45 protein-coding genes and 2 tRNA genes (1 of these 47 running past the window's edge) are annotated in these 57671 nt (G+C 71.3%); 32 read left to right on the forward strand and 15 right to left on the reverse strand.

The genetic code is table 11. The features are described 5' to 3' along the window. Window positions 1-164: 164 nt before the first annotated feature. Window positions 165-1985 (reverse strand): hypothetical protein, encoded by a 1821-nt coding sequence (locus WD341_RS20265; RefSeq protein WP_368427310.1) that lies wholly within the window; start codon window positions 1983-1985, stop codon window positions 165-167. Window positions 1986-2584: 599 nt separating this feature from the next. Here WD341_RS20265 and WD341_RS20270 point away from each other — a divergent pair. From WD341_RS20270 to WD341_RS20280, 3 genes are all read left to right on the forward strand, one after another. Continuing rightward, entirely contained in the window at window positions 2585-3574 is a 990-nt protein-coding gene (locus WD341_RS20270; protein ID WP_368427311.1) for a TRAP transporter substrate-binding protein, read from the forward strand. Between the two features lie 114 nt (window positions 3575-3688). Continuing rightward, window positions 3689-4243 (forward strand): TRAP transporter small permease, encoded by a 555-nt coding sequence (locus WD341_RS20275; RefSeq protein WP_368427312.1) that lies wholly within the window; start codon window positions 3689-3691, stop codon window positions 4241-4243. Continuing rightward, on the forward strand, window positions 4240-5547 hold the full coding sequence (locus WD341_RS20280) for a TRAP transporter large permease (RefSeq protein WP_368427313.1): 1308 nt from the start codon (window positions 4240-4242) through the stop codon (window positions 5545-5547). Before WD341_RS20275 ends, WD341_RS20280 begins: the two co-directional genes overlap by 4 nt. Here WD341_RS20280 and WD341_RS20285 read toward each other — a convergent pair. After that, on the reverse strand, window positions 5525-5959 hold the full coding sequence (locus tag WD341_RS20285; protein ID WP_368427314.1) for a response regulator: 435 nt from the start codon (window positions 5957-5959) through the stop codon (window positions 5525-5527). The genes WD341_RS20280 and WD341_RS20285 overlap by 23 nt on opposite strands. Before the next feature lie 117 nt (window positions 5960-6076). Here WD341_RS20285 and WD341_RS20290 point away from each other — a divergent pair, with 117 nt between their 5' ends. Together WD341_RS20290 and WD341_RS20295 are read left to right on the forward strand one after the other, a co-directional pair. Then, entirely contained in the window at window positions 6077-9571 is a 3495-nt protein-coding gene (locus tag WD341_RS20290) for a CheR family methyltransferase (RefSeq protein WP_368427315.1), read from the forward strand. A gap of 120 nt (window positions 9572-9691) precedes the next feature. Then, complete coding sequence (locus WD341_RS20295) at window positions 9692-13288, forward strand: CheR family methyltransferase (RefSeq protein WP_368427316.1); 3597 nt, start codon at window positions 9692-9694, stop codon at window positions 13286-13288. A gap of 84 nt (window positions 13289-13372) precedes the next feature. Here WD341_RS20295 and WD341_RS20300 read toward each other — a convergent pair whose 3' ends face one another. After that, window positions 13373-13645, reverse strand: a complete 273-nt coding sequence (locus WD341_RS20300) for a hypothetical protein (RefSeq protein WP_368427317.1) — start codon at window positions 13643-13645, stop codon at window positions 13373-13375. A 160-nt stretch (window positions 13646-13805) separates the two neighbouring features. Here WD341_RS20300 and WD341_RS20305 point away from each other — a divergent pair. Both WD341_RS20305 and WD341_RS20310 read left to right on the forward strand, forming a co-directional pair. Continuing rightward, window positions 13806-13892, forward strand: a tRNA-Leu gene (locus WD341_RS20305). 78 nt (window positions 13893-13970) lie between these two features. Then, a tRNA-Leu gene (locus WD341_RS20310) sits at window positions 13971-14057 on the forward strand. A 71-nt stretch (window positions 14058-14128) separates the two neighbouring features. Here WD341_RS20310 and WD341_RS20315 read toward each other — a convergent pair. Together WD341_RS20315 and WD341_RS20320 are read right to left on the reverse strand one after the other, a co-directional pair. Next, window positions 14129-14656 (reverse strand): isoprenylcysteine carboxyl methyltransferase family protein, encoded by a 528-nt coding sequence (locus WD341_RS20315; RefSeq protein WP_368427318.1) that lies wholly within the window; start codon window positions 14654-14656, stop codon window positions 14129-14131. Between the two features lies 1 nt (window position 14657). Next, window positions 14658-15770, reverse strand: a complete 1113-nt coding sequence (locus WD341_RS20320; RefSeq protein ID WP_368427319.1) for a type III polyketide synthase — start codon at window positions 15768-15770, stop codon at window positions 14658-14660. A gap of 134 nt (window positions 15771-15904) precedes the next feature. On the opposite strand from WD341_RS20320, the gene WD341_RS20325 reads away from it, so the two are divergent. Both WD341_RS20325 and WD341_RS20330 read left to right on the forward strand, forming a co-directional pair. Then, window positions 15905-16747 (forward strand): alpha/beta fold hydrolase, encoded by an 843-nt coding sequence (locus WD341_RS20325; RefSeq protein WP_368427320.1) that lies wholly within the window; start codon window positions 15905-15907, stop codon window positions 16745-16747. Between the two features lie 67 nt (window positions 16748-16814). Continuing rightward, window positions 16815-18296, forward strand: coding sequence for a DUF502 domain-containing protein (locus WD341_RS20330; protein ID WP_368427321.1), 1482 nt, complete (start codon window positions 16815-16817; stop codon window positions 18294-18296). Between the two features lie 350 nt (window positions 18297-18646). Here the strand turns inward: WD341_RS20330 and recG are convergent, their stop codons facing one another. Beyond that, window positions 18647-20722, reverse strand: coding sequence for an ATP-dependent DNA helicase RecG (gene recG, locus WD341_RS20335; protein ID WP_368427322.1), 2076 nt, complete (start codon window positions 20720-20722; stop codon window positions 18647-18649). Between the two features lie 131 nt (window positions 20723-20853). On the opposite strand from recG, the gene WD341_RS20340 reads away from it, so the two are divergent. Then, entirely contained in the window at window positions 20854-21168 is a 315-nt protein-coding gene (locus WD341_RS20340) for a succinate dehydrogenase assembly factor 2 (RefSeq protein WP_368427323.1), read from the forward strand. 174 nt (window positions 21169-21342) lie between these two features. Further along, a complete protein-coding gene (gene mfd, locus WD341_RS20345) occupies window positions 21343-24711 on the forward strand; it encodes a transcription-repair coupling factor (RefSeq protein ID WP_368427365.1) in 3369 nt (1122 codons plus the stop codon). A gap of 74 nt (window positions 24712-24785) precedes the next feature. On the opposite strand, the gene WD341_RS20350 is transcribed toward mfd, so the two are convergent. The 5 genes from WD341_RS20350 to WD341_RS20370 are packed head-to-tail and all read right to left on the reverse strand — an operon-like array spanning window position 24786 to window position 29653. Continuing rightward, window positions 24786-26129 (reverse strand): aspartate aminotransferase family protein, encoded by a 1344-nt coding sequence (locus WD341_RS20350; protein ID WP_368427324.1) that lies wholly within the window; start codon window positions 26127-26129, stop codon window positions 24786-24788. Window positions 26130-26144: 15 nt separating this feature from the next. Further along, window positions 26145-27425 (reverse strand): TRAP transporter large permease, encoded by a 1281-nt coding sequence (locus WD341_RS20355; RefSeq protein WP_368427325.1) that lies wholly within the window; start codon window positions 27423-27425, stop codon window positions 26145-26147. A gap of 13 nt (window positions 27426-27438) precedes the next feature. Further along, window positions 27439-27912 (reverse strand): TRAP transporter small permease, encoded by a 474-nt coding sequence (locus WD341_RS20360; RefSeq protein WP_368427326.1) that lies wholly within the window; start codon window positions 27910-27912, stop codon window positions 27439-27441. Window positions 27913-27923: 11 nt separating this feature from the next. Then, complete coding sequence (locus WD341_RS20365) at window positions 27924-28892, reverse strand: TRAP transporter substrate-binding protein (RefSeq protein ID WP_368427327.1); 969 nt, start codon at window positions 28890-28892, stop codon at window positions 27924-27926. Window positions 28893-28894: 2 nt separating this feature from the next. Continuing rightward, complete coding sequence (locus WD341_RS20370) at window positions 28895-29653, reverse strand: GntR family transcriptional regulator (protein ID WP_368427328.1); 759 nt, start codon at window positions 29651-29653, stop codon at window positions 28895-28897. 327 nt (window positions 29654-29980) lie between these two features. On the opposite strand from WD341_RS20370, the gene proS reads away from it, so the two are divergent. The 20 genes from proS (at window position 29981) to lpxB (ending at window position 52668) form a co-directional block, all read left to right on the forward strand. Next, entirely contained in the window at window positions 29981-31309 is a 1329-nt protein-coding gene (gene proS, locus WD341_RS20375; RefSeq protein ID WP_368427329.1) for a proline--tRNA ligase, read from the forward strand. A gap of 9 nt (window positions 31310-31318) precedes the next feature. Next, a complete protein-coding gene (locus WD341_RS20380; protein WP_368427330.1) occupies window positions 31319-32566 on the forward strand; it encodes a lipoprotein-releasing ABC transporter permease subunit in 1248 nt (415 codons plus the stop codon). Continuing rightward, the gene (locus tag WD341_RS20385) at window positions 32559-33272 is read left to right on the forward strand and encodes an ABC transporter ATP-binding protein (RefSeq protein WP_368427331.1); all 714 of its coding nucleotides are present in this window, start codon (window positions 32559-32561) and stop codon (window positions 33270-33272) included. Before WD341_RS20380 ends, WD341_RS20385 begins: the two co-directional genes overlap by 8 nt. Beyond that, the gene (locus WD341_RS20390; RefSeq protein ID WP_368427332.1) at window positions 33269-33808 is read left to right on the forward strand and encodes a cell wall hydrolase; all 540 of its coding nucleotides are present in this window, start codon (window positions 33269-33271) and stop codon (window positions 33806-33808) included. The genes WD341_RS20385 and WD341_RS20390 overlap by 4 nt, the downstream gene beginning before the upstream one ends. Before the next feature lie 113 nt (window positions 33809-33921). Next, window positions 33922-37503 carry a DNA polymerase III subunit alpha gene (gene dnaE / locus WD341_RS20395; protein WP_368427333.1) on the forward strand — a complete coding sequence of 1194 codons (3582 nt, stop codon included), beginning with the start codon at window positions 33922-33924 and terminating at the stop codon, window positions 37501-37503. A gap of 222 nt (window positions 37504-37725) precedes the next feature. After that, complete coding sequence (gene rpsB, locus WD341_RS20400) at window positions 37726-38664, forward strand: 30S ribosomal protein S2 (protein WP_368427334.1); 939 nt, start codon at window positions 37726-37728, stop codon at window positions 38662-38664. Between the two features lie 93 nt (window positions 38665-38757). Further along, the gene (gene tsf / locus WD341_RS20405; RefSeq protein ID WP_368427335.1) at window positions 38758-39681 is read left to right on the forward strand and encodes a translation elongation factor Ts; all 924 of its coding nucleotides are present in this window, start codon (window positions 38758-38760) and stop codon (window positions 39679-39681) included. Window positions 39682-39761: 80 nt separating this feature from the next. Next, window positions 39762-40505, forward strand: a complete 744-nt coding sequence (pyrH, locus tag WD341_RS20410) for a UMP kinase (protein ID WP_368427336.1) — start codon at window positions 39762-39764, stop codon at window positions 40503-40505. After that, window positions 40490-41047, forward strand: coding sequence for a ribosome recycling factor (gene frr, locus WD341_RS20415; RefSeq protein ID WP_368427337.1), 558 nt, complete (start codon window positions 40490-40492; stop codon window positions 41045-41047). The genes pyrH and frr overlap by 16 nt, the downstream gene beginning before the upstream one ends. A 40-nt stretch (window positions 41048-41087) precedes the next feature. Continuing rightward, window positions 41088-41813 carry an isoprenyl transferase gene (locus WD341_RS20420; protein WP_368427338.1) on the forward strand — a complete coding sequence of 242 codons (726 nt, stop codon included), beginning with the start codon at window positions 41088-41090 and terminating at the stop codon, window positions 41811-41813. Between the two features lie 19 nt (window positions 41814-41832). Beyond that, on the forward strand, window positions 41833-42708 hold the full coding sequence (locus WD341_RS20425) for a phosphatidate cytidylyltransferase (RefSeq protein ID WP_368427339.1): 876 nt from the start codon (window positions 41833-41835) through the stop codon (window positions 42706-42708). Then, window positions 42708-43901 (forward strand): 1-deoxy-D-xylulose-5-phosphate reductoisomerase, encoded by a 1194-nt coding sequence (locus tag WD341_RS20430; RefSeq protein ID WP_368427340.1) that lies wholly within the window; start codon window positions 42708-42710, stop codon window positions 43899-43901. Before WD341_RS20425 ends, WD341_RS20430 begins: the two co-directional genes overlap by 1 nt. Window positions 43902-44032: 131 nt before the next feature. Next, window positions 44033-45244 carry an RIP metalloprotease RseP gene (gene rseP, locus WD341_RS20435; protein WP_368427341.1) on the forward strand — a complete coding sequence of 404 codons (1212 nt, stop codon included), beginning with the start codon at window positions 44033-44035 and terminating at the stop codon, window positions 45242-45244. A gap of 190 nt (window positions 45245-45434) precedes the next feature. Further along, window positions 45435-47702, forward strand: a complete 2268-nt coding sequence (gene bamA / locus WD341_RS20440; RefSeq protein WP_368427342.1) for an outer membrane protein assembly factor BamA — start codon at window positions 45435-45437, stop codon at window positions 47700-47702. Window positions 47703-47704: 2 nt separating this feature from the next. Then, a complete protein-coding gene (locus tag WD341_RS20445) occupies window positions 47705-48295 on the forward strand; it encodes an OmpH family outer membrane protein (RefSeq protein WP_368427343.1) in 591 nt (196 codons plus the stop codon). A gap of 1 nt (window position 48296) precedes the next feature. After that, the gene (lpxD, locus tag WD341_RS20450; RefSeq protein ID WP_368427344.1) at window positions 48297-49337 is read left to right on the forward strand and encodes a UDP-3-O-(3-hydroxymyristoyl)glucosamine N-acyltransferase; all 1041 of its coding nucleotides are present in this window, start codon (window positions 48297-48299) and stop codon (window positions 49335-49337) included. Then, window positions 49334-49819 (forward strand): 3-hydroxyacyl-ACP dehydratase FabZ, encoded by a 486-nt coding sequence (gene fabZ / locus WD341_RS20455; protein ID WP_368427345.1) that lies wholly within the window; start codon window positions 49334-49336, stop codon window positions 49817-49819. The genes lpxD and fabZ overlap by 4 nt, the downstream gene beginning before the upstream one ends. Continuing rightward, a complete protein-coding gene (gene lpxA, locus WD341_RS20460) occupies window positions 49819-50622 on the forward strand; it encodes an acyl-ACP--UDP-N-acetylglucosamine O-acyltransferase (RefSeq protein WP_368427346.1) in 804 nt (267 codons plus the stop codon). Before fabZ ends, lpxA begins: the two co-directional genes overlap by 1 nt. Further along, the gene (locus WD341_RS20465) at window positions 50609-51472 is read left to right on the forward strand and encodes an LpxI family protein (protein ID WP_368427347.1); all 864 of its coding nucleotides are present in this window, start codon (window positions 50609-50611) and stop codon (window positions 51470-51472) included. The genes lpxA and WD341_RS20465 overlap by 14 nt, the downstream gene beginning before the upstream one ends. Continuing rightward, the gene (gene lpxB, locus WD341_RS20470) at window positions 51469-52668 is read left to right on the forward strand and encodes a lipid-A-disaccharide synthase (RefSeq protein WP_368427348.1); all 1200 of its coding nucleotides are present in this window, start codon (window positions 51469-51471) and stop codon (window positions 52666-52668) included. Before WD341_RS20465 ends, lpxB begins: the two co-directional genes overlap by 4 nt. 1 nt (window position 52669) lies before the next feature. Here lpxB and WD341_RS20475 read toward each other — a convergent pair whose 3' ends face one another. The 4 genes from WD341_RS20475 to gltX form a co-directional block, all read right to left on the reverse strand. After that, window positions 52670-53554 carry a cytochrome c gene (locus WD341_RS20475; RefSeq protein WP_368427349.1) on the reverse strand — a complete coding sequence of 295 codons (885 nt, stop codon included), beginning with the start codon at window positions 53552-53554 and terminating at the stop codon, window positions 52670-52672. 5 nt (window positions 53555-53559) lie between these two features. Further along, window positions 53560-54015, reverse strand: a complete 456-nt coding sequence (locus tag WD341_RS20480) for a cytochrome c (protein ID WP_368427350.1) — start codon at window positions 54013-54015, stop codon at window positions 53560-53562. Window positions 54016-54125: 110 nt separating this feature from the next. Further along, window positions 54126-55448 (reverse strand): citrate synthase, encoded by a 1323-nt coding sequence (gene gltA / locus WD341_RS20485; protein WP_368427351.1) that lies wholly within the window; start codon window positions 55446-55448, stop codon window positions 54126-54128. A 144-nt stretch (window positions 55449-55592) separates the two neighbouring features. Beyond that, window positions 55593-56999, reverse strand: coding sequence for a glutamate--tRNA ligase (gene gltX, locus WD341_RS20490; RefSeq protein ID WP_368427352.1), 1407 nt, complete (start codon window positions 56997-56999; stop codon window positions 55593-55595). A 165-nt stretch (window positions 57000-57164) separates the two neighbouring features. Here gltX and WD341_RS20495 point away from each other — a divergent pair, with 165 nt between their 5' ends. Further along, window positions 57165-57671, forward strand: partial view of a ComEC/Rec2 family competence protein gene (locus WD341_RS20495; protein WP_368427353.1) — the start only. The gene runs 1668 nt beyond the window's last position; only the first 507 of its 2175 coding nucleotides appear in the window; its start codon is at window positions 57165-57167; its stop codon lies beyond the right edge, outside the window.

The following is a 57671-nucleotide window of genomic DNA, read 5'->3' on the forward strand; positions in this document are numbered from 1 at the left end:
GCCCGAGAGCCGGAGGCGATCGGCGCGCGAGCCTCGCGATCCGGGATCCAGGGGCACCGCCGGGCGCCTCGACGCGACAGCGCGTGGCGGAGGTCGCGCCCTCCTCGAGGCCGGTTGCGGCGGCTGGCGGGGATGTCGACGCTGGGCTGGCACCGTCCCCGCCGCTAGTCAACCTTCCGGTAGTGCCACTCCATCGGCGTCGGGGTGCCGGGAATCTCGAGGTGGCGGAGCGCCAGGGCACCGCCCCCGCAGCTGTAGTGGTAGCCGCCGGAGTAGAGGTGCTCGCTGAGGTAGCCCGGCAGCTCCAGGGTCATGACCTCCTCCTTGAGCTCCAGGGTCGCGACCGCGCCCGAGGCCTCGCTGGCCGCGCAGACCTCCAGCATGCCCTCCCGGGTCGCCCAGTAGCCGGCGCCGCCCGACAGGCCCTCGACGTGGCTGGCGAAGCGGTCGCCCTTCTCGGTGAAGGCCTCCTCGCGGCGGCTGACGGTGCTGGTGCCGTAGTGGTAGCGCCCGTCGGCGCCGAGGAAGAGGCGCCGTCCCTCGTCCTCGGCGTCGGTCTCGGAGTCGTAGCTGGCGAAGCTGCCGCTGCTGCGGTGGACGTCCTTCAGCGCCCGGTCGAGCCATTCGACGAGGCCGCCCGAGGCCAGCTGCCAGGTGCCGACCAGGCAGGCGTCGCGCCGGCTGCCGCGGGCGCGCGCGGTCTCGGCGAAGTCGTCGCAGGGGCAGTCCGCCTCCGACTCCGCCTCGCGGGTCGCGGTCACGGTCAGGCGGAAGCCCTCCTCGCCGGGGCCGACGCCGCCGAGCAGGTAGCGCTCCTCCTTGCCCGGCTCGACCTCCAGCCGCTCCGGCAGCTCCTGCCAGTCGCCCGGCCGGTCGGGCTTGCGGACCTTCCAGACGCCCTCGGCCTCCTCGCTCTCGATTCGCCACTTGCCGCAAGTGAAGACCAGGTTGGACCGGTAGAGCGCCAGGCGCTCGCCCTCCAGTTGCTCCTCGCCGGTCTCGGTCCACAGGAAGGTCTCGCCGGGCCGCGGCGAGACCGGCAGGCGCCGGGCGTCGGGATAGCGCAGCTGGCGGTCCAGGTAGTCCCGGACGAAGGCCAGCCACCGGTCCTCGGCGATCATCTGCGCCGCCGCCTGCAGCTGCGCGCCGGCGCCACCCGCGGTCGGGGTCCGCGGCAGGTACTCCAGCACGGCGGCCGGGCTCCACTCGCGGGCGTACCAGGACCAGAAGGCGAAGGCCTCGTAGGCGGCCTCGCTGAGCGCCCGGTCGGGGGTCAGGCTGTCGAGGTCCGTCAGCCAGCTCGCGCTGGCGTCGGACTCGGGGTAGGCGAGGTTGGCGAACCATTCGGCGCTGCCCTCGACCCACCACTCGTCGGGCCGGCCGTCGTCGCGCGCGGTCATCTGCGGGCGCGCCAGGGCGTACTGAACGCAGTGGAAGAACTCGTGCGCGACGACGAAGCCCAGGTCCCGGGCCTCGACGTTACCCGGGTAGACGACCAGCAGGCACTCCTCGCCGGACCGGCCGTCGGCGACGCCCTCCTGCCGGGTCCGGCGGTCGGCGGCGACGGCCTCGGGGTCCGAGGGGTCGGGCGGCGTCTCGCTCGGCAGCAGCCCGGTGATCAGCACCAGCAGGTTCGGCACCGTGCCGCTGCCGATCTCGCGCAGGGTGTCGGCCGAGCGGACGATGGCCTCGCGGGTCAGGCGCACCGGCTCGTGCCAGTCGGACGGCAGGTTGCGGTCGCCGATCATGCGGACCTGGCGGGGCCCGCGCGGCGTCTGGACGTTGAAGCTGTCGAGCTCGTCGCAGGGCGGCCAGCCCTCGAATCGGTGGTCGGCCGCCGCCGCGTAGCCCGGCACCGAGCAGTCGGCGCGCGCCGGCCCGGCAGGCGCGAGCAGGCAGAAGGCGGCGGCGACAGCGGCGGCCAAGCCGCAAAGGGGCGGGGCAGGGGCCTTCGGTGGCGGCGCGGCGCTTCGCGGGCTGGCCATGGAGCTCTTCCCCTCGCTGTGCCGAGCCATTCTAGCGCCCTCGCGCGCCCCGAACAGCGCCACCAACGAAGAAGGGCTGCCCTGTTGGACAGCCCTTCCTCTCGTCAGACCTCGGACGCTGCCGAGGGCCGGTCGCATCGGGTCAGGTCACGCCATAACCGCGGCGGTGATGACCCAGGTCCCTGCGGCCGTCCGAGGATGAGAATGAGACACTGGATCACCTCCTTTCGTTGTTTGATGGGACCACAAGGATGGGCCCGGAACGGGCGCGTTGCAAGGGGCTGGGGCCGGCCTGGATCCCGGATCGCAAGTCTCGCCAGCCGGAAGCCTGGCGGCTTCCGGGGCTCGCCTAGCGTCCAGGATGACGGGGGTGGCACTGACTCGTCATCCCGGACGCCAAGGCGAGCCCGAGAGCCGGAGGCGATCGGGGCGCGAGCCTGGCGATCCGGGATCCAGGGGCCCCGCCGGAGACGTGAGCGCCGCAGTGCGCCGGGACTCGCTTCATCAGCCTTGCTGACCCTCGCCGCCTTGCGCTGCTATAGTCGCCGCAGCGACCGGCCGTGGAGTCGGCGCGGGACAAGAACAGGGAGTCTTCCAGCATGCAGCAGCTTCGCAGCGCCACGGCCCTCGCCGGCGCCTTCGCCACCGCCCTGGCCCTCGGGCTCGCCGGGCCGGCGCTCGCCGAGACCTGGGACCTGCCGATGGCGTACCCAGCCTCCAACTATCATTCCGAGACGGCCGAGGCCTTCGCCAAGGCGGTCACCGAGCGCACCGGCGGCGAGCTCGAGATCAAGACCCATCCGGGCGGCTCGCTGATCGGCGGCGCCGAGATCTACAGCGCCGTGCGCCGCGGCATCGCGCCGATCGGCGAGCGCCTGATGTCGGCGCTCGGCAACGAGGACCCGTTGTTCGAGATCGACGCCGTGCCCTTCCTGGCGACCTCCTTCGAGGACGCCCGCAAGCTCTACGAGGCCTCGCGCCCCGAGCTCGAGGCGCTGATGGACGAGCAGGGCCTGGTCTTCCTCTACGCCACGCCCTGGCCGCCCCAGGGGCTCTACGCCAACAAGCCGATCGAGACGCTCGACGACATGGCCGGCGTCAAGTTCCGCGCCTACAACGCCGCGACCTCGCGCCTGGCCGAGCTGATGGGCGCGGTGCCAACCAAGATCGAGGCCGCCGAGATTTCCCAGGCCTTCGCCACCGGCGTCGCCGAATCGATGATCTCCTCGGGCTCGACCGGCTACGACAGCAAGCTGTGGGAGTACGTCGCCTACTGGTACGACACCCAGGCCTGGCTGCCCAAGAACATGGTCTTCGCCAACAAGTCGGCCTGGGAGGGCCTCGACGAGGAGACCCGCGCGATCGTCCGCGAGGAGGCCGCCAAGGCCGAGGAGGCCGGCTGGGCCAAGGCCCAGGAGCTGTCCGACTGGTACAAGGACGAGCTCGCCAAGGAGGGCATGACGATCGAGGCGCCGACCGAGGCGCTGGCCGAGGGCTTCGCCAAGCTCGGCGAGACGCTGACCGAGGAGTGGCTCGCCAAGGCCGGCGAGAGCGGCAGCAAGGTCGTCGAGTCCTACCGCGGCATGTGAGCCGCCGGCCGGACGCGGGCGCGCCCTTCGGCGGGCGCCCCGCGGTCGGTGGCCGTTCGCGCTACATGACGTCGCCTGCCAGATGACTTCCACCCCGACCCTGCGGCGCCTCCCGTGACGGCGCGTCCCGCGATCCTGCGCCTGCTCGACCGGCTGGAGCCGCTCTACCGCGCCTGCGGCTACGTCGCGGCCGGCTTCCTGCTGGCCCTGACCGGCCTGGTGCTGACCTCGATCCTGTCGCGTCTCGCCGGCGTGTTCCTGGGCGGCGTCACCGAGCTCGCCGGCTACGCCATGGCCTGCGGCTCCTTTTTCGCCTTGTCCTGGACCTTCAAGAGCGGCGGCCACATCCGCGTCGCGCTGCTGGTCAACCAGCTCCACGGGCGCCGCCGGCTCGCCGCCGAGCGCTTCTGCCGCGCGGTGATGGCGGGGGTCGCCTGCTATCTCGCCTTCTACATGGGACGGCTGGCCTGGTTCTCCTGGCTGTTCGGCGAGCGCAGCGAGGGCTCGGCCGGCTTCCTGCTGTGGGTGCCGCAGAGCCTGGCGACCCTGGGCGCCGCGGCGCTCGCCCTGGCGGCGATCGATTCGCTGCTGCGCGCGCTGCTCGAGAGCGAGCGGGCGCTGGCCAGCCCCGAGGCCGAGGCCAAGGCGATTCCCGGAGGCAAGGCGTGAGCGAGCTGCCGCTGATCGCGCTCTTCGTGCTGTCGCTCTTCTTCCTGCTCGGCTCGGGCGTCTGGGTCGGCGCCAGCCTGCTGGCCTGCGCCTTCATCGGCATGGAGCTCTTCACCGGCCGGCCGACCGGCGATTCCATGGCGATCACGATCTGGGGCACCCAGTCGTCCTGGACCCTGACCGCGCTGCCGATGTTCATCTGGATGGGCGAGATCCTGTTCCGCTCGCGCCTGTCGGAGATCCTGTTCCGCGGCCTGACGCCCTGGCTGCAGTACCTGCCGGGCGGCCTGCTGCACGTCAACATCGCCGGCTGCGCGATCTTCGCGGCGATCTCCGGCTCCTCGGCGGCGACCGTCGCCACGGTCGGCAAGATGTCGATCCCCGAGCTGCGCCGGCGCGGCTATCCCGAGCGCATGACCGTCGGCACCCTGGCCGGGGCCGGCACCCTGGGCCTGCTGATCCCGCCCTCGATCGCGCTGATCATCTACGGCGTCACGGTCAACGAATCGATCTCGCGCCTGTTCATCGCCGGCATCCTGCCGGGCATCGCCCTGGCGCTGCTGTTCATGACCTATGTCGTGGTCTGGGACCTGGTCGCCGGCAAGACCAAGGTCGACCGCCAGCGCTTCTCGGTGCGCGAGCGCCTGGCCGCGCTGTTCGACCTGCTGCCGGTGCTCGGCCTGATCCTGGGGGTGATCCTGTCGATCTACAGCGGCTTCGCCACGGCGACCGAGGCGGCGGTGCTGGGCGTCATCGGTTCGCTAGCGCTCTCGGCGATCCAGCGCAGCCTGACGTGGGAGAGCTTCCGCGAATCCCTGCTCGGCGCGGTGCGGACCAGCGCCATGATCGCCTTCATCCTGATGGGCAGCTCCTTCTTGTCCCTGGCGATGGGCTTCACCGGCATCCCGCGCGCGCTCGCCGAGGGCATCGGCGGGCTCCAGCTCGGGCCGCTCGAGCTGATCGCGCTGCTGACGGTCTTCTACATCCTGCTCGGCTGTTTCCTCGACGGCATCTCCTCGATCGTGCTGACCATGGCGGTGATCGAGCCGCTGATCCGCCAGGCCGGCTTCGACATGCTCTGGTTCGGCATCTACCTGATGCTGGTCGTCGAGATGGCCCAGATCACGCCGCCGATCGGCTTCAACCTCTTCGTGCTGCAGGGCATGACCGGCCACGACATGGGCTTCATCGCGCGCGCCAGCGTGCCGATGTTCCTGATCATGGTGTTCGCGGTCGTGCTGCTGGTCTGGTTCCCCGAGGCCGCGACCTACCTGCCCTCGATCATGAGCCGCGGCTCGGGCTAGCGCCCTCGTCCTCTCCGGCCGGGTCGGGGACGGGCAGGTCAGGCAAGGTGCCGGCGGCGGCGCGCAGCAGGGCCCGCTCGATCGCCCGGGCCAAGAGCGCCTCGCAGACCGGCTTGACCACGGTCACCGGCCGCAGGCCCTCGTCGAGCTCCTCGGGGTTGCCGGTGACGTAGACGACCGGCAGCGGGCCGTCGCGGATCAGCGATGCCACGGCCGCCGGCCCGCTGCCGCCGCGGATGCGCACGTCGGTGGTGATCAGGTCGGGACGATGGCGCCGGGCCAGGGCGATCGCCTGCTGCTCGGTGGCCGCGACGTCGGCGCTGGCATAGCCGAGGTCGGCGAGCATCTCCGTCAGCATCAGGGCGGTCAGCGGCTTGTCCTCGACGATCAGCACGTGCAGACCGGAACTCATGTATGGTCCAGCGATTGGTGTGGCGGCCTTGGTCGGCATCAGGGGAGGCGATCATTTTCGCCCCACCCTCTGCGGGTATGCTAGAGGGCAAATACATCCTAAAGAAGGCGGGTGCCCTTGGCAGACGCACAGCTCAGCGAGTCGGCGGACAGGCAGTCCAGGCGTTGCCCGATCGTTGCGATCGGCGCCTCGGCAGGCGGCATCCCGGCCCTCGAGCGCTTCTTCGCGGCCCTGCCCGAGGATCCCGGCGTCGCCTTCGTCGTGGTCCTGCACCTCTCGGCCTCGCACCAGAGCCACCTGGTGCCGGTGCTGCAGCGGCTCTCCTCCCTCGATGTCGTAGAGGTCGAGGACAGGGCCGCGATCAAGCCGAACTGCATCTACGTGATCGCGCCGAACTCGGTCTTGACCGTCACCGACGACGCGCTGCAGGCGAGCAGCCCGGACTCTGAGCTGGACCGCCGCCATCCGATCGACGCGATCTTCCGCTCGCTCGCCGAGCAGCGCGGCGCCGAGGCGGTCTGCATCGTCCTGTCGGGCAGCGGCTCGAACGGCACCGCCGGCGCCCAGAGGGTGCGAGAGATGGAAGGCCTGGTCCTGGTCCAGGACCCGGCCACGGCCGAGCACGGCGACATGCCGCACAACGTCATCCTGGCCGGCTGGGCCGACCGCGTGCTCGCCCCCGAGGACATGCCGGCAACCCTGCTGGCCTATGTCCGCGGCGCGCTGCCTCGGCTCGAGCGCGCCGAGGACCTGGCGCGGCAGGGCGAGACCGATCTCGAGGCCATCCTGGCCGTGCTGCGCACCAGCGGACGCCACGACTTCTCGCCCTACAAGAGGAGCACGCTGGTCCGGCGCATCCTGCGGCGCATGAGCCTCGGGCAGGTCGAGAGCTTCCGCCACTATGCCGACCGGCTGCGCGGCGACGCGGCCGAGGTCCGGGCGCTGGTCGGCGACCTGATGATCAACGTCACCGGCTTCTTCCGCGATCCGGAGGCCTGGCGCACGCTGGAGCGCAAGGTCGTGGCGCCCTTGGTGCAGTCGCGCGAGGACGGCCAGCAGATCCGGGCCTGGGTGCCGGCCTGCTCCTCGGGGGAGGAGGCCTACAGCATCGCCATGCTGCTGCTGATGCAGGCCGAGGATTCCGGGAAGAAGCTGGACATCAAGGTCTTCGCCACCGACGCCGCGCAGTCGGCCCTCGCACGGGCGCGGACCGGCCTGTTCGCCGGCTCGGTCGCCGAGACCATGCCGGCAGCCTGGCTCCGGCGCTTCTTCGACAAGGAGCGCGACGTCTACCGTGCGAAGAAGGAGCTGCGCGAGGTCCTGGTCTTCGCCCCGCAGAATCTGCTCTCCGACCCGCCCTTCTCGCGCCTCGACCTGGTGTCCTGCCGCAACCTGCTGATCTACCTGCAACCGCCGATCCAGGAGCGGGTCATCGCCCTGCTGCACTTCTCGCTGCGCCCGGACGGTCACCTGTTCCTGGGCACCGCGGAGACGGTCGGCCGCACTGCCGGGCTGTTCGATCCGGTCTCCAGCAAGTGGCGCATCTACCGCCGCGTCGGCGAGACCCGGCACGACCTGGTCGACTTCCCCCTGCTTGGCGCCGAGCATGTCGACACCGGCAAGCCCCGCCCCGAGCCGATGGCGCGGCGGACGCCGAGGGAGGAGGCACGCGAGGCGCTGCTCGCGGGCTTCGCGCCGCCGGCGGTGCTGATCGACGACCGCCATCGCGCGATCTACTTCCATGGCGACCTCGAGCCCTACCTGACGACTCCGGCCGGCGAGCCGACCCGGTATCTGCTGGCGCTCCTGCGCGAGGAGCTGCGCGGCAAGCTGCGGGCGATGATCCGCAAGGCGACCAGCGAGCGCACCCGGGTCAGCGCCGAGGTGCGCCTGGGCGAGGGGCCCGGCCGGTCGGTCAGGCTGGTCGTCGCGCCCGCCGGCCCGGTCGCGCCGACGCCGCATTTCCTGGTGAGCTTCCTGGAGCAACCGGAGGCGCCCCTGCGCGGCGCGCCCGCGGCCGACGAGCCGGCGGACGGCCAGAGCGACCTGGAGGGCGAGCTCAACCGCCTGCGCGAGGAGCTGCGCCTGTCCGTCGAGCAGCTGGAGAACTCGAACGAGGAGCTGAAGGCCTCGAACGAGGAGATCACCTCGATGAACGAGGAGCTGCAGTCGACCAACGAGGAGATGGAGACCTCGAAGGAGGAGCTGCAGTCGCTCAACGAGGAGCTGAACACGGTCAACAGCCAGCTCCAGAGTAAGGTCGAGGAGCTGGAGGACCGCACCAACGACCTCAACAACCTGCTCAACAGCACCGACATCGCGACCCTCTTCCTGGACCGCGAGTTCCGGATCCGCTGGTTCACGCCGCAGATTCGCACGCTCTTCCAGGTCATCCAGAGCGGCATCGGCCGGCCGATCGCCGACTTTGCCCAGTGCTTCGAGGACGCCGGCTTCCTGAAGGACGCCCGGGCCGTGCTGCGCGGCCTGCAGCCCCTCGAGCGCGAGGTTCTCGGCGCCGATGGGCGCTGGCACCTGCGGCGCACCCTGCCGTACCGGACCTCCGGCGGCGAGGCCGCCGACGGCATCGTAATCACCTTCACCGACATCACCGAGCGCAGGAACTGGGAGCAGGCGCTCTCGACCGCCAAGGCCTTCGCCGAGCGGATCGTCAACACGACCCGCCAGCCGCTCGTCGTGCTCAACGACGAGCTCGTCGTGCGCTCGGCCAACCGCGCCTTCTACGAGGGCTTCCAACTGACCCGGGAGCAGGTCGAGGGCCGGCTGCTGTTCGACATCGACGAGGGCGACTGGAACAATGCCGAGCTCCGGCAGGCGCTGAGAGACGCGGTTCCGCAGGATGCGGTGCGCATCGACCTCGAGGTCGAGCACGGCTTCCGCAAGCTGGGCCGCCGCCAGCTTCTGGTCAGCGCCCGCCGGATCGAGGACGAGGCGCTGATACTGCTCGCCATCGAGGACGTGACCGAGCGTGCCAGGGCCTCGGCGAACCGCGAGGTGCTGGTGTCCGAGCTGCACCACCGGGTCAAGAACCTGCTGACCAAGGTCCAGGCGATCGTCCGCCTGTCCAGGCGCGGCGCCACCAGCCTCGATGAGTTCGCCGCCGGCCTGACCGACCGCATCGGCGCGATCGCACGCAGCGAAGAGCTGATCGGCGGCCGCGTCGAGGGCATCGCGCTGCGCGAGCTGATCGAGGCGGAAACCGCGGGCGTCTCGACGCAGCAGCCGCCGCGGATCGAGGGCCCGGAGGTCCGGCTGTCTTCGGACGCGGCGCAGATCCTGGCGCTCGCCCTGCACGAGCTCTCGACCAACGCGGTCAAGTACGGCGCCTTCTCGAAGCCCGAGGGGCGGCTGCTGGTCGAGTGGTCGGTGTCGGAAGGACCGGAACCGGTGCTCAGCTTCCACTGGCGGGAGAGCGGCGTGCCGATTGCGGCAGACATCGCACCGAGCTTCGGCTCCCGGCTGATCAAGGACATGGTGCCTGCCATGCTGGGCGGCCGTTCCGAATGGAATCCGACGCCCGACGGCGTGGAGTGCCTGCTCGAGGTGCCGCTGTCGGAGAAGGTCTCGCTGGTGCCCGAGTCTGCGAGCGGATAACTGCGCGTTTTCCGCGACCTACTGTCAATCGACACGACGGGGTGGTAGTGTCCGGGGCAGGGAGCACCGACGAGCGCGACGGCAAGATGCGGTCGACCGGTAGAGTCTCGGGGTAGGCAGATGACGCGAACCGCAGGCGGTCCCGGTGCGGGCGATGTCAAGCCCGCCCGCCGCAGCAAGCAGAAGCAGGACGGCCCGCGCGGACAGGACTGTCCCCTGGTCGCGATCGGCGCCTCCGCCGGCGGCATCCCGGCGCTCACGCGCTTCTTTGGTGCGATGCCCGAGGACCCGGGCGCCGCCTTCATCGTCGTGCTGCATCTTTCGCCATCCCACGAGAGCCATCTCGCGGAGGTGCTGCAGCGCTCGACCAAACTGAGCGTCGTCGCCGTCGGCAAGTCGACGGCGATCAGGGTCGGCTGCGTCTATGTGATCGCGCCGGACAGCGTGCTGCGAATCGCGGAGGGGCGGCTGAGCGCGCGCAAGCCCAGCACCGACATGGAACGCCGGCATCCGGTCGACGCCATCTTCCAGTCCCTGGCCGAGGAGCGCGGTCGACTGGCGATCTGCGTCGTCCTGTCCGGCAGCGGGTCCAACGGCTCGGCCGGAGCCCTCAAGGTGCACGAGGCCGAGGGCCTGGTCCTGGTCCAGGAGCCCGCGACGGCCGAGCACGACGGCATGCCGCGCAACGTGATCCTGGCCGGCCTCGCCGACCGGGTGCTGCCGCCGGAGGCCATGCCGGAGCTGCTCGTCGGCTATCTGCGCGGCTCGCTGCCGCTGCTGGCGCGCCACGAGGAACTCGCGACCCAGGCCGAGCCGGACCTGGAGGATATCCTCGCGGTGCTGCGCGCGGAAGGCGCGCACGACTTCAGGCCCTACCGGCGCGAGACGCTGGTCCGGCGCGTCCTGCGCCGCATGGGCCTGGGCCGGATCGAGGGCTTCGACGCCTATGCGCAGAACCTGCGCGGCGATCCGGAGGAGGTCCGGCGCCTGGTCGGCGACCTGCTGATCCATGTCACCGGCTTCTTCCGCGACCCGGAGGCCTGGAAGGAACTCGAGGAGAAGGTGGTGGCGCCGCTGCTCCGCTCGCGGCAGGACCGGTGGCCGATCCGTGTCTGGGTGCCGGCCTGCTCGACCGGCGAGGAGGCCTACAGCATCGCCATGCTGCTGCTCGAGCAGGCGCAGGCGGCGGGCCGGGACGTCGAGATCAAGGTCTTCGCCACCGACGCCGCGCCGCAGACGCTGGCCCGCGCCCGCACCGGCCTGTTCTCCGACATGGTCGCCGAGACCCTGCCGCCCGAGCGGCTCGCACGCTTCTTCGACAAGGAGGGCGATTTCTACCGGGCCAGGAAGGTCCTGCGCGACGTGGTGGTCTTCGCGCAGCACAATGTTCTTTCGGATCCGCCCTTTTCGCGCCTCGACCTGGTGAGCTGCCGCAACCTGCTGATATACCTCGTGCCGGAGGCGCAGGATCGGGTCGTGGGCCTGCTCCATTTCGCCCTCAAGGAAGGCGGCCACCTGTTTCTCGGCGCGGCCGAGGCCGTCGACCGGCACGGCGAGTTGTTCGAGGCGGTGTCGCGGAAGGCCAGCATCTACGCCAGGATCGGACCGACCCGGCACGAGCTGCTCGGCCTCCAGGCCGCGCGGGAGGGGCCGGCCGCCGGCAAGGGCGCGCAGGCGGAGAGTACGCTGCCGAGAGGCATCGCGGCGGAGGCGCGCGAGGCGCTGGCCCTGGCCTACGCGCCGCCGTCCGCGCTGATCGACGAGCGCCATCGCATCCTCTATCTCCACGGCGATCTCACGCCCTTTCTGGCGACGCCGAGGGGCGCGCCGACACTGGACCTGGTCGCGATGGTGCGCGAGCCGCTGCGCGTCCGGCTGCGCGCGCTGCTTCGCCTGTCGCTGAAGAGCCGCGAGCCGGTCAGCACCCTCCTCGAACTGCCGAAGGCCGAAGCCGGCGAGGAGGCCTCGCTGAGGCTGACGGTCTCCCCGGTGCCCGGTCCCCGCGGCGGGCACCGGCGCCTCGTCGCCTTCGAGACGCTGGCGGGGGGCGCGCCGAACCGGGGCCCGGAGGGAACCGTCGCGCTCGAGGCCTACCTGGACCACGACCAGGTGGGCGAGCTGTGGAACGCGCGCGAGGAGCTGCGCCTCTCGGTGGAGGACTACGAGGCCTCGACCGAGAACCTCAAGGCGGCGAACGAGGAGATCACCTCGATGAACGAGGAGCTGCAGTCGACCAACGAGGAGCTGGAGTCCTCGAAGGAAGAGCTGCAGTCGCTGAACGAGGAGCTGAACACGGTCAACACCCAGCTCCAGGGCAAGGTCGTGGAGCTGGAGGACCGCACCAACGACCTCAACAACCTGCTCAACAGCACCGAGATCGGCACGCTGTTCCTCGACCAGAAGCTCTGCATCCGCTGGTTCACCGCGCCGCTGCGGGACCTGTTCGAGCTGATCCAGGGCGACGTCGGCCGGCCGATCGCCCACTTCGCCCCGCGCTTCAGCGACGCAACCTTCCTCGAGGACGCGAAGCAGGTCCTGCGGACGCTGCAGGCCAGCGAGAAGGAGGTGACGGGCCCCGACGGCCGCTGGCATCTGCGCCGCATCCTGCCCTACCGCACGGAGGAGGACCGGATCGAGGGTCTCGTCGTCACCTTCGTCGACATCACCGAGCGCAAGAGTTGGGAGGAAGCGCTGACCGCGGCGAAGGCCTTCGCCGAGCGCATCATCGACACCACCCATCAGCCTCTCCTGGTGCTCGACCAGGCCTTCGCGGTCCGCTCGGCGAACCGGGCCTTCTACGAGACCTTCCGGCTGACGCTGGCGGAGGTCCAGGGGCGGGTGCTGTTCGACCTCCCGGACTGGGACATGCCGGTGCTGCGCCAGGCGCTCGCGGAGACGCCGGCGCAGGACGCGGCGCGCCGGGACCTGGAGCTCGACCACGAGTTCCGGACCCTCGGCCTGCGTCATCTGCGGGTCAGCGCCCGCAGGATCGACCCGGAGGCGCTGACGCTGCTCGCGATCGAGGACGCGACCGAGAGCAAGGACGCGGTGCGGCGGGAGATCCTGCTCTCCGAGCTCAGCCACCGGGTCAAGAACCTGCTGGCCAAGGTGCTGGCGATCGTCCGGCTGTCGCGCAGCACCGGCGGGTCGGTGCGCGACTACTCGGACCACCTGACCGAGCGCATCGCCGCCATCGCGCGCACCGAGGAGCTGATCGTGGGCTTGCCGGAGGGCATCGGGCTGCGCGAGCTGGTCGAGGCGGAGGCGGGGGCGGTCTCGACGCTGATCGAGCCGACGTTCGAAGGCCCGGACGTCCGCTTGACGCAACGCGAGGCCCAGAGCTTCGCGCTCGCCCTCCACGAGCTCTCGACCAATGCGGTGAAGTACGGCGCCTTCGCGCACCCCAAAGGCGCCCTTCGGATCGTCTGGTCGGTCGCGCCGGGCGAGCTGCCCGGCGTCGGGGCCGGCCGGATCCTGACCTTCCGGTGGATCGAGAGCGGCGTTCCGATCGCCGGCCAGCCGACCGCCAACTTCGGGTCCAGGCTGATCGGCAAGCTGCTGCCGAAGATGCTCGATGGAACCTCCCACTGGGAAGCCACGCCGGACGGGGTCCACTGCACGATCGAGATGCTGCTTTCGGACGCCACCGCGGTGTCGGAAGCAGGCTCAGGCGCGGCCGAGACCGATGCGGCGGAGCTCGACGCCGCCGACTCCTGAGTGCGGCTGCGCGGTCATCCGGGCCTGGCTCGCCCTGCACCGGCGCCACCGCTCCTGAAGGCGAGGCGGCTTTCCCGCCTGAGCCTAGTCCGGGTCGGGCTCGCGTTCCGCCGGCCGGCGGGACTGCTCGCTTGCCGCCTCGTCGGCGCCCGAGCGATTGGAATGGAACAGCAGGCCCATCAGGACTCCCGCCAGCCCGAGCGACAGCAGGCAGCCGAGCGCCAGCGCGATCCAGCCGTGCCAGCTGAGGTCGGCGCCGGCCAGCCGGGTCCAGGAGATCGCCAGGAAGGCGAGCAGGAGGCCGCAGACCAGCAGCACGGGGAGCAGCACGGGGGAGGTGAGGAGTCGGTGTGTCATACCCTCGATATGGTTCCTGCCGCGCCGCTCTCCAAGCAGCGGCGAGGGGCACCGCTGGAGGCCCTGCAGAATCCTCCGCGGGCCGCAAGACTGCCCTTGTCTTTCCTCGATGCCCCCGCTAGATAGTGCGGCCTACCGCGCCGGGACGGCTCGGCCCTTGGCGGCTGTGGCGGAACTGGTAGACGCGCAGCGTTGAGGGCGCTGTGGGGGAAACCCCGTGGAGGTTCAAGTCCTCTCAGCCGCACCAAACCTCCTCCAGGGAGGCGCTTGGGCGGACTGGCAGGTCCGGGCTTTCGGCGCGGCAGTGAAGGTTTGGTGCGTGTCTGCGGCTGTGGCGGAATTGGTAGACGCGCAAGATTCAGGTTCTTGTGGGGGAGACCCCGTGGTGGTTCGAGTCCACTCAGCCGCACCAACCTTCCTTCGATTTTGCCTCCTTGGATTGCCGACCATCCGGCGCTAAGCGAACCGCCGCCCGGCGGCCGCTCAGGCCCCTCTGCGCCCGGCCAGGGCCGCCGCCTCGACGCGGATCCGGTGCCGGGTCAGCGGCAGGTTGAGCAGGCTGGCCGCCAGCGCCAGCCACCAGGCGCCGAAGGCCAGCGGCAGCACCGCCAGCTCCAGGGCGACCACCAGGTAGTTCGGATGCTCCAGCCAGCGATAGGGGCCGCGGCGCAGCAGCGGCGCGCCCGGCAGGCTGATCACCCGCGTCGTCCAGAAGCGCCCCAGGCTGGCGACGATCCAGAGGCGCGCCAGCTGCAGCAGGCCGAACAGGCCGAGCAGCCACCAGTCCGGCCTCGCCGAGGGCGGCACGCCGACAAAGAGGGCGAGCAGCCAGGCCGCGTGCAGCCCGACGAACAGCGGATAGTGGCGCCGTCCGTGCTCGAGGGCGCCGGCGGCGCGCAGGCGGCGCTCGTTGCGCTTCGCCCAGGCCAGCTCGGCCAGGCGCTGGCCGGCGACCAGCAAGGCCACGCCCTGGGCCCACCCGAACCAGCCGCCCAGCCAGACATCCTCCATCTCAGCCCTCCAGCAGCACGAATCCTGCGGTGAAGCCGGGCCCGAGCGCGGCCAGCAGGTGGCGCCCGGCGAGGCCGCGCTCCAGCTTGCGCGCGAGCGCGAAGAGCACCGTCGGGCCGGACATGTTGCCGTAGCGCTCCAGCACCGCCCGCTCGTCGGCCAGGGCCGCCTCCGGCAGGTCGAGCGACTGGGCGAGGGCCGCCAGCACCTTGGCCCCGCCGGGATGCAGGACGTAGCCGTCGAGGTCGGCGCGGCGCAGGCCGCGGCCGGCCAGGAAGGCGTCGGCCGCCGGGCCGAAGCGCTTGCGCGCGACCCGCGGGATGTCGGCCGAGAACAGCACGCCCAGGCCGTCGTCCTCGACGTGCCAACCCATGACTTCCAGGCTGTCCGGCCAGCGCCGCTCGCCCCAGGCGACCACCCGCGGGGCCAGGCCCGACGTTTCGCCCGCCGGTTCTGAGGGGGCCTCCGTCGAGAGCAACGCCGCCGCGGCACCGTCGGCGAAGAGGGCGCAGGCGATGATGTTGCTCTTGGAGTGGTCCTCCGGCCGGAAGGTCTGGGTGCAGAGCTCGAGCGAGAGCAGCAGCACCCGCGATCCGGGCTCGGCGCGCGCCAGGGCCGCGGCGCGCGCCAGGCCGAGGGCGCCGCCGGCACAGCCCAGCCCGAACACCGGCAGGCGCTGCAGGTCCTGGCGGAAGTCGAGGCGGTCCATCAGCACGGCGTCGAGCGAGGGCACGGTGAAGCCGGTCGTGCAGGTCACCACCAGGGCGTCGACCGCGTCGGCGGTCAGCCCGGCCCCGGCCAGGCAGTCGAGGATCGCCCGCTCGGCGAGCGGCGGCGCGGTCTCCAGGAAGTCGGCGTGGCGCTCGCGCCAGCCGCGCGGTCGGGCGAGGCGCTCGAGCGGCAGGGCCGAGCGGCGCTCCGCGATGCCGGCATTGGCGAAGGCCGGCAGCAGGCGCAGCACCTCGCTGTCGGCGGCGTCGAAGATCTCGGCCGCGAAGGCCTCGACCGAAGCGCGGTCCAGGCGATGCTCCGGCACCGCCGTCGCCAGCGACAGCAGGCGCGGCGCAGCGCCGTCCAGCGGGAAGGGGCGGGCCGGGCGTGGTCCGGAAGCCATTGTGCGGTTATGCTCCTCGTGCAGCGCAGCGCCCGTCTCTCAACCCCGGCTGCAACGCCGGGCGGGCAGGGATCGCCAGGGGGTAACGACAGAGGGGTAACGGCAAGGTGTTCGAGGGGTTCGAATCCAGGTGCGTGGCGACCTCGGGCGCCGAGATCCAGCTGCGCCTCGGCGGCGAGGGGCCGCCGCTGGTGCTGCTGCACGGCTACCCGCAGACCCACGCGATCTGGCATCGCATGGCGCCGACGCTGGCCGAGCGCTTCACCGTAGTCTGCCCGGACCTGCGCGGCTACGGCGACAGCTCCAAGCCGCCGGGCGGCGGCGACCACTCGACCTACGCCAAGCGCGCCCTGGCGCGCGACGTGGTCGAGGTCATGGAGGCGCTCGGCTTCCTGCGCTTCGCGGCGGCCGGCCACGACCGCGGCGGGCGCGTGCTGCATCGCCTGGCGCTCGACCATCCGCAGCGCCTGACCCGCGCGGCGCTGCTCGACATCGCGCCGACCCGGGCGATGTACCGGCGCACCGACCAAGCCTTCGCGACCGCCTACTTCCACTGGTTCTTCCTGATCCAGCCCTATGACCTGCCGGAGCGCATGATCGGCGCCGACCCCGACGGCTGGCTGCAGGCCTGCCTCGACCGCTGGGGCGGCGACCCGGCGGCCTTCGACCCGGCGGCGGTCGCCGAGTACAAGCGCTGCTTCCGCGAGCCGGCGGCGATCCACGCCTCCTGCGAGGACTACCGGGCCGGGGCCAGCATCGACCTGGCGCAGGACGCGGCCGACGAGAAGCTTCTGGTCGAATGCCCGCTGCTCGTGCTCTGGGGCGAGCGCGGCTTCGTCGGCCGCAGCCTGGAGCCGCTGGCGCTGTGGCGCGCGGTCGCCGAGCGGGTCGAGGGCGAGGCGCTGCCCTGCGGCCATTTCCTGCCCGAGGAGGCGCCGGAGGCGACCCTGGCGGCTTTCCGGGCGTTCTTCGGGTGAGCGGCGCTATAGCGCTCCGGCGCGCGTGGGCCATATAAGCAACGGAACTGTCGGTTCGGGATCCTTGATGCGGAAGAGCAGGTACGAGCGGCCCGGGGGCGACCCCCTGTCCAAGCTGACGCGCCGCCGCGGCTTCGTCGGCCGCATCCGCAACTATTTCCTGGCCGGCCTGCTGGTCACGGCGCCGCTGGCGATCACCGTCTGGCTGGCCTGGGGCGTCGTCGCCTTCGTCGACGAGACCGTGCTGCCGATGTTCCCGGCGCGCTGGAACCCCGACACCTACCTGCCCTTTTCGGTGCCCGGCATCGGCGTCGTCCTGACCCTGGCCTTCGTCACTCTGGTCGGCGTCGTCGCCGCGGGCTACCTGGGGCGCCTGGCGACCGGCTACGGCGAGCGCCTGCTGGCCCGCGTGCCGGTGGTCCGCAGCATCTACTCGGCGACCAAGCAGATTCTGCAGACGGTCTTGGCCCAGCGCTCCCAGGCGTTTCGCCAGGTCGTGCTGGTCCAGTACCCCTACCAGGGCTGCTGGTCGATAGGCTTCGTCACCGCCGAGGGCCGCGGCGAGATCCAGCGGGTGACCAGCGACGAGGTCGTGGCGGTCTTCATCCCGGCCGTGCCGAACCCGACCACGGGCTTCCTGCTGTTCGTGCCGCGCGAGGAGGTCAATACCCTCGACATCTCGGTCGAGCAGGGGCTGAAGCTGGTGATCTCCGGCGGTATCGTCGTGCCCGATCCTGACGAGCGGCCGAGCGCGCTCGCCCTGGCGCCGCCGCCGCCGCCGCGCCGCCTCGGCCCGCTGGCCAAGCTGCGCAACTACTTCCTGGCCGGACTGCTGGTCACCGCGCCCTTCGCGATCACCCTCTGGCTGGCGGCGCGCGTGGTCGCCTTCGTCGATGCGCGGATCGTCTCCCCGATCCCGATCGTGTGGCGCCCGGGCTACCTGCTGGCGCAGGCCTTCCACGGCTACGTGGCGCCGCTGCTGCCGGCCGACTGGCGCGTCGCCCAGTGGGTGCCGCCCGAAGGCATCGGCCTGGACATCCCGGGGCTCGGCCTGCTGATCGTGTTCCTCGGGCTGACCCTGATCGGCCTGCTGGCCGCCGGACTGATCGGCCGCTCGCTGATGCGCGCCACCCACTGGGCGCTGTCGCGCGTGCCGATCGTCGGCTCGGTCTACGGTGCGCTCAAGCAGATCCTCGAGACGGTCATGGCGGCGCGCTCCGACGCATTTCGCGAATGCGTCCTGTTCCAGTACCCGCGCCGCGGCGTCTGGGCGATCGGCTTCATCACCGGCAAGACCGAGGGCCACGTCCAGGAGCTGACCGAGGGCCACGTCATCAACGTCTTCCTGCCGACGACGCCGAACCCGACCTCCGGCTTCCTGATGTTCGTGCCGGAGGCGGAGGTCATTCACCTGTCGATGACGGTCGAGGAGGGCCTGAAGATGGTCGTCTCCGGCGGCATCGTGACCCCCACCGACCACGCCGCCCCCGACGCCGCCCCCGACGCCCCGCCGCCGCTCCCCGACCGCCAGGCCGCCAGCGGCGACTGACGCGGCCGGCGGCTCGAGGCCCTCGGGCGCAGTCATCCCCGCGCAGGCGCCACTCGCGTCGTCATTCCCGCGCCAGCCCCAACAGAATCGTCATCCCCGCGCAGGTGCCACCCACGTCGTCCCCGCATCGGCCCCACCTCAAGTCGTCATCCCCGCGCCAGCCCCAACAGAATCGTCATCCCCGCGAAAGCGGGGATCCATACGCCAGTACCGCAAGCGCGGACCCAGCGGGGTTCGTGCCGGCCTCGCATACCCATGGATCCCCGCTTTCGCGGGGATGACGGGGCAGAACGGGGATGTCGGCAAAGAACGGGAAGGACAGCAAACAGCGAAAACGGCAGCAGGCCGCCTCAGCCCGAGCGCAGGTAGCGGATCGCCTGGTCGCGCTCGAAGAGGTAGAGCAGGCAGCGCAGGGCCTGGCCGCGCGGGCCCGAGAGCTCGGGGTCGCGCTCCAGGATCAGGGCGACGTCGTCGCGCGCCACGGCCAGCAGGTCGGCGTGCAGGGCGAGGTCGGCGAGGCGGAACTGCGGCAGGCCGGACTGGCGGGTTCCGAGCAGCTCGCCGGCGCCGCGCAGCTCCAGGTCCTTCTCGGCGATGCGGAAGCCGTCGTCGGTCTCGCGCATCACCTCCAGGCGCTCGCGCGCGGTCTCGCCGAGCGGGCCGCGGTAGAGCAGCAGACAGGTCGCGGCGCGCCGGCCGCGGCCGATGCGGCCGCGCAGCTGGTGCAGCTGGGCGAGGCCGAAGCGCTCGGCCTGCTCGATCACCATGACCGTCGCCGCCGGCACGTCGACGCCGACCTCGATCACCGTGGTCGCGACCAGCAGGTCGGCGGAGCCGCTCGCGAAGGCGGCCATGGCGGCGTCCTTCTCGGCGCCCTTGAGGCGGCCGTGGACCAGGGCGACCCTGCCGGGGAAGCGCTGCTCGAGGACCCGGAAGCGCTCCTCGGCCGCGGCCTGGTCGCCGAGCTCGGACTCCTCGACCAGCGGGCAGACCCAGAAGACCTTGCCGCCCGCCGCCATGGCGCGCCCGGCGGCCTCGATCACCTGCTCCAGGCGTTCGAGCGGGATCGTGCGGGTGTCGACCGGCCGGCGGCCCGCCGGCTTCTCGGTCAGGCGCGAGACGTCCATGTCGCCGTAGGCGGTCAGCTCCAGGGTCCGCGGGATCGGCGTCGCGGTCATCACCAGCACGTCGGCGGCGGCGCTCTTGGAGGAGAGCTGCAGGCGCTGGTGGACGCCGAAGCGGTGCTGCTCGTCGACCACGGCCAGGGCCAGGTCGGCGAAGGCGACCTCCTCCTGGAACAGCGCGTGGGTGCCGACCGCGATCGCCGTCCGCCCGTCGGCCAGGCGCTCCAGGATCGCGGCGCGAGTCTTGCCCTTCTCGCGGCCGGTCAGCAGCGCGACCTCGACGCCGGCCGCCGCGGCCAGCGGCTCGACGGTCGCCAGGTGCTGGCGCGCCAGGATCTCGGTCGGCGCCATCAGCGCCGCCTGGGCGCCGCTCTCGACGGCGTTGAGCATGGCGAGCAGGGCGACGACCGTCTTGCCGCTGCCGACGTCGCCCTGGAGCAGGCGCAGCATCTTCAGCGGCTGCGCCATGTCGGCGCGGATCTCCTCGAGCGCGCCCTGCTGCGAGGCGGTCAGCGCGAAGGGCAGGGCGGCGACGACCTTGCCGGCCAGGCGCCCGTCGCCGCGGATCGCGCGGCCGCGGGCCTGACGCTGCCGGCGGCGCACCAGGGCGAGGGCGAGCTGGTTGGCCAGCAGCTCGTCGTAGGCGAGGCGCGCGCGCGCCGGCGCCAGCGGCGAGAGGTCCTCGGCCTCGCCGGGCGCGTGGGCGCTCTTCAGGGCCTCGAGCCAGCCGCTCCACTGCCGGCGCTTCAGCCAGGCCGGGTCCTGCCATTCGGGCAGCGAGGGCGCGCGGGCGACGGCCGCCTGGGCCGCCTTCCAGACGACCTTGGGCTGCAGGCCGGCGGTCAGCGGGTAGACCGCCTCGACCGCCGGCAGGTCGCCCTCCTCCAGGCCGGTGACGTAATCGGGATGGGCCATCTGCGGCCGCCCGTTGAAGACCTCGACCCGCCCGCTGACCCGGCGCTTCTCGCCGCGCGGCAGCAGCTTCGACAGCCAGTCGCCGCGCGCGTGGAACCAGACCAGCTCGATGAAGCCGCTCTCGTCGCGCGCCCGGACGCGGTAGGGCTGGCGCGCGCGGCCGGGCAGGTGCTCCTCGATCGTGAGCGTCAGGGTCGCGACGCGGCCGGGCTCGGCCTCGGCGACGCTGGGCCGGTAGCGCCGGTCGACCAGGCTCGCCGGCAGGTGCCAGCAGAGGTCGACGACGCGCGGGCCGGCCAGGCGCTGGAACAGCTTGGCGAGCCGCGGCCCGACGCCGGGCAGCGTCTCGATCTCGGCGAACAGCGGGTTGAGCAGGCTGGGGCGCAAGGGTCGGATCCGGTTCGGCTGGCCCCGTGCCAGGAAGCGATGGCAGGGGGCGTATGGCTGGGTCCGGCAGGCCGTGGGTGACGCGGCGGCAAGGCGGCTCTATATCATGGCGCGATCGAGAGAGAGGGGAAATGACCGGTCAGGATCCGGCGCGGGAAACCATGCGGGCACAAAGCGCCGAGGCGCCGGAATCGCTCGAGGTCCGGCGCAAGCGCCTGCGCTTCCGCAGTTGGCACCGCGGCACGCGCGAGATGGACCTGCTGGTCGGCAGCTTCGCCGACCGCCATCTCGCCGGCTTCGATTCGGGCCAGCTCGACCGCTACGAAGCGCTGTTGCTGGAGCCCGATCCCGATCTGTACAACTGGATGATCGGCGCAGCCGAGCCGCCGGGTGCCCTCGATCACGACGTGATGAAGCTGCTGCGCAGCTTCAAGTACCACCCATAACCTTCGGACGAACATAAGCTTGTGCTGACCGATTTGCTGGAGCTGTCCGGCCGCTCGCGGATCGCGAACGCGCCGGAAGGACTCGACGCCCTGCTGCTGTCCCAGGCGGCGCGCCGGCGCGCCAGGGATGGTGGGAGCCGCCCGATCCTGCACGTCGCGCGCGACGACGCGCGCATGGCGCGGCTCGCCGACGCCCTGGCCTTCTTCGACCCGACGCTCGAGGTGCTGCGCTTCCCGGCCTGGGACTGCCTGCCCTATGACCGCGTCGGGCCGCACCGCGACCTGGTCGCGCGGCGTCTCGCGACCCTGAGCGCGCTGCTGCGCCGGCCGGCGGCCGGCCCCGGCTTCGTCGTCATCGCCACGGTCAACGCCCTGATCCAGCGCGTGCCGCCGCGCGCGACGCTCAAGGACCGCGGGCTGGCGGCGGCGCGCGGCGACGTCCTGGCGACCGAGGATCTGGTCGGCTTTCTCGGCCGCAACGGCTACGAGCGGGTCGACACGGTCGGCGAGCCCGGCGAGTACGCGCTGCGCGGCGGCATCGTCGACCTCTTCCCGACCGGCGCCGAGCAGCCGCTGCGCCTCGACTTCTTCGGCGACGAACTGGAGACGATCCGGCCCTTCGACCCCCTGACCCAGATCTCCAGCGGCACGGTCGAGCGCCTGGACCTGCTGCCGGCCAGCGAGGTGCTGCTCGATTCCGACAGCGTCCAGCGCTTCCGCAGCGGCTACCGCGAGACCTTCGGCGCGGTGCGCGGCGAAGATCCGCTCTACCAGTCGGTCAGCGAGGGCCGGCCGCACCCCGGCATGGAGCACTGGCTGCCGCTCTTCTACCCGACCCTGGAGACCCTGCTCGACTACCTGCCCGAGGCCGCCGTCACCCTCGACCACCAGGCCGAGGAGGTCCGCGACGCGCGCCTGGAGACGGTCGAGGACTTCTTCGAGGCCCGCAGCTCGATCGCCGGCGCCGCGGCCGCCGGGGGCGCGCCCTACCGACCGCTCAAGCCCGAGCGTCTCTACCTGAGCGCCGCCGAGTGGGACGAGCGCCTGGGCGGGCGCCCGAGCGTGGTCTTCGAGCCCTTCGCCGGCGCCGGCGCCAACGTCGAGGACGCCGGCGGCCGCCACGTCCGCGACTTCACCGACGCGCGCACCGCCGAGAAGCTGTGGCCGGCGGTCGATGGCTACCTCTCGGACGAGCGGGGGGCCGGGCGCCGGACCCTGGTCGCCGGCTATTCCTCGGGCTCGCGCGAGCGCCTGCGCCACCTGCTGCAGGAGCACCGCATCGGCCCGCTGGCGGTCGCCGAGACCTGGGCCGAGGTCGCCGAGCAGCCGGCGAACGCGGTCGTGCTGGTGACCTTCTCCGAGGAGCACGGCTTCGGCGACAGGGCCTTCACCCTGGTCACCGAGACCGACATCCTGGGCGAGCGCATCGTCCGGCCCGCCGCCCGGCGCCGGCGCGCCGAGAACTTCCTGACCGAGGTCTCGACCTTGAGCGAGGGCGACTACGTCGTCCACGTCGACCACGGCATCGGCCGCTACGAGGCGCTGGTCACGATCGACGTCGGCGGCGCGCCGCACGACTGCCTGAAGGTGCTCTACCACGGCAACGACCGCCTGTTCGTGCCGGTCGAGAACATCGAGGTGCTGTCGCGCTTCGGCTCGGGCGACGCCGCCGTCGACCTCGACCGCCTCGGCCAGTCGAATTGGCAGTCGCGCAAGGCCCGGGTCAAGGAGCGCCTGAAGGAGGCCGCCGACGAGCTGATCCGCATCGCCGCCGCGCGCGAGCTCAAGCAGATCGACCCCAGCCGTCCGCCCGAGGGCCTCTACGACGAATTCTGCGCGCGCTTCCCCTATCCCGAGACCGACGACCAGCTGCGCGCCATCGAGGAGGTGCTGGGCGACCTCGACAGCGGCCGGCCGATGGACCGCCTGATCTGCGGCGACGTCGGCTTCGGCAAGACCGAGGTCGCGCTGCGCGCCGCCTTCGTCGCCGCCATGTCGGGCCGCCAGGTCGCCGTCGTGGTGCCGACGACCCTGCTCGCGCGCCAGCACTACCGGACCTTCGCCGAGCGCTTCGCCGGCCTGCCGGTGCGCATCGCCCAGCTGTCGCGCCTGGTCACCGCCAAGGAGGCGGCGCAGGTCAAGAACGAGCTCGCCGAGGGCAAGCTCGACGTCGTCGTCGGGACCCACGCGCTGCTCGCCGAATCGGTGCGCTTCAAGGACCTCGCCCTGGTCGTGGTCGACGAGGAGCAGCACTTCGGCGTCAAGCAGAAGGAGCGGCTGAAGGCGCTGCGCGCCGACGTCCACGTGCTGACCCTGACGGCGACGCCGATCCCGCGGACCCTGCAGCTGTCCCTGTCCGGCGTGCGCGAGCTCAGCCTGATCGCGACGCCGCCGGTCGACCGCCTGGCGGTGCGCACCTTCGTGCTGCCCTACGACCCCGTGGTGATTCGCGAGGCGATCCTGCGCGAGCACTTCCGCGGCGGCCAGACCTTCTACGTGGCGCCGCGCCTGGAGGACCTGGCCGGCCTGCAGGAGCGCCTCGCCGCCCTGCTGCCCGAGATCAAGATCGGCGTCGCCCACGGCAAGCTCTCGCCGACCCAGCTCGAGGACGTCATGTCGGCCTTCGTCGACCGGCGCTTCGACCTGCTGCTCTCGACCAACATCGTCGAATCGGGCCTCGACATCCCGAGCGCCAACACCCTGGTGATTCACCGCGCCGACCTCTTCGGCCTGGCCCAGCTCTACCAGCTGCGCGGGCGCATCGGCCGGGCCAAGCAGCGCGGCTACGCCTACTTCACCCTGCGCCCCGGCAAGATCCTGACCCCGGCGGCCGAGAAGCGCCTGCACGTCATGCAGACCCTCGACACGCTGGGCGCCGGCTTCACCCTGGCCAGCCACGACCTCGACATCCGCGGCGCCGGCAACCTGCTCGGCGAGGAGCAGTCGGGCCACGTCCGCGAGGTCGGCATCGAGCTCTACCAGCAGCTCCTGGAGGAGGCCGTGGCCAATGCCCGCGCCGAGGCCGCCTCCGGCGGGGCCGCGGCCGGCGCCGCCGGCGCGCGGCCGGCCGAGGAGCTCTGGACGCCGCAGATCAACCTCGGCACGTCGGTGCTGATCCCCGAGGACTACGTGCGCGACCTCAACGTCCGCCTCAGCCTCTACCGGCGTCTCGCGACCCTGGTCGACCGCAAGGAGATCGAGGCCTTCGCCGCCGAGCTGATCGACCGCTTCGGCCCGCTGCCCGAGGAGGTCGACAACCTGCTCGAGGTCATGGCGATCAAGCGCCTGTGCCGCGACGCTGGCGTCGAGAAGCTGGACGCCGGCCCCAAGGGCGCCGTCGTCACCTTCCGCGGCGGCGACTTCGCCAACCCCGGCGGCCTGATCGCCTTCCTGCAGCGCCAGCAGGGCAAGGTCGTCCTGCGCCCCGACCACAAGCTGGTCTACCGGCGCGGCTGGGACGGCGCCAAGGCGAGGCTGCAGGGCTCCCGCCGCCTGCTCGAGGAGCTGGCCAAGGTCGCCAAGCAGGGCCAGAAGGCGGCGTAGGGCCGTTAGACCCGACGACAGGCCGCCCGGGGACTCGCGCAGGCGATCCGGCGGGGGCTGCTCGGACGGCAGGCCTAGGCCGAGGCTGGTTCCGGCGTCGCGACGCTCGCGAGAGCCTCGTCCAGCACCTCGACGATCCGGTCGATCTCCGCCTCGGTAATGACGTAGGGCGGCGTGATCTGAATCTGGTCGCCGCCGCGGCCGTAGTTGACGTTCGGGTTGCCGACGATCAGCAGCACGCCCCGTTCTCTCGCGGCGGCGACGACCCGCTCGGCCGTCTTCAGTTCGGCCGGCAGCGGCGCTCTCGTTCCTCGGTCGGCGACCAGTTCGAGGCCGGCGAGCAGGCCTGCGCCACGGATCTCGCCGATCGTGGTGTGGCGGGTCGCTAGCTCCTGCAGGCGGCGGTGCAGGTAGACCCCCCGCTCGGCGGCGCGTTCGAACAGCCGGTGCGCCTGCATGTACTCGAAGACCTTCAGGCCGATGAAGCAGGACAGGGGGTGACCTGCGTAGGTGAAGCCGTGGGTGAATTCGCCGGTGCCGGCGCGGAACGCCTCGACCACCCGCTCGGAGGCCAGCACCGCGCCCAACGGGGCGTACCCGCTGCCGATCGTCTTGCCACAGGTGATGATGTCCGCCTCCACACCCCAGCGCGACAGCGCAAAGGGGCTGCCGGTGCGGCCGTAGCCAACCAGAACCTCGTCGGCGATGAAGAGCACGTCGTAGCGGTCGCAGATCTCCCGGATCCGGCGGTAGTAGTCGTCGACCGGCATCAGGCCGGTGATCGAGGTGCCGCTGGTCGGCTCGGCGATGAAGGCCGCGACGCTGTCCGGCCCTTCCTGCAGGATGACGCGCTCGAGGTCGCCGGCGCAGGCCGTGCCGCAGGAGGGATGACTTTTGCCGAAGGGACAGCGGTAGCAATAGGGCGGCACTATGCGCGGCACGCCGCGCAGCATCGGTGCGAAGGGCTCCTTCCACACGGGCCGGTCGGAGAGCTCCAGCGAAGCCATCGTCACGCCGTGGAAGGCATGACTGCGGGCGACGACCTTGAACTTCGATGGGCGGCCGCGGTGCAGGTGATATTGCCGCGCCATCTTGAGGGCGGTCTCGGTCGCCTCGGAGCCGCCGGTCACCCAGTAGGCGGCGGCCATCGAGGGCGGCGCGATTGACAGGAGCGCGGCCGAGAGCTCCTCCTGCCACGGGTGCGTGAAGCTGGCGCCGTAGACATAGGGGATTCGTCCGGCCTGGCCGGCGACCGCGTCCAGGATCTCCGGCACGCCGTGCCCGATGGCCACGACCGCGGCACCGCCGACCGCGTCGAGATAGCGGCGGCCGTCATCGTCGTAGAGGTAGACGCCCTCGCCGCGCACAATGCGCCGCGGCGGGTTGTTCAGGTTTCGGTAGAAGACGGGAGAGGTCATGGCAGAGCCTCGGCGCTAGAAGCCCAGCTGCCGGGGCAGCCAGAGTACGGTTTCGGGAACGAAGGTGATCAGGCCAAGGATGGCGATCAGCATCGCGAACATCGGCGCCAGCTCGAGCAGGACCCGGCTGATCGGCGCGCCGGCGATGCGCGCCGCGATGTAGAGGTTCAGCGCGACCGGCGGCGTGACCAGGCCGATCATCAGGTTGAAGACCATGATCAGCCCGAGGTGGGTCGGATCGATGCCGAAGGCCTGGGCCAGCGGCATGAAGATCGGCACCAGAATGATCGTCGCCGGCGTCGAATCCAGGAACATGCCGGCCACCAGCAGGATCACGTTCATCAGGAGCAGCGCGCCGATCTTGCTGTCGATGACCTCGGTCGCGAAGGTGGCGATCACGTCGTTTACCTGGAAGACGACGATCAGGTAGGCGAACAGGCTGCTCATCCCGACGATGATCATAACGTTGGCGGAATCCAGGGCGACTCGGCGCAAGGTCGAGGGCAACCCGCGCAGCTCGACGGCGCGATAGACCACGACGCTCAGGACAAGGGCGTAGACGACCAGCACGGCGCCCAGCTCGGTCACCGTGAACACGCCCCCGAAGATGCCGGCGACGAGGAACACGGGCATCATCAGCGACCAGAAGCCGCGCTTCAGCCGGCCCGCCAGCTCGGGCCAGGGGCAGGGTGGCTGTGTCGGGAACCGGCGATAGCGCGCCAGGAGTGCGACGTACAGCAGCAGACAGCTGCCGAGCAGCAGGCCCGGCAGATAGCCGGCGACGAACAGCTTGATGATCGAGACCTTGGCGACCACCCCGTAGATCACGAGCGGGATGCTCGGCGGAATGATCGGACCGATGACGGCGGCGACGGCAGTCAGGGAGGCGGCAAAGGCGGGCGGGTAGCCCTCGCGCTTCATCGCCGGGATCAGCACGGAGCCGGTAGCGGTGGCGTCCGCGACCGACGAGCCCGAGATGCCGGCGAGGAAGATGTTGGTGCCGACGTTGACCAGCCCGAGCGAGCCACGGAAGCGGCCCAGCGTGCCGCTGAAGATGCTGATGATCCGGTGGGTGATGCCGCCGTCGTTCATCAGGGCCGCCGCCAGCAGGAAGAAGGGGACCGCGAGCAGCGGGAAGGAGTCCATCCCGTTCAGGATCTTCTGCGCGACGAGCAGGAGCGGCGGCCCGGGCCAGATCAGCATGACGACCAGGCTGCTCAGCCCCAGGGCGAAGGCGACAGGGATCGACAGGAGCACGAGTCCCAGGGTCAGCAGGCCCAGGGTCAGCAGGATCATCGGCAGGAATTCCCTAGGCGGAAGGTGCGGGGGGGCCGGCAATCAGACGCTCGGCCAGGAAGAAGAGTGACAACAGTGCGCCGACCGGAGCGGCTAGGTAGAGCAGGCTGGACGGCAGTCCGGTCGCGGGGGCGATCTGGCCCGAGACGACATCCATCAGCCTGATGCCCTGCCAGACGAGTATGACGAGCAAGGGGACGGCCAGCAGGCCGGCCAAGCCCTGCAGGAGCGCGCGAACCCGCTCCGGCAGGGCCGCGGCGACGGTCTCCACCGCGATCATCTCACCGTGGCGAAGCAGCAGCGGCAGGCCGAGGAAGGACAGCCAAATGAAGCTGTAGCGGGCTGCCTCCTCGGGCCATACCAGCGGCTCGTTCAGGACGTAGCGCCAGAAGACCTGGGCGAAGATCGCCACGACGATGACCGTCAGCAGCAGTGCCAGGGCCGCGCCGACGACCATTGCGATCGCATCCGCGGTACGCCTGAACATCGGTTCCGGCCTCAGTCGCGGGCTCGGATCTTTTCGACCCAGGGCGCGATCGCCGGGTCGATCTCGGCGGTTGCGGCGCGGGCCATGAAGCCGCTGAGGTCGGGCTCGATGACCTCCATGCCCTTGGCCTCCAGCTCGTCGAGCATCTTCGTCTCGCTCTCGCGCGTGAACTCGCGGTACCAGTCGGAGCTTGTGCGCGCGGCCGTGCGGATCGCCTCGCGGATCTCCTCCGACTGCTCGCCGTACCACTCCTCATTGAAGATGAAGCCCATGGTCTCGGCCATGTGGTTGGTCAGGATCAGGTACTCGCAGACCTCGTCGAAGTGGTGGTCGTAGATCACCACGATCGGGTTCTCCTGGCCTTCCACCACACCCTGCTGGATGGCGGTGTAGACCTCCTCGAAGGCGATGGGGGTGGGGCGGGCGCCGAGCGCCTCCCAGGCCGTGACGTAGGCCGGGATGGCGGGTGCCCGGATCTTCATGCCGTCCAGGTCCTCGACCTTCTCGACCTTGCTGTTGACGGTCATCTGGCGGAAGCCCCGGAATGCCGGCCCGACGACGCGGAAGCCGGATTCCTCGGCCACGGCGTCGAGCAGGTCCTCGCCGAGGTCGCTGCGCCAGACGTCGAAGAAGTGCTTCTCGCTCTTGTAGAGGTAGGCCACGGCCTCCAGGCCGGCGAGCGGGTGCCAGGGACCGATAACGCCCATGCTCTCGTAGAGGCCCTCGACGGCGCCGGCACGGATCTGCTCGAGCACCTCCTTGTAGGTGCCGAGCTGCGAGCTCGGGAAGATCTTCACCTCAACGGCGCCGTCCGTCAGCTCGCTCAGGCGCTCGCTGAAGCGTTCGACCGCGATGTAGTCGGCACCGCCGGCCGGGGCCGTGGTGGCGATGCGAACCGTCTCGGACTGTGCGCCCGCTGGCGCGCCGGCGAGCAGTACGCCGACGGCCGCGGCACCGAACCAAACCTTGTAGCCTGTCATCGTTACCCTCTCTTTCTTTGTGAAGTGACCGGCGCTGGCTCTCGCACTGCCCCTGCCGGCTGCTCCGGGAGTCCGGAATTCGTCTTCGCGACGCGGGCGATCAGCTGCTGCGCGTCATTCTCGTTCTGCCCGGCGGCGATCGCCGCGGCGCTCTCGGCGTCGCCGGCAGCGATCGCCTCCGCCAGCGGCTCGTGCAGCGGCAACATGTGGCTGAGGTCGGGGTGGGTCGGATCGGTCAGCACCATGAACAGTCGCGTCTGCCCCTCCAGCACGGCATAGGTCTGCTGCAGGCGCTCGTGCCCCGACAGGCGCATGACCAGGCGGTGAAATCCGTAGTCCAACTCGACGGCGCGGTTGCGGTCGCCGGTCTCGACAGCCGCGCGCATCTCGCCAATCAGCTCCCGGAGCGCCCGGCGCCCCTCGTCGTCGATGCGCCGCGCCGCCAGCACCGAGGCCATGGTCTCCAGGGAATCGCGGAGGGTGGCGATCTCCCAGATGTCCTCCGCGGTGAGCTGGCGGACGAAGACGCCGCGGTTCGGGCGGTATTCGACCAGCCCCTCGTCATGCAGCCGGCGGAAGGCGGCGCGCAGGGTGCCGCGGCTGACCTGCAGCCGCTCGGCGAGCACCGTCTCCACCAGATGGCTGCCGGCTCCGAGTTTTCCGGAAAGTATCAGTTCGCGCAGGCAGTCGGCCGCCTCCACGTCGAGCCCGCGGGGCGACAGGGAAGGCAGGACCGAGAGCCAGGGTGCCGTGACAGCCAAGTCTGTTCGCTCCCGGCCATTGCATCTTGACAGCAGGATGAGGCGCGGCGCCCAAGATTGTCAACAATCAGCAATCTGCGGCGCGGGCGGCCGCCCTGTCGCCACCCGTCATCCCGGACGCTAAGGCGAGCCCGAGAGCCGCAGGTGATCGGGGTGCGAGCCTTGCGATCCGGGATCCAGCGGCGCCGCCGGACGCCTCAGCGCGGCACCGAGGCAAGTCGGGGGCAATTCGGGGGCAATTTGGGGGCTGCGGCTCGGGCATTCCCACGCGCGCGCAATGCGGCTAGTGTCCGGCCGCCATTTCCGCCAGCTCCGCCAGAGGACCCGATGCGCCGCTCCCGCTTCTTCCTGCCGACCTTGCGCGACAATCCCAAGGAGGCGGAGATCGTCTCGCACCGGCTGATGCTGCGTTCGGGCATGGTCCGCCAAGCCTCGGCCGGCATCTATTCCTGGCTGCCGATGGGCCTGCGGGTGCTCAAGAACATCGAGCGCATCGTGCGCGAGGAGCAGGACCGCGCCGGCAACCAGGAGGTCCTGATGCCGACGATCCAGTCGGCCGACCTCTGGGTCCAGTCCGGGCGCTACGACGACTACGGGCCGGAGATGCTGCGCATCAAGGACCGCCACGAGCGCGACATGCTCTACGGCCCGACCAACGAGGAGCTGATCACCGACATCTTCGCGGGCGCGGTCCGGAGCTACCGCGAGCTGCCGCAGAAGCTCTACCACATCCAGTGGAAGTTCCGGGACGAGGTGCGCCCGCGCTTCGGCGTCATGCGCGGCCGCGAGTTCCTTATGAAGGACGCCTACTCCTTCGACCTCGACTACGAGTCGGCCCGGCGCGCCTACCAGGTGCAGTTCGTCACCTACCTGCGCACCTTCGCGCGCATGGGCCTGCGCGCCATCCCGATGGAGGCCGACACCGGCCCGATCGGCGGCGACCTCAGCCACGAGTTCATCATCCTGGCCGAGACCGGCGAGTCCGAGGTCTTCTGCGACCGCACCTTCCTGGACTACGACCTGCTCGGCCGCGAGATCGACTTCGCCGACGCCGAGGCGGTCGGCGCCATCGTCGAGGACTTTACCCGGCTCTACGCGCGCACCGACGAGAAGCACGACCAGGCGGCCTTCGAGGACAGCGTGCCGGAGGCGCGGCGCTACCAGGGCCGCGGCATCGAGGTCGGCCACATCTTCTACTTCGGCACCAAGTACTCCAAGCCGCTGGGCGCGCGCGTGGCGACCGCCGAGGGCGGCGAGGCCGAGGTCCACATGGGCTCCTACGGCATCGGCGTCTCGCGCCTGGCAGGCGCCATCATCGAGGCCAGCCACGACGAGGCCGGCATCGTCTGGCCCGAGGCGGTGGCGCCCTTCCGGGTCGGCCTGATCAACCTCAAGGCCGGCGACGCCGAGTGCGACGCCGCCTGCGAGGCGGCCTACGGAAAGCTCGCGGCGGCCGGCGTCGAGACGCTCTACGACGACACCGAGGAGCGCGCCGGCGCCAAGTTCGCCGAGATGGACCTGATCGGCCTGCCCTGGCAGCTGATCCTGGGGCCGCGCGGCCTGAAGAACGGCCTGGTCGAGCTGAAGCGGCGGGCGAGCGGCGAGCGCGAGGAGCTCTCGCTCGAGTCGGCGCTCGCCCGGCTGACCACCGGTTAGGGCAGGATCATGGTGTTCGGCGCCTTCGAGCGCATGATGGCGCTGCGCTACCTGCGCTCGCGGCGCCAGGAGAGCTTCATCTCGGTGATCGCCGCCTTCTCGTTGCTCGGCATCGCGCTCGGCGTCGCGACCCTGATCATCGTCATGGCCGTGATGAACGGCTTCCGCCAGGAGCTGCTGAGCCGGATCCTCGGCATCAACGGCCACCTCACGGTCTACGGCGCCGGCGAGGGCATCGAGCACTACGACGACTTGGCCGAGCAGCTGAGGCAGATCGCCGGCGTCCGCCTGGTCGTGCCGCAGATCCAGGAGCAGGTCATCGTCACCGCCGGCGAGCGCGCGCGCGGCGCCGTGGTGCGCGGCCTGGAACCGGCGGCGCTGCTGGAGCGCCGGCTGATCGCCGACAGCGTCGAGACCGGCGCCGCCGAGCGCTTCCGCGCCGGCGAGGGCCTGTTGCTCGGCAACCGCCTGGCCCAGACCATGGGCCGCTATCCCGGCGACACGATCAGCCTGCTCAGTCCCCAGGGCAACACCACCGTGATCGGCAGCATGCCGCGGGTGAAGACCTATCCGGTCGCGGGCACCTTCAACGTCGGCATGTACGAGTACGATTCCAGCTTCGTGTACCTGCCGCTCGAGCAGGCGCAGCTGTTCTTCCGGCTGCCCGACAAGGTCAACGCCGTCGAGCTCTTCCTCGACAATCCCGACCGCGTCCGGGAGGTCGCGGCGGAGGCCGGCAAGTTCGTGCCGGCGAGCTACCGGATGGTCGACTGGCAGGGCGCCAACGCCAGCTTCTTCAACGCGATCCAGGTCGAGCGGAACGTCATGTTCCTGATCCTGTCGCTGATCATCCTGGTCGCCGCCTTCAACATCCTGTCGGGCCAGTACATGCTGGTGAAGGGCAAGGGGCGGGACATCGCGATCCTGCGCACCATGGGCGCCCGGCGCGGCATGATCCTGCGCGTCTTCTTCATGAGCGGCGCCTCGATCGGCCTGATCGGCACCCTCGCCGGGGTCGTGCTCGGCATCCTCTTCACCGACCACATCGCGACCCTGCAGCACTGGGTCGAGGCGCTGGCCGGGACGCGCGTCTTCGATCCCGAAATCTACTTCCTGACCAACCTGCCGGCCGAGCGCGATCCCCTCGAGGTGCTGCAGGTCGTCGGCATGGCCTTGGCGATCTCCTTCCTGGCGCCGCTGCTGCCGGCCTGGCAGGCGGCCCGGCTCGATCCGGTCGAGGCGCTGCGCTATGAGTGAGCTCGCGACCGGCGCGCCCCCGGCCACGGGCGAGAGCTCGCTGACGCTGCGCGGCGTGGTCAAGAGCTTCCGCCAGGGCGAGCGCAGCCTCGAGATCCTGCGCGGCGCCGAGCTCGACCTGAAGGCCGGCGAGCTGGTCGCCCTGGTCGGACCCTCGGGCGCCGGCAAGTCGACCCTGCTGCACATCGCAGGCCTGCTCGAGCGGCCCGACGCCGGCGAGGTGCTGGTCGCCGGCGAGCGTGCCGACAGCCTGTCCGACGGGCGGCGCACGGCGCTGCGCGGCGCGCGCATGGGCTTCGTCTACCAGTACCACCACCTGCTGCCCGAGTTCACGGCGCTGGAAAACCTGATGGTGCCGCAGCGCATCGCCGGCACCGGCCGCCGCGCCGCCGCCGAGCGCGCCGCCGAGCTGCTCGAGGCGGTCGGCCTGAAGGAGCGCATGGAGCACCGCCCCGGGCGGCTGTCGGGCGGCGAGCAGCAGCGCGTCGCCATCGCCCGGGCGATCGCCAACCGGCCGCGGGTCCTGCTCGCCGACGAGCCGACCGGCAACCTCGACCCCCACACCGCCGACGGCGTCTTCCAGATGCTGACCGCCCTGGTCCGCCGGACCGGCCTCGCGGCCCTGGTCGCGACCCACAACCACGAGCTCGCGCAGCGCATGGACCGGGTCGTCGCGCTGCGCGACGGCCGGCTGGTGGCGCAATGAGGGCACTCGGCAGGAGGTCCCTGGGCAGGAGGTCCCTGGGCGGGAGGTCCCTGGGCAGGAGGGCCCTGGGCAGGAGCGGGCTGGCCGGCCTGCTGCTCGGCCTCGCGCTGCTGGCGGTGCCGGCCGGCGGCGCGGCGGCGCAGGAGGTCGAGGCGGCAGAGTTCGAGTGCCTCGCCCTCAACGTCTACTTCGAGGCCGGCGGCGAGTCGCGGCTCGGCCGCCTCGCGGTCGCCTGGGTGACGCTCAACCGCTGGGCCGACGCCCGCTTTCCCGACAGCCTCTGCGGGGTCGTCCGGCAAGGCGGGGAGGCGCGCTGGCGCTGCCAGTTCCACTGGTGGTGCGACGGCAAGCCCGACGTGCCGACCAACCCCGCGCGCTGGGCCGACGCCGAGCAGGCGGCGCGCGACGCCCTGAGCGGCCGGCGCCCGGACCCGACCGGCGGCGCCCTGTTCTTCCATAACGGCCAGGCGCGGCCGAAGTGGCGCCACCACAAGACGGCCACGGCCGTGATCGGCAACCATACCTTCTATCGCTGAGGTGGGGGCTGGGGGGGGGGGGGCCTCGCATGAGGGGCCGCCCCCGCGGCTATCCACAGCCCTGCGGCGCTTGAGCCGGTGACGGACTCGGCCGGGCCGTGGAGAATGGCGCGATGAGCCACGCCGACTTCGTCCACCTGCGGGTCCGCTCCGCCTATTCGCTGTCCGAGGGCGCGATCAAGGTCAAGGACCTGGTCGCGCTCGCGGCCGGCCAGCGGATGCCGGCGGTCGCCGTGACCGACACCGGCAACCTGTTCGGCGCCCTGGAGTTCTCCTCGGAGGCCAGCAAGGCCGGCCTGCAGCCGATCATCGGCTGCAACCTCGGGCTCAGGCGAACGCTGGAGGACCACCCGCCGGGGCGCGAGCCGCCGCCCGACCGCATCGTGCTGCTGGTCCAGGACGAGGCCGGCTACCGCAACCTGCTGAAGCTGGTCAGCAAGTCCTTCCTCGGCGTCGATGCCGCCGAGCCGCCGCACGTCACCTACCAGGACCTGATCGAGCGGGGCGAGGGGCTGCTGTGCCTGACCGGCGGGCCGGAAGGGCCGGTCAACCGGGCGCTGCTCGACGGCCAGGACGACCTTGCCGAGACCACACTCGACGCCTTGCAGGACGCCTTCGCCGGGCGCCTCTACATCGAGCTGCAGCGCCACGGCGAGGCGCGCGAGCAGGCCGTCGAGGAGCGCCTCGTCGAACTCGCCTACGGCCGCGAGCTGCCGCTGGTCGCGACCAACGACGCCTTCTTCGCGACCGAGGACGTCTACGAGGCGCACGACGCGCTGCTCTGCATCGCCGGCGGCACCTACGTCGCCGAGGCGAACCGGCGGCGCGTCACGCCGGAGCACCGCTTCAAGTCGGCCGCCGAGATGCGCGCGCTCTTCGCCGACCTGCCGGAGGCGGTCGACAACACCCTGGTCGTCGCCCGGCGCTGCGCCTTCTACCCCGAGACGATCCGCCCGATCCTGCCGGCCTTCCCGACCGTCGGCGGGCGCGACGAGCCGCAGGAGCTGCGCGCCCAGTCCCTGGCCGGTCTCGAGAAGCGGCTCGCCGACCACGTCTACGAGGCCGCGGACGACGACGCTGAAAGGGAAGCCAAGGCAAGGCCTTATCGGGATCGGCTCGAGTACGAGCTGAGGGTCATCGAGCAGATGGGCTTTCCCGGCTACTTCCTGATCGTGGCCGACTTCATCCAGTGGGCCAAGGGCCAGGACATCCCGGTCGGCCCGGGCCGCGGCTCGGGCGCCGGCTCCCTGGTCGCCTACGCCCTGACCATCACCGACCTCGACCCGATCCGCTGGGGCCTGCTGTTCGAGCGCTTCCTCAACCCCGAGCGCGTCTCGATGCCGGACTTCGACGTCGACTTCTGCCAGGACCGGCGCGACGAGGTCATCGCCTATGTCCAGCACAAGTACGGCCGCGACCGGGTCGCCCAGATCATCACCTTCGGCAAGCTGCAGGCGCGCGCGGTGCTGCGCGACGTCGGCCGCGTGCTCGGCCTGCCGTTCGGCCTGGTCGACAAGATCTGCAAGCTGGTGCCCAACAACCCGGCCAGCCCGGTGACTTTGAGCCAGGCGATCGACGGCGAGCCGCGCCTGCAGGACTGGCGCCGCGAGGACGAGAACGTCGCGCGCATGATGGGCATCGCGCTCAAGCTCGAGGGCCTCTACCGCCACGCTTCGACCCACGCTGCCGGCGTCGTCATCGGCGACCGGCCGCTCGACGAGCTGGTGCCGCTCTACCGCGACCCGCGCTCCGACATGCCGGTGACGCAGTTCAACATGAAGTACGTCGAGGACGCGGGCCTGGTGAAGTTCGACTTCCTCGGCCTCAAGACCCTGACGGTGCTGGCCCGCGCCTCCCACCTGGTGCGCGAGGCGCAGCCGGACTTCGACCTGGTCAAGGTGCCGCTGGACGACGAGGCGGCCTACCGGGTCATGGCGCGCGGCGACACGGCCGGCGTGTTCCAGCTGGAAAGCTCGGGCATGCGCGACGCCCTCAAGAAGCTCAAGCCCGACCGCTTCGAGGACGTCATCGCCATGGTCGCGCTCTACCGGCCGGGCCCGATGGAGAACATCCCGGCCTACATCCGCCGCAAGAAGGGCGAGGAGGCGCCGGACTACCTCTACCCGACCCTGGAGCCGATCCTGAAGGAGACCTTCGGGATCATGATCTACCAGGAGCAGGTCATGCAGATCGCCCAGGAGCTGGCCGGCTACAGCCTGGGCTCGGCCGACCTGCTGCGCCGCGCCATGGGCAAGAAGATCCAGGCCGAGATGGACGCCCAGCGCGCCAGCTTCGTCGAGGGCGCGACCGCCAAGGGCGTCGAGGGCCGGCGCGCCTCCTCGATCTTCGACCTCGTCAACAAGTTCGCCGGCTACGGCTTCAACAAGTCGCACGCCGCCGCCTACGCCCTGGTCGCCTACCACACGGCCTACATGAAGGCGAACCACCCGGTCGAGTTCCTGGCCGCCTCCATGACCTACGACATGGCCTCGGCCGACAAGCTCAACCTCTTCCGCCAGGAGCTCGGGCGCCTCGGCATCCCGCTGCTGCCGCCCGACGTCAACCGCAGCTACGCCGACTTCGCGGTCGAGGCCGTCGCCGCGCCGGCGAAGGACGGCCCGGCCGGCGAAGGGCAGGGCGGGGCAGTTGCAACTGGGCCGGTCGCAACGGGGCCGGTCGCAACGGGGCCGGTCACAACGGGACCGGTCGCAGCTGGGCCCGTCAAGGCGATCCGCTACGCCCTCGGCGCGATCAAGAACGTCGGGCAGGCGGCGATGCGCCAGCTCGCCGAGGAGCGCGACCTGGCCGGCCGCTTCTCCGGCCTCGCCGAGGTCGCGCGCCGGCTCGACGTGCGCAGCATCAACAAGCGGGCGGTCGAGAACCTCGCCTGCGCCGGCGCCTTCGACAGCCTCAACGCCAACCGCCAGCAGGTCTTCCTGGCCGCCGAGACGATCGTGCGTACGGCCGCCAGCGTCTCCCAGGAGCGCTCGGTCGGGCAGTCCAACCTGTTCGGCGGCGGCGGCGAGCCGGAGCCGCTCAAGCTGCCGCCCTGCAGCGACTGGCCGGCGATGGAGCGGCTGCAGAAGGAGTTCGACGCGCTCGGCTTCTACCTCTCCTCGCACCCGCTCGAGTCCTACGGCGCGCTGCTGCAGCGCCGCCGGGTCGTGACCATCGCCGACCTGCCGCGCGCCGTGCGCGAGGGCGCGGCCGGGCGCATCGCCCTGGCGGGCATCGTCGTCGGCAAGCAGGAGCGCACCTCCAAGGCCGGCAAGCGCTTCGCCTTCGTCCAGCTCAGCGACCAGACCGGCGCCTACGAGGTCACCGCCTTCCAGGAGGTGCTCGCCGTGGCCCGCGACCTGCTGGAGGGCGGCAAGCCGCTGGTCGTGGAGGTCGTCGCCGAGCGCGCGCCCGACGGCGACGACCTGCGCCTGACCGCCCAGTCCTTCGAGGATCTCGACCAGGCCCTGGCCAAGACCGCGGCCGGCCTCAAGGTCTTCCTGGAGGGCGACGAGCCGCTGCCGCACCTCAAGGCGCTGCTCGAGCGCGAACGCCGGGGTCGCGGGCGCATCTCGATCGTGCTGGAGACCGGCGACGGCCGCGAGATCGAGATCGACCTGCCCCAGGGCTACGCCATCTCCGCCGCCGGCCGCCAGGCGATCAAGTCGATCCCGGGGCTGGTGGTGCAGGACCTCTAGGCGGGCCGGAGCCTCGCGCGAGGCCCGCCCTGCGGCCCTCTTCCTCCTTGCAATCCGGCCGCTTCGGCGCTATCTCCCGCGCGTCAATCTGTAACCCCACACGCGGGCCAGCGACGGCCACGGCCTTTTCAGGCTGCGGTCGCGACCGGTGTCGAGCCCTGGCGGACCCTCGTCCGCCCTCGATCAAGGGCCCGCGGAGGCAGAACCGGAGACTAGAAAGACATGGCTCTTCCCGATTTCACCATGCGCCAGCTGCTCGAGGCCGGCGTCCACTTCGGCCACACCACGCGGCGCTGGAACCCGAAGATGCAGCCGTTCCTGTTCGGCGAGCGCAACGGCGTCCACATCATCGACCTGGAGCAGACGGTGCCGCTGCTCCACCAGGCCCTGAACACCGTGCGCGGCGTTGTCGCCGGCGGCGGCCGGGTGCTGTTCGTCGGCACCAAGCGCCAGGCCAGCGAGATCGTCGCCGAGGGCGCCAAGCGCTGCGGCCAGTACTACGTCAACCACCGCTGGCTCGGCGGCATGCTGACCAACTGGAAGACCATCTCGCACTCGATCCGGCGCCTGAAGACGCTGGAGGAGCAGCTCGGCCAGGAGACCACCGGCCTGACCAAGAAGGAGCTGCTCGGCCTGACCCGCGAGCGCGACAAGCTGGAGCTGTCGCTCGGCGGCATCAAGGACATGGGCGGCCTGCCGGACATGCTCTTCGTCATCGACACCAACAAGGAGCAGCTTGCGGTCACCGAGGCCAACAAGCTCGGCATCCCGGTCATCGCGGTGCTCGACTCCAACTCCGATCCCGACGGCATCGCCTTCCCGATCCCGGGCAACGACGACGCGATCCGGGCGATCACGACCTACTGCGACCTGGTCTCCGGCGCCGTGCTCGACGGGCTGCAGGAAGAGGCGAGCGGCAGCGGCCGCGACATCGGCGCCGCGGCCGAGGCACCGGTCGAGACCGCGCTCGCCCCTGAGCCTGCCGCAGCCCCGGAAGCCGCGCCTGCGGAAGCCGCGACCGCTGAATCCGCGCCTGCTGCGACCCCGGCCGAGCAGCCGGCTGCCGAGCCCCAGGCTGCCGAGCCCCAGGCGGCCGAGCCCAAGGCCGCCGAAGCCGAGACTGCCGAGAGCAAGCCCAGCGACCAGGGCGCGTCGGCCTAGGCGATCGGCCGGCCGCCCTCGGGCGGCCGCGCGGCGCGAGACACCCGCGCTCGCCGAGAGCGAGCCAGAGAGCGAAAGCAAGAAGGAAAGATCATGGCTGAAATCACGGCCGCGCTGGTCAAGGAGCTGCGCGACAAGACCGGGGCCGGCATGATGGACTGCAAGAAGGCGCTCGGCGAGGCCGAGGGCGACATCGAGGGCGCCGTCGACTGGCTGCGCAAGAAGGGCCTGGCGGCCGCCGCCAAGAAGGCCGGCCGGACCGCGGCCGAAGGCCTGGTCGGCATCGCCGTCGAGGGCGGCCGCGGCGCCGTCGTCGAGGTCAACTCCGAGACCGACTTCGTCGCGCGCAACGAGCAGTTCCAGGGCTTCGTCTCGGCGGTCACGCGCCTTGCGCTCGCGGGCGACGGCGAGCTCGAGAGCCTGAAGCAGGCGGCCTACCCCGGCACCGGTCGCACGGTCGCCGAGGAGCTGACCCAGATGATCGCCACCATCGGCGAGAACATGGCGCTGCGCCGCGCGTCCCTGCTGGTCGCCGAGCCGGGCGTCGTCGCCGGCTACGTCCACAACCAGAGCGCCGAGGGCTTGGGCAAGATCGGCGTGCTGGTCGGCCTCAAGTCCGAGGGCGACGCCGAGAAGCTGGCGGCGCTCGGCAAGCAGCTGGCCATGCACGTCGCGGCGGCCAACCCGCTGGCGCTCGACCGCGACGACGTCGACGCCTCGCAGCTCGACCGCGAGCGCGAGGTGCTGGCCGATCAGGCCCGCGCTTCCGGCAAGGCCGAGGAGATCATCGCCAAGATGGTCGAGGGCCGGCTGCGGAAGTTCTACGAGGACAACTGCCTGGTCGAGCAGGTCTTCGTGATCGACGGCGAGACCAAGATCGCGAAGGTCCTCGAGGCGGCGGCGAAGGAGGTCGGCGCCCCGGTGACGCTGACCGGCTTCCGGCGCTTCCAGCTCGGCGAGGGCATCGAGAAGGAAGAGAGCGACTTTGCGGCGGAGGTCGCGGCCGCCCGCGGCTGACGACCGTCGGTTCTTGAAATAGCGCGCGCGGGCGGCGGCCGAGGGCCGGGCACCCGCGCGGCGTCGGGCGGGGAAGACGCATGGCCGAGGCGCCGCGCTACAAGCGCATCCTCCTGAAGGTCTCCGGCGAGGCCCTGATGGGCGATGCCGAGTTCGGCCTGGACGACGCCACCGTCAGCCGCATCGCCGAGGAGGTCGAGACCGTCCGAGCCATGGGCGTCGAGGTCTGCCTGGTGATCGGTGGCGGCAACATCTATCGCGGCCTGGCCGGTGCCGCCCACGGCATGGACCGCACGGCGGCCGACTACATGGGCATGCTGGCCACGGTCATAAACTGCCTGGCCCTGCAGAACGCCCTGGAGCGGCGCGGCGTCGATACCCGCGTGCAGTCGGCGATCACCATGGTGCGGGTCTGCGAGCCCTATATCCGTCGGCGCGCGCTGCGCCACCTCGAGAAGGGGCGGGTGGTGATCTTCGCCGCCGGCACCGGCAACCCCTTCTTCACCACCGACACCGCCGCCGCGCTGCGCGCCTCCGAGATGGACTGCGACGCCCTGATGAAGGGCACCAAGGTCGACGGCGTCTACGACGCCGACCCGATGAAGGTTCCCGACGCCAAGCGCTTCGAGCGGCTGACATACCGCGAGGTGCTGACGCGCGACCTCGGGGTCATGGACCAGGCCGCCATTTCTCTGGCGAAGGACAATCACATTCCGATACTAGTCTTTTCGATCGTCGAGCCAGGCGCTTTGGCCGCCACGGTGACCGGCGAGGGGAAGTTCACTGTTGTCGATGACGGGAAGCAGCCATGGCCGACAGCCTGATCAAGGATATCGAGAAGCGCATGGACGGCGCCGTCGAGGCGGTCAGGAAGGAATTCGTCGGCCTGCGCACCGGGCGCGCCTCCGCGGGACTGCTCGAACCGATCATGGTCGACGCCTACGGCGCCGCCATGCCGCTCAACCAGGTCGCTTCGATCTCGGTGCCCGAGCCGCGCATGATCGTGGTCTCCGTCTGGGACCGCAAGCTGTCGGGGCCGACCGAGAAGGCGATCCGCGAATCCGGCCTGGGGCTGAACCCGGCGAGCGAGGGCGCGACCATCCGGGTGCCGATCCCGCCGCTGTCCGAGGAGCGCCGCCAAGAGCTGGTCAAGGTCGCCGGCAAGTACGCCGAGCACGGCAAGGTCGCCGTACGCAACGTCCGCCGGGACGGCATGGAATCGCTGAAGAAGCTCGAGAAGGACCACGAGATATCCGAGGACGAGCAGCGCCGGCGGAGCGATGAGATTCAGAAGCTGACCGACCGCCATGTCCAGCTGATCGACGACGCCTTCGCCGCCAAGCAGGCGGAGATCATGCAGGTTTGAAGCCTGCAGCAGCCGCGTCGGACCCGGGGGCGACAAGACGGTGAGCGGACCACTGAGCGGACCACCAAGCCACGTCGGCATCATCATGGACGGCAACGGACGCTGGGCCACGGCGCGCGGCCTGCCGCGGGTCGCCGGCCATCGCCAGGGCGCGGAGGCGGCGCGGCGCACGGTCCGCGCGGCGGTGGATCTCGGCATCCGCCACCTGACGCTCTTCTCCTTCTCCTCGGAGAACTGGAAGCGGCCGATGACCGAGATCGAGCAGCTCATGGAGCTGCTGCGCCGCTACCTGCGCAGCGAGATCGTCGAGCTGCACGAGCAGGGCGTCCAGCTGCGCGTGATCGGCGACCGCGAGCGCCTGGCCCCGGACATCGTGCGCCTGGTCGAGGAGGCCGAGGCGACGACCCGCGACAACCGGCGCCTGACCCTGGTCATGGCGCTGTCCTACGGTGCGCGCCAGGAGCTGACCTCGGCGGCGCGCGCCCTGGCCCGCGAGGCGGCCGCCGGGCGGCTCGACCCCGAAGCCATCGACGAGGCGCTCTTCGCCTCGCGCCTCTGGACCGCCGACCTGCCGGATCCCGACCTGCTGATCCGCACCAGCGGCGAGATGCGCATCAGCAACTTCCTGCTGTGGCAGCTGGCCTACGCCGAGTTCGTCTTTACCGAGCGGCTGTGGCCCGACTTCGGGCGCGACGACCTCGCCTCGGCGATCAACGAGTTCGGCCGGCGCGATCGGCGCTTCGGTGCGGCCGCTTCCACGGGATAACCGGCCGCGGCGGCCGATGATGGCCAGGGTCGTCTCGTCCCTGGTCCTCGGGCCGATCGTGCTGCTCGCCATCTACCTCGGTCCGCCGGCCAGCGACGGCCTGCTGATCGCCGCCGCCGCCGTTCTGGCCTGGGAGTGGGGCCGCGTCTGCGGCCGCCAGCGCGGCTTCGGGCTGGCCGAAGGCACCCTGGTCGCGGCCAGCGCCGCGACGCTCGGTGCCGGCGCCGTCGCCGGCATCCAGATCGCCTGCGTCGCCGCCGTCCTCGGCGCGCTGCTCAGCCTGCTGGCCGCGACGTGGGACGGGCGCCGCCCCGCTTCGCGCGAGCGAGACGGCGCAGGCCGGCTGCCGGCCGACCGCCTGGTCCTCTGGTTCGGCTTCGGCCTCTTCTACGTCGCCCTGCCGCTCTTGGCCCTGCAGTGGCTGCGGGGCCCGGCAGGAACGGGCGGTGCGGCAGCGGCAGGCGCCGGGGCGTCCGCCGGGGGCCTCGAGGTGCTACGTCTGTTCTGGCTGATCGGCCTGGTCTGGGCGACGGACATCGGCGCTTTCTTCGTCGGGAGCACCCTGCGGGGGCCGAAGCTCTGGCCACGGATCAGCCCGAACAAAACCTGGTCGGGCATGGTCGGCGGCCTGGCGGCGGCCGGCCTGCTCGGCGCCGGCTTCGCGATCGCCGCGGCGCCCGAGGCGCTGTGGGCCCTGGTGGTGCTGAGCGTGCTGCTGTCGCTGGTCGCCCAGGCCGGCGACTTCTTCGAGTCGGGGGTCAAGCGCCACTTCGGCGCCAAGGACGCGAGCGGCCTGATTCCGGGCCACGGCGGACTGCTCGACCGCGTCGACGGGCTGCTCGCCGCAACCCTGGCCCTTGCCTTCCTGGCATGGCTGGGCAAGTCTCCTCTCTGATGTCCCTGTCCGAAAACTTGGCCAATGCCCTTGGCGCGCCGCGGCGGATCGCTGTCCTCGGCGCCACCGGCTCGATCGGCTGCAGCACGCTCGACCTGATCGAGCGCAATCCCGGCCTGTTCGAGGTCGAGGCGCTGACCGCGAACCGCTCGGTCGCGGCGCTCGCGGAGCAGGCGCTCAGGGTCCGCCCACGCTTCGTTGCGCTCGGCGAGGAGGCGGGCTACGCCGAGCTGAAGGCGGCGCTGTCCGGCAGCGGCATCGAGGTCGCCGCCGGCCCGCAGGCGCTGATCGAGGCGGCGGAACGGCCCTCGGACTTTGTCATGTCGGGCATCGTCGGTGCCGCGGGCCTGCCGCCGACGCTCGCCGCGGTGCGCCGGGGCGCGACCGTCGGCCTCGCCAACAAGGAGACCCTGGTCTGTGCCGGCGAGCTCATGACCGCCGAGGTCAGCCGCTGGGGCGCGACGCTGCTGCCGGTGGATTCCGAGCACAACGCGATCTTCCAGGTGCTCGACGCCGCGACTCCGGAAGCCGTCGAGAAGCTGATCCTGACCGCCTCGGGCGGGCCCTTCCGGACCTGCTCGCTGGACGAGATGCGCGGCATGAAGCCGGCCCAGGCGGTCGCCCACCCCAACTGGTCGATGGGCGCCAAGATATCGGTCGATTCGGCGACCATGATGAACAAGGGCCTGGAGCTGATCGAGGCGCACCATCTGTTCGGCTTCGACGAGCAGCGCATCGACATCCTGGTGCACCCCCAGTCGGTGATCCACTCCCTGGTCGCCTACGTCGACGGCTCGGTGCTGGCGCAGCTCGGCCGCCCCGACATGCGCACCCCGATCGCCTATGCCCTGGCCTGGCCGAGGCGCATGTCCGCGCCGGTCGAGAAGCTCGACCTGGCCGAGATCGCGACCCTGACCTTCGAGGCGCCCGACGCCCTGCGCTTCCCGGCGCTGCGCCTGGCCCGCGAGGCGCTGCGCCAGGGCGGCAGCGCGCCGGCCGTGCTGAACGCCGCCAACGAGGTCGCGGTCGCCGCCTTCCTGGACGACCGGATCGGCTTCCTGGCGATCGCCGAGGCCGTCGAGCGCACGCTGGAGCGCTACGCACCGACTCCGATCGAGGGGCTGCAGGCCATGTTCGACACCGACAGCGAAGCACGCCGCTGCGCTGCGGAGATCGTCGCGGCCCTGGCGTAGCGCCCCTGGCCTAGGGGGAAGGGGCTGCGACGCCGCTGCCCTTGTCATTGCGGCGCCGACGCGCGATCTAACGGAACGTTCCCGCCGCACGCCCACCCCCGAGCCCGTCGCCACCGGAGAGACCGCCGCCCATGGAGATCCTGTCCTTCCTGCCGCTCGACAGCCTGGAGTCGATCGCCGTCTCGGTGCTTGCCTTCCTGGTCATCCTGACCGTCCTGGTATTCGTCCACGAGCTCGGTCACTTCTGGGTGGCGCGCCGCTGCGGGGTCAAGTGCGAGGCCTTCTCGATCGGCTTCGGCCCGGAGCTGTTCGGCTGGAACGACAGCAAGGGCACGCGCTGGAAGTTCTCGGCCCTGCCGCTCGGCGGCTACGTCAAGATGTTCGGCGATGCCGATGTCACCAGCCGGCCGGCGCCGGCGATCCAGGAGGCCGTCGAGGAGGCCACCGGGGGCGAGGAGGTCGCCGAGGGCGAGGAGACCGGCGACTGGGCCGGCGGCAAGGCACGGCCCCTGACCGCCGAGGAGCGCGCGGTCTCCTTCCACCACAAGTCGCTGTCGCGCCGGGTCGCGATCGTCGCCGCCGGGCCGGCGGCCAACTTCCTGTTCGCCATCGTCGTGATGACCGCCTTCTTCGTCTACCCCGGCCAGCCGACCACGCCGGCGCTGATCGGCGGCGTCGTCGAGGACAGCGCGGCGGCGGAGGCCGGCCTGCAGGCCGGCGACCGGGTCCTCGAGATCAACGGCAGCCGGATCGAGCGCTTCGAGCAGATCCAGCGGCTCGTACACCTGAACCTCGAGGCGCCGCTGGCGATGCTGGTCGAGCGCGACGGCAGGCCTGTCGAGCTGACCGCGACGCCGCAGATCGTCGTTCGCGAGGACGCCATGGGCAACGAGGTGCCGGTGCCGATGCTCGGCATCCAGGCCAGCGGCAGCGCCTTCGTTCCGCAGGGCCTGAGCGCGCCCTGGGCCGCGGTCGAGGAGACCGTGTCGCTGACCGGTGCCACGCTCCAGGCGGTCTGGCAGATGATCACCGGCACGCGCGGCACCGACGAGCTGGGCGGGCCGATTCGGATCGCCGAGATGTCGGGCCAGGTCGCCCAGACCGGCGTCATCTCGGTCGTCTGGTTCATGGCCGTGCTCTCGATCAACCTCGGCCTGATCAACCTGTTCCCGGTACCGATGCTGGACGGCGGGCACCTGCTGTTCTACGCCATCGAGGGCGCGCGCGGCCGGCCGCTCGGCGAGCGGGCGCAGGAGTACGGTTTCCGGATCGGCCTGGCGATGGTGCTCACCCTCTTCGTCTTCGTCACCTGGAACGACCTGTCGCGCCTCCTTGTTTTCTGATATGCCGACTGACCGGACCGCGCGGGCCGGCTAGTTCGGCACGCGCGCGACGGAGCGAGCAACGGGCCGAGAGCAACGGGCCGAGACAAACCAGTCGAGAGCGACAGGCGACGGAGCGGGCGTGTCGGCAGTGAGGGACCAGGGGGGAGAGGGTGTGTCTGCGAGATCGGTGAGGCGGGGCGCCGCTGTATTGTGCGGGCTCTTCGCCCTCTTCCTGCAGGCCTTCCTGGCCGTCGATCCCGTCTCGGCTCAGGACGCCGTGCCGGCGGGTGGCGTGATGCGCGAGATTCGCATCGACGGCGCCCAGCGGGTCGATCCCGAGACCGTGCGCAGCTACATGCGCATCCAGCTCGGCGATCCCTTCGACCCGATCGTGCTCGACGAGTCGCTGAAGAGCCTGTTCGAGACCGGCCTGTTCGCCGACGTGACCCTGGCCCGTCAGGGCGACACGCTGATCGTCCGCGTCGTCGAAAACCCGGTCATCAACCGCATCGCCTTCGAGGGCAACCAGCGCATCGAGGACGAGGAGCTGGAGGGCGAGATCGAGCTGCGGCCGCGCGTCGTCTTCACCCGCACCAAGGCGCAGAACGACGTCCAGAGGATCCTCGAGCTCTATCGCCGCGAGGGCCGCTTCAACGCCACCGTCGAGCCGAAGATCATCCAGCTCGAGCAGAACCGGGTCGACCTGGTCTTCGAGATCGACGAGGGCGCGGTGACCGAGATCTCCGCGATCAACTTCGTCGGCAACCGGGAGTTCTCGGACGGTACGCTGCGCGGCGAGCTCGTCACCAGCGAGACCGCCTGGTGGCGCTTCTTCACCTCGGCCGACGTCTACGACCCGGATCGACTGGCCTTCGACCGCGAGAACCTGCGGCGCTTCTATCTCTCAGAGGGCTTCGCCGACTTCCGCGTCGTCTCCACCATCGCCGAGCTCAGCCCCGACCGCTCGTCCTTCATCATCACCTTCACGGTCGACGAGGGGCCGCGCTACCGCTTCGGCGCGATCGACATCAGCACGACTCTGAAGAACCTCGATCCCGAGGAGGTCCGCGACCTGGTCGAGACCGAGGAGGGCGAGTGGTACGACGCCGACCTGGTCGACGACACGGTCGACGCGCTGACCGAGGCGGTCGGCAACCTCGGCTACGCCTTCGTCGACATCCGCACGCAGATCGACCGCAACCGCGAGGAGCTGACGATCAGCCTGACCTACGAGATCCAGGAGGGTCCGAAGGTCTACGTCGAGCGCATCGACATCGAGGGCAACGTGCGGACGCTCGACCGTGTGATCCGGCGCGAGTTCCGCCTGGTCGAGGGCGACGCCTTCAACGCCGCCAAGCTGCGCCGCTCGCGCGAGCGTGTCCAGAACCTCGAGTTCTTCCAGGCGGTCCAGGTCACCAACGAGCCGGGCAGCGCCGCCGACAAGACCGTGGTCAAGGTCGAGGTCGAGGAGGCCTCGACCGGTGAGGTTTCGCTCGGCGCCGGCGTCTCGACCTCGGTCGGACCGCTCGCCCGCATCCAGATCCGCGAGCGCAACCTGCTCGGCCGCGGCCAGGACCTGCGGCTCGGCTTCCAGCTCTCGGGCATCTCTTCCCAGGTCGACCTCAGCTTCACCGAGCCCTACTTCATGGGCCGCGACGTCTCGGCGGGCGTCGACCTGTTCCGCAATACCCTCGAGCGCGAGGAAAGCAGCTTCAACCAGAGGCGCCTGGGCGGCGCGCTACGCGGCGGCTACAATCTCACCGAGTACACGCGCAACATCTGGCGCTACCAGCTCGAGCGACGGACCATCGAGGACGTCAAGGACACCGCCGCCTTCGCGGTCAAGTCGGAAGAGGGCACGACCGTGCGCTCCGGCATCAACCAAGAGCTGATCTGGGATCGCACCGAGGGCGGCATCAATCCAAGCCGCGGCTTCCTGGTCAGCTACGAGGCCAACTTCACCGGCCTCGGCGGCGACGTCCGCTTCCTGCGCAACGAGCTGAAGGGCAATTACTACCACCCGCTGTTCGAAGACTTCACGCTCTTCGTCGGGGGCACTGTGGGTCACATGGACGGGCTCGGGCAGGACACGCGCGTCTCCGACCGCTTCTTCCTGGGCGGCACGACCTTCCGCGGCTTCGAGTTCGGCGGCATCGGCCCGCGGGACATCGCCTCGGAGGACGCGATCGGCGGCAAGCAGTACTACAAGGGCACCGTGGAGCTGCGCTTCCCGCTCGGCTTCCAGGACGCGCTCGACGTGCAGGGGCGGTTCTTCATGGACGCCGGCGCCGTCTGGGGCTTCGACGGCGATACCGGATCGGTCGACGACTCGACGGCGCCGCGCCTGACGATCGGACCGGGCCTGGTCTGGAACTCGCCGCTCGGACTGGTCGCCATCGACTTCGGCTTCCCGATCCTGAAGGAGGAATTCGACAAGACGCAGCTGCTGAACTTCAGCTTCGGCGTCCAGTTCTGAGCATGGGCCGGTGTCGCCGTCCCGCGGGCGCCGCCCTGGCCGCGCTGCTGCTGGCGGCTCTGGTCGTCCCCCTGGCCGCCCTGACAGCGGCGGGACCGGCGGCGGCCCAGCGCGACGGCCCGCCGGCGGTCGCGGGCATCATGATCGTCGATTCACAGCGCATCCTGCGCGAGGCGAACGCGGTCAAGGGGCTGCAGGCCGGCCTGGAGGCCGAGCGCGACGCTTTCCGCGACGAGCTGCGCCAGCACGAAGCCGAGCTGCGCGATGACGACGCCGCCCTGACCCGCGAGCGCAGCAGCCTCAGCAACGAGCAGTACCTGCAGCGCCGCCGCGAGCTCGAGCAGCGCTTCGCGGGCTTCCAGAGCGAGATCGCCGAGCGCCGGCGCGCCCTGGAGGGCCGCTTCACGCAGGGCATGAGGGCGATCGAGGCGCATCTGCTGGAGATCGTCGGCGCGCTTGCCAAGGAGCGCGGCATCGACCTCGTGCTGCCGAAGAGCGCGGTGCTGCTCGCAGACCCAAGCTACGAGGTCACCGACGAGGTGATGCAACGGCTCAACCTGACGCTGCCGCGCGTGGTCACGCCGGAGGAGTAGCATGGCCGACCCCCGTTTCTTCCAGTGTGCCGGGCCTCTGGGCCTCGGGCGCATCGCCGAGATCGCCGGTGCCGAGATCGACGACTCCCGGGCCGGGGACGCGGACGCCGAGCGGCCGTTCGAGGACGTGGCGCCGCTCGATACGGCCGGCCCCCGCGACATCGCCTTCCTGGACAACCGGCGCTACCTGCCGGCCTTCGGGTCGAGCAGCGCCGGCGCCTGCATCGTCGCCGCGGAGCACGCCGCGCGCGCGCCGGAGGGTATGATCCTCCTGGTCACGGCCACGCCCTACACGGCCTACGCCCGCGTCGCGGCAGCCTTCTATCCGAATCCGCAGACGCCGGCCGGCGTCCATCCCACCGCCCTGGTCGACCCCAGCGCGCGGATCGGCGCCGACGCCCATGTCGGCGCCTTCGCGACGGTCGGCGCGCGGGCCGAGCTCGGCGACGGCGCGGTCGTCCACGACCACTGCTCGATCGGCAGCGGCGTCGTCGTCGGCGCCGGCACCGAGATCATGAGCCACGCTTCGCTCAGCCACTGCCTCATCGGCCGCCACTGCCTGATCCACGCCGGGGCACGGATCGGCAACCGCGGCTTCGGCTTCGCCCTCGACCCCAAGGGCTACGTCGACGTCCCGCAGCTCGGCCGCGTCCTCGTCGAGGACGGCGTCGAGATCGGCGCCAACGTGACGATCGACCGCGGCGCGGGGCCCGACACCTTCATCGGCGCCGGCTCGAAGATCGACAATCTGGTCCAGCTCGGCCATAACGTCAGCCTGGGTCGCGGCTGCGTCCTGGTCGCCCAGTCCGGCGTCGCTGGCTCTTCGAAGCTGGAGGATTTCGTGATGATTGGGGCCCAGGGCGGCGTCGGAGGCCACCTGACGATGCACAAGGGCTCGCGGCTCGCTGGCAAGAGCGGCCTCATGACAGACGTGCCGGCAGGCGAGACCGTCGGCGGCTTGCCGGCAATGCCGCTGAGGGACTATTTCCGCCTGGTCGCGATGTGGAAGCGCCAGTTGAAGGACGCGGGCAAGAAGAAATGAACGATACCAGCGCAGCGCCCCCCGCCAAGCCCCTGAAGGAGCTCGGTGCCGCCGACATCCTCGGCGTCATGCGGATGATCCCGCACCGCTATCCCTTCCTGATGATCGACCGCGTCATCGAGATCGAGAACGACGTCCGCGCGGTCGGCATCAAGAACGTCTCGATCAACGAGCCGCACTTCCAGGGCCATTTTCCGCGCCAGCCGATCATGCCCGGCGTCCTGATCATCGAGGCGATGGCCCAGACCGCCGCGGTGCTCGTGGTCGAGACGCTCGAGGGAGCGGCGGCCGGAAAGCTGGTCTACTTCATGTCGATCGACGAGGCGCGCTTCCGCAAGCCGGTCTTTCCGGGCGACCAGATCCGCGTCGAGGTCTCGAAGGTGCGCAACCGCGGCCAGGTCTGGAAGTTCCGCGGCGAGGCCAAGGTCGGCGGCCGTCTGATGGCCGAGGCCGCCTTCACTGCGATGATCATGGACGACTGATGGCATCTGTCCACGCCACCGCGATCGTCGAGGCGGGGGCCAGGCTGGGGGAGGGGGTCGAGGTCGGCCCCTTCTGTCTGGTCGGGCCCGAGGTCGAGCTCGGCGACCGGGTCAAGCTGCACAGCCACGTCGTCGTCGCCGGACGCACCAGCATCGGCGCGGGCACGGCGATCTTCCCATTCGCCTCGCTCGGCCACGCGCCCCAGGACCTCAAATACGCCGGCGAGGCATCACGCCTCGAGATCGGCCGCGACAACGTCATCCGCGAGCAGGTGACGATGAACCCCGGCACCGCCGGCGGCGGCCTGCTGACCCGCGTGGGCGACGGTTGCCTGTTCATGGTCGGCGCCCACGTCGCCCACGACTGCCAGGTCGGCGACCGCGTGATCCTGGCGAACAACGCGACCCTGGCCGGCCACGTCCAGGTCGGCGAGCAGGCCATCGTCGGCGGCCTCTCGGCAGTCCACCAGTTCGTGCGCATCGGCCGCCACGCTATGATCGGCGGCATGTCGGGCATCGAGCACGACGTCATTCCCTACGGCCTGGCGATGGGCGAGCGGGCTCGCCTGGGCGGCCTCAACCTGGTCGGCCTGAAGCGGCGCGGCTACGAGCGCGGCCAGATCCAGGGCATGCTGGCCGCCTACCAGCGCCTGTTCGAGGGCGACGGCACCCTCGCCGAGCGGGCCGTCCAGGTCGCCGAGGAGTACGCCGGGCTCGACCCGGTGCGCGACATCGTCGCTTTCGTGCAGGCCGATTCATCGCGCGCGCTCTGCCAGCCGCGCCCCGCCCATGGCGGCCGCTGACGCCGCTCCGGCGCGCCCCGGGCTCGGCATCATCGCCGGGGCCGGACCGGTTCCCCGCCGGCTGATCCAGGCCTGCCGCGATGCCGGCCGCCCGCTCTGCGTGGTCGCCTTCGAGGGCCAGACCGATCCCGAGACCGTCGAGGACGTGCCCCACCTCTGGACCCGCCTCGGCGCGGCCGGCGAGATCCTCGACTTCCTGCGCGCCCAACAGGTCGGCGAGCTGGTCCTGGCCGGGCCGATCAAGCGGCCCAGCCTCTCGGAGGTGCGCCCCGACTGGCGCGCCGCCCGGTTCTTCGCGCGGATCGGCAAGCGCGCCTTCTCCGACGACGGGCTGCTCGGCTCGATCGTCCGCGCCCTGGAGGAGGAGGAGGGCTTTCGCGTGGTCGGCCTCGACCAGCTCCTGGGCGGCGGGCCGCTGCGGCCGGGTCCGCTCGGGCGCCACCGGCCCGACGCGCTCGCCCAGGCCGACATCCGCCGCGGCGTCGAGGTCGCGCGCGCCGTCGGCCGCCTCGACATCGGCCAGGCCGTCGTCGTGCAGCAGGGCACGGTGCTCGGCGTCGAGGCGATCGAGGGCACGGACGCCCTGCTGGCGCGCTGCGCCGGGCTGGCGCTTTCCGGCCCCGGCGGTGTCCTGGTCAAGCTCAGCAAGCCGCAGCAGGAGCGCCGCGTCGACCTGCCGACGGTCGGGCGCGACACCGTTGCCGGCGCCGCTTCGGCCGGCCTGCGCGGCTTGGCCGTCGAGGCCCGCGGCACGCTGATCGTCGACCGCGCCGAGACCGTCGCCGCGGCCGACGCCGCGGGGCTGTTCCTGGTCGCGGTCGATTCCGGCGATCCGGACCCCGCCCCGTGAGCGGCGAGGGGACCGGCGCCGGGACAGGCCTGCGGCCGATCTTCCTGGTCGCCGGCGAGCCTTCGGGCGACCAGCTCGGCGGCCGCCTGATGGCGGCGATGCGGCGGCGCGCGGGCGGCGAGCTGCGGTTCCTGGGGGTCGGCGGCGAGCGCATGGCGGAGCAGGGACTGGACAGCCTGTTCCCGATGCGCGAGCTCTCGGTGATGGGCTTGACCGAGGTGCTGCCGCATCTGGCCCGAATCCTCGCCCGCATGGCCGAGACCGAGGCGGCGGCGCGCGCTGCGCGCCCGGCGGTCTTCGTCTCGATCGACAGCCCGGGCTTCTCGCTGCGCCTCGCCCGGCGTCTGAAGGACAGCGGCATGCCGCTGGTCCACTACGCCGCCCCCTCGGTCTGGGCCTGGAAGCCCTGGCGGGCGCGCCGGATCGCCCGCTACCTCGACCACCTGCTCTGCCTGCTGCCCTTCGAGCCGCCCTACTTCGAGCGCCACGGCCTGCCGACCACCTTCGTCGGCCATCCAGCCATCGAGGCGCTCGCCGAGGCCGGCGGCGGGGCGGGAGCGGCCTTCCGGGAGCGCCACGGCCTACCGGGCGAGGCGCCGCTGCTCTGCGTGCTGCCGGGTAGCCGGATGGGCGAGGTGCGCCGCCTGCTGCCGCTGTTCGGCGAGGCGCTGGGCCGGCTCCCGAAGGATCTCGAGGGCCTGCGGGTCGTCGTGCCGACCGTGCCCGGCGTCGCCGAGGCGGTGCGCGCCGGCACCGCGGCCTGGCCACTGCCGACCCTGGTCGTCGAGGGCGTGCGGGACAAGTACGGCGCCTTCGCCGCCGCGCGTGCGGCGCTGGCCGCCTCCGGCACCGTCGCCGTCGAGCTCGCGGTCGCCGGCGTGCCGACGGTGATCGGCTACCGGGTCGGCGAGCTCAGCGCCGCGATCGCCCGGCGCATGATCCGGGTGCGCTTCGTCTCCATTCCCAACCTGGTGCTCGACCGGGCGGTGATGCCGGAGTTCCTGCAGCAGGACTGCACGCCGGCGAAGCTGGCGGGGGCTTTGGGCCCGCTGCTCGCCGGCGGCCCCGAGCGCGAGGCGCAGCTCTCCGGCCTGCGCGAGGCGGTCGCTCTGCTCGGCGGCGCCGGCCCCGGCAGCCCGAGCGAGCAGGCCGCGGCCATTGTCCTGGCGCTCGCCGACCGCGCGCGGTCCTCGTGACCTACTCGTCCGGCAGGGGCGGCAGGGCGAGCAGGTAGGCGGCGATCGCCGCCCGGTCCTCGGCGGTCAGCCGGCTCGTCGAATCCTTGATGACCGGGGCCATGGCGCCGCCCGCGACGTCGCCGTCGGGCAGGAAGCCGGTTTCCAGGAAGAAGGTCATGTCGGTGGCGTCCCAGGCGCCGATGCCGTCCTCCTGGTGCGGCGTGATGTTCGGCACGCGCTTGCCCTCGGGGCCTTGGGGATTGCCCGCCAGCCGCCGAGCCTCCTCCGTCGCGCCGGCGAAGTTGCGCGGCGTGTGGCATTCGCCGCAGTGGCCGAGGTGCTCGACCAGGTAGGCGCCGCGGTTCCAGGCCTCGCCCTGCTCCGGATCCGGCGCGAAGGGCGCCGCGTCGAAATGGAGCCAGCGCCACGCCCAGAGGCCCGGGCGCAGGCTGAAGGGGAAGTCCAGGTCGTGGTCCGGCACGGCATTGCGGACCGGGGTCAGGCTCTGCAGGTAGGCGAAGAGGTCGTCGGCGTCTGCCTCGGTCATGCCGGCGTAGGAGGGGTAGGGGAAGGCGGGATAGTAGGGGCTGCCGTCGGGCGCCAGCCCCTCGCGCAGGGCGGCGCGGAACTGGGCGGCGCTCCAGCCGCCCAGGCCGGTCTCGGGATCGGGCGTCAGGTTCGGCGTGCGGAAGGTGCCGAAGGGCGTCTGCAGCGCCCGCCCCCCGGCCAGCGGCACGGCATCCTCGGCCTCGGCGGTGTGGCAGGTCACGCAGCCGGCGGCGTGCAGCAGGTAGCGGCCGCGCGCAACGGCCTCCTCCTCCGCGGGCGGCTCCTGGGCCGCGACGTCGGTGGCAAGCGGCCACAGCAGGAGGAGAATGGGCAGGAGGCGTGCTGGCAGCCCCATGGGCACTAGTCTTCGGCCCGGAAGTCCTCGTGGCAGGCGCCGCAGCTGCCCCCCAGCTTCTGGAAGGCCTCGAGGATCTGCGCCCGGTCGCCGCTCTGGGCGGCGGCGGGGAAGGCCGCGGCGGCCGTCTCGAAGGCCTCCAGCGCCTCGGCGAAGTCCTCGGGGTTCTCCCAGATCGCCGGCAGCGCGTCGGTCTCCGCGTAGTCGTCGGGGCCGGAGTTTTCCGGGAAGACATCCCGCACCGCCGGCGCGGTCGCGGCGATCGCCTCGGCGTGCGCGGCGACGTGGTCGTAGGAGACCTGCTGCTTGACGATGGCGGCGATCGCGCCGGCATGGCCGCCCAGCGAGCGCATCACCGCGCTGCGGTAGTCGACGAGATTCTTCGGCTCGTCCGCCGCCAGCGCGGCGCCGGACAGGGCGACCAGGGTCGCGGTCAGGACGGCAAGGGGCACGGAACGCATCGTCGGAGCCTCCCCTGTGATTGTCGGTACATGACAGTATCACGGGGCTCGGGGCGTGCCGTTTTGACGATTCCGTGAGCCGCCGGAAACGGGCGTCCGGGCCGCGAGGCTCAGTCGCGCTGGCCGATCGGCTTGTAGGCGCGCGCGTCGTAGCCCTGGTAGAGCTGGCGCGGCCGGCTGATCCGCTGCTGCGGGTCCTCGATCATCTCGGTCCACTGGGCGACCCAGCCGACCGTGCGGGCGAGGGCGAAGAGCACGGTGAACATCGAGGTCGGGAAGCCCATCGCCTTGAGGATGATGCCCGAGTAGAAGTCGACGTTCGGGAACAGCTTCTTCTCGACGAAGTAGGGATCCTCCAGCGCGATCTTCTCGAGCTCCATGGCGAGGTCGAGCAGCGGGTCATCCTTGGCGCCGAGCTCCTCGAGCACCTCGTAGGCCGACTGGCGCAGCACCTTGGCGCGCGGGTCGTAGTTCTTGTAGACGCGGTGGCCGAAGCCCATCAGCCGGAAGGGATCGTCCTTGTCCTTGGCGCGCTCCAGGAACTCCGGGATCTTGTCCTTGTGGCCGATCTCCATGAGCATGTTCAGCACCGCCTCGTTGGCGCCGCCGTGCGCCGGCCCCCACAGGCTGGCGATGCCGGCCGCGATGCAGGCGAAGGGGTTGGCGCCCGAGGAGCCGGCGATGCGCACCGTCGAGGTCGAGGCGTTCTGCTCGTGGTCGGCGTGCAGGATGAAGATGCGGTCCATGGCGCGGGCCAGGACGGGGCTGACCTTGTAGTCCTCCGCCGGCACGGCGAAGGTCATGTGCAGGAAGTTCTCCGCGTAGTTCAGGTCGTTGCGCGGATAGACGAAGGGCTGCCCGACCGAATACTTGTAGGCCATCGCCGCGATCGTCGGCATCTTCGCGATCAGCCGGTGCTGCGCGACCATCCGCTGGTGCGGGTCCCGGATGTCGGTCGAGTCGTGGTAGAAGGCCGAGAGCGCGCCGACCACGCCGCACATGATCGCCATCGGGTGGCTGTCGCGCCGGAACCCCCGGAAGAAGTACATCATCTGCTCGTGGAGCATGGTGTGATAGGTGATGTTCTTCTCGAACTTGGCCATCTCCTTGGGCGACGGCAGCTCGCCGTGCAGCAGCAGGAAGCAGACCTCCAGGAAGTTCGACTGCTCGGCCAGCTCCTCGATCTTGTAGCCGCGGTGCATCAGCACCCCCTCGTCGCCGTCGATGTAGGTGATCGAGGAGTCGCAGGAGCCGGTCGAGGTGAAGCCGGGGTCGTAGGTGAACATGCCGGTCTCGGCGTAGAGCTTGCGCACGTCGATCACGCGCGGACCGACGCTGCCCTCCAGGATCGGGAACTCCCAGCTCTTGCCTGTCGAGTTGTCGGTCAGGGTTGCCGTCGCGTTCTTGCTTTCCGCCGCCACGAGACTCTCCATGTGCCTAAAGGTGGGGGCCTGCCTGCTCGGGGCGCCCTTGGTTGCGGCGCAGCATACTGGGCGGGCCGCCGTCGATCAATTCCATCCGCGCCGCCCGCGGGCCACGGCTCCCGTGCTCGCCCGACGGCAACGATGGCGGGGAACCTAGCGTTCCGCGAGCCGGTCGTCGAGCCGGCCCAGGCTCTCCTCGCGCCCCAGGATCGCCGCGCACTCGAAGATCGGCGGCGAGACGTTGGAGCCGGTCAGGGCCGCGCGCAGCGGCTGCGCGACGGCGCCCAGCTTGACCGCCTCGGCCTCGGCGAAGGCGCGAACCTCGGCCTCGATCGCCTCGGCGCTCCAGTCGCCGAGCGCGGCCAGGCGCGGCCGCAGCCGGCCGAGCAGGGCGCGGGCGTCGGCGTCGAGCAGCTTTCCGGCCTTGTCGTTGAGCGCCAGCGGCCGCTCGGCGGCATAGAAGGCGCCGAGCTCTGCCAGCTCCTTGAGGGTCTTGGCCCGCGCCTTCATGCCGGCCATGCCGGCGGCCAGGCGCTCGCGGGCGAGCGGCGAGGGCGGAGCCTGGAGGAAGCCGGCGACCAGCTCGGCCAGGCGCGCGTCCTCGGCCTCGCGGATGTAGTGGCCGTTCAGGTGGTTGAGCTTGTCGAAGTCGAAGCGCGCCGGGGAGCGGCCGACGCCCTCGAGGTCGAACCACTCGATCGCCTGGTCGGTCGGGATGATCTCCTCGTCGCCGTGCCCCCAGCCGAGCCGCAGCAGGTAGTTGCGCAGGGCCTCCGGCAGGTAGCCCATCTCGCGGTAGGCCTCGACGCCGAGCGCGCCGTGGCGCTTCGACAGCTTGGCGCCGTCGGGGCCGTGGATCAGCGGGATGTGGGCGAAGGCCGGCGGCTCCCAGCCGGCGAGGCGGTAGAGCTGGGTCTGGCGGAAGGCGTTGGTCAGGTGGTCGTCGCCGCGGATCACGGTGGTCACGTCCATGTCGTGGTCGTCGACCACGACCGAGAGCATGTAGGTCGGCGTGCCGTCGGCGCGCAGCAGCACCATATCGTCGAGCTGGGCGTTGGCGACCGTGACCTCGCCCTGGACCAGGTCGGCGATCCGGGTCTCGCCCTCCTGCGGCGCCCGCAGCCGCACCACCGGGGGCACGCCGGCCGGCGCCTCGGCGGGATCGCGGTCGCGCCAGCGGCCGTCGTAGCGCAGCGGCCGGCCCTCGGCGCGCGCCGTCGCGCGCATCTCCTCCAGCTCGGCCTGGCTCGCGTAGCAGTGGTAGGCCTTGCCCTCGGCCAGCAGCTGCCGCGCGACCTCGGCGTGGCGCTCGGCGCGCGCGGACTGATAGACGACCTCGCCGTCCCACGCCAAGCCGAGCCAGGACAGGCCGTCGAGGATCGCCTCGATCGCCGGCTCGGTCGAGCGCGCCCGGTCGGTGTCCTCGATGCGCAGCAGGAAGCGCCCGCCGTGGTGCCTGGCGTAGAGCCAGTTGAACAGGGCCGTGCGGGCGCCGCCGATATGCAGGAAGCCGGTCGGCGAGGGAGCGAAACGGGTCACGGGGCGGGTCACGGGAGGCATGGCCGGCGGGATGATCCTGATGGTGGCGGGCTCGGGCGGGTAGGCGGGGCTGTCTAGCACGGCCCGCGCGGGATCGCATCCCCGGCGGGTTCAGTTTGCAGTAGCGCAGGCGGCGGTCTTCTCCGATCCTTGCGGGCATCGACGGCTCGGCGGGGGGACGGGCGCGTGGTCGCAGGCTTCGCTCGACTGGTCCAGGCGGCCCGGCCGCAGGCGGCGCTCTGGCTGCCGGTGCTGCTCGGCGCCGGCATCGCGCTCTACTTCCTGCTCCCGGTCGAGCCGCCGCTGTGGCCGGCGCCGGCGTCGCTGGCGGTTCTCGCGCTGGCGATCCTCGCCGCGCGCCGGACGCCGCGCGCACCGGGCTGGCTTGGGCCGCTGCTGCTCGCGGCCTTCGCCCTGGCCCTGGGCTTCCAGCTCGCCCAGGCGCGCAGCCTCCGGGTCGCGGCGCCGGTGCTCGAGCGCGAGCTCGGCCCGCTGCGCCTGGAAGCCACGGTCGAGCGGGTCGAGCGGCGCGACGCCGGGCGGCGCCTGTGGCTCGCCGACGCGACGGTCGGGCGCCTGCCGGCGGCGGCGACGCCGGCGCGGCTGCGCGTCACCCTGCGCGGGCTGGAGCCGGCGGTCCGGCCTGGCGACCGGGTCGCGCTGCTGGCGATTCTGCGGCCGCCGCCCGGCCCG

This window comes from Tistlia sp. (assembly GCF_040905785.1).
Classification (GTDB): domain Bacteria; phylum Pseudomonadota; class Alphaproteobacteria; order Kiloniellales; family DSM-21159; genus Tistlia.

Coding starts and splice junctions, on each gene's coding strand:
- WD341_RS20300 (WP_368427317.1), bottom strand. CDS start 13,645: ATGACACACCGACTCCTCACCTCCCCCGTGCTGCTCCCCGTGCTGCTG.
- WD341_RS20380 (WP_368427330.1), top strand. CDS start 31,319: ATGGTGTTCGGCGCCTTCGAGCGCATGATGGCGCTGCGCTACCTGCGC.
- WD341_RS20330 (WP_368427321.1), top strand. CDS start 16,815: ATGCGGAAGAGCAGGTACGAGCGGCCCGGGGGCGACCCCCTGTCCAAG.
- WD341_RS20355 (WP_368427325.1), bottom strand. CDS start 27,425: ATGATCCTGCTGACCCTGGGCCTGCTGACCCTGGGACTCGTGCTCCTG.
- WD341_RS20425 (WP_368427339.1), top strand. CDS start 41,833: ATGGCCAGGGTCGTCTCGTCCCTGGTCCTCGGGCCGATCGTGCTGCTC.
- fabZ (WP_368427345.1), top strand. CDS start 49,334: ATGAACGATACCAGCGCAGCGCCCCCCGCCAAGCCCCTGAAGGAGCTC.
- WD341_RS20320 (WP_368427319.1), bottom strand. CDS start 15,770: ATGGCTTCCGGACCACGCCCGGCCCGCCCCTTCCCGCTGGACGGCGCT.
- pyrH (WP_368427336.1), top strand. CDS start 39,762: ATGGCCGAGGCGCCGCGCTACAAGCGCATCCTCCTGAAGGTCTCCGGC.
- rpsB (WP_368427334.1), top strand. CDS start 37,726: ATGGCTCTTCCCGATTTCACCATGCGCCAGCTGCTCGAGGCCGGCGTC.
- gltX (WP_368427352.1), bottom strand. CDS start 56,999: ATGCCTCCCGTGACCCGCCCCGTGACCCGTTTCGCTCCCTCGCCGACC.
- WD341_RS20465 (WP_368427347.1), top strand. CDS start 50,609: ATGGCGGCCGCTGACGCCGCTCCGGCGCGCCCCGGGCTCGGCATCATC.
- rseP (WP_368427341.1), top strand. CDS start 44,033: ATGGAGATCCTGTCCTTCCTGCCGCTCGACAGCCTGGAGTCGATCGCC.
- WD341_RS20475 (WP_368427349.1), bottom strand. CDS start 53,554: ATGGGGCTGCCAGCACGCCTCCTGCCCATTCTCCTCCTGCTGTGGCCG.
- WD341_RS20285 (WP_368427314.1), bottom strand. CDS start 5,959: ATGAGTTCCGGTCTGCACGTGCTGATCGTCGAGGACAAGCCGCTGACC.
- WD341_RS20445 (WP_368427343.1), top strand. CDS start 47,705: ATGGGCCGGTGTCGCCGTCCCGCGGGCGCCGCCCTGGCCGCGCTGCTG.
- WD341_RS20315 (WP_368427318.1), bottom strand. CDS start 14,656: ATGGAGGATGTCTGGCTGGGCGGCTGGTTCGGGTGGGCCCAGGGCGTG.
- WD341_RS20390 (WP_368427332.1), top strand. CDS start 33,269: ATGAGGGCACTCGGCAGGAGGTCCCTGGGCAGGAGGTCCCTGGGCGGG.
- WD341_RS20265 (WP_368427310.1), bottom strand. CDS start 1,985: ATGGCCAGCCCGCGAAGCGCCGCGCCGCCACCGAAGGCCCCTGCCCCG.
- dnaE (WP_368427333.1), top strand. CDS start 33,922: ATGAGCCACGCCGACTTCGTCCACCTGCGGGTCCGCTCCGCCTATTCG.
- proS (WP_368427329.1), top strand. CDS start 29,981: ATGCGCCGCTCCCGCTTCTTCCTGCCGACCTTGCGCGACAATCCCAAG.
- WD341_RS20480 (WP_368427350.1), bottom strand. CDS start 54,015: ATGCGTTCCGTGCCCCTTGCCGTCCTGACCGCGACCCTGGTCGCCCTG.
- WD341_RS20360 (WP_368427326.1), bottom strand. CDS start 27,912: ATGTTCAGGCGTACCGCGGATGCGATCGCAATGGTCGTCGGCGCGGCC.
- mfd (WP_368427365.1), top strand. CDS start 21,343: ATGGCGCGGCTCGCCGACGCCCTGGCCTTCTTCGACCCGACGCTCGAG.
- lpxD (WP_368427344.1), top strand. CDS start 48,297: ATGGCCGACCCCCGTTTCTTCCAGTGTGCCGGGCCTCTGGGCCTCGGG.
- WD341_RS20295 (WP_368427316.1), top strand. CDS start 9,692: ATGACGCGAACCGCAGGCGGTCCCGGTGCGGGCGATGTCAAGCCCGCC.
- WD341_RS20270 (WP_368427311.1), top strand. CDS start 2,585: ATGCAGCAGCTTCGCAGCGCCACGGCCCTCGCCGGCGCCTTCGCCACC.
- tsf (WP_368427335.1), top strand. CDS start 38,758: ATGGCTGAAATCACGGCCGCGCTGGTCAAGGAGCTGCGCGACAAGACC.
- gltA (WP_368427351.1), bottom strand. CDS start 55,448: ATGGAGAGTCTCGTGGCGGCGGAAAGCAAGAACGCGACGGCAACCCTG.
- WD341_RS20350 (WP_368427324.1), bottom strand. CDS start 26,129: ATGACCTCTCCCGTCTTCTACCGAAACCTGAACAACCCGCCGCGGCGC.
- frr (WP_368427337.1), top strand. CDS start 40,490: ATGGCCGACAGCCTGATCAAGGATATCGAGAAGCGCATGGACGGCGCC.
- lpxA (WP_368427346.1), top strand. CDS start 49,819: ATGGCATCTGTCCACGCCACCGCGATCGTCGAGGCGGGGGCCAGGCTG.
- WD341_RS20365 (WP_368427327.1), bottom strand. CDS start 28,892: ATGACAGGCTACAAGGTTTGGTTCGGTGCCGCGGCCGTCGGCGTACTG.
- WD341_RS20385 (WP_368427331.1), top strand. CDS start 32,559: ATGAGTGAGCTCGCGACCGGCGCGCCCCCGGCCACGGGCGAGAGCTCG.
- WD341_RS20430 (WP_368427340.1), top strand. CDS start 42,708: ATGTCCCTGTCCGAAAACTTGGCCAATGCCCTTGGCGCGCCGCGGCGG.
- WD341_RS20340 (WP_368427323.1), top strand. CDS start 20,854: ATGACCGGTCAGGATCCGGCGCGGGAAACCATGCGGGCACAAAGCGCC.